General features: G+C 72.8%; 50 protein-coding genes (1 of these 50 running past the window's edge). 23 read left to right on the top strand and 27 right to left on the bottom strand.

Annotation, left to right across the window (positions count from 1 at the left end):
- The 3 genes from ABT294_RS39705 to ABT294_RS39695 form a co-directional block, all read right to left on the bottom strand.
- Positions 1-372, bottom strand: the 5' portion of a protein-coding gene (locus ABT294_RS39705) for a TetR/AcrR family transcriptional regulator (protein ID WP_350811604.1). Its footprint begins 219 nt before the window's first position; 372 of the gene's 591 nt are visible here — the first part of the coding sequence; the start codon lies at positions 370-372; the stop codon falls past the left edge of the window.
- A 133-nt stretch (positions 373-505) separates the two neighbouring features.
- Entirely contained in the window at positions 506-2,512 is a 2,007-nt protein-coding gene (locus tag ABT294_RS39700) for a GTP-binding protein (protein WP_350811603.1), read from the bottom strand.
- 154 nt (positions 2,513-2,666) lie between these two features.
- On the bottom strand, positions 2,667-3,707 hold the full coding sequence (locus ABT294_RS39695) for a helix-turn-helix domain-containing protein (RefSeq protein WP_350811602.1): 1,041 nt from the start codon (positions 3,705-3,707) through the stop codon (positions 2,667-2,669).
- A gap of 71 nt (positions 3,708-3,778) precedes the next feature.
- On the opposite strand from ABT294_RS39695, the gene ABT294_RS39690 reads away from it, so the two are divergent.
- Positions 3,779-4,105, top strand: a complete 327-nt coding sequence (locus tag ABT294_RS39690) for a cupin domain-containing protein (protein ID WP_350811601.1) — start codon at positions 3,779-3,781, stop codon at positions 4,103-4,105.
- A 5-nt stretch (positions 4,106-4,110) separates the two neighbouring features.
- Here the strand turns inward: ABT294_RS39690 and ABT294_RS39685 are convergent, their stop codons facing one another.
- A complete protein-coding gene (locus ABT294_RS39685) occupies positions 4,111-4,761 on the bottom strand; it encodes a hypothetical protein (protein WP_350811600.1) in 651 nt (216 codons plus the stop codon).
- Positions 4,762-5,046: 285 nt separating this feature from the next.
- Here ABT294_RS39685 and ABT294_RS39680 point away from each other — a divergent pair, with 285 nt between their 5' ends.
- Positions 5,047-5,469 (top strand): hypothetical protein, encoded by a 423-nt coding sequence (locus ABT294_RS39680; RefSeq protein WP_350811599.1) that lies wholly within the window; start codon positions 5,047-5,049, stop codon positions 5,467-5,469.
- Positions 5,470-5,478: 9 nt separating this feature from the next.
- Here the strand turns inward: ABT294_RS39680 and ABT294_RS39675 are convergent, their stop codons facing one another.
- Both ABT294_RS39675 and ABT294_RS39670 read right to left on the bottom strand, forming a co-directional pair.
- On the bottom strand, positions 5,479-6,906 hold the full coding sequence (locus ABT294_RS39675; protein WP_350811598.1) for a purine-cytosine permease family protein: 1,428 nt from the start codon (positions 6,904-6,906) through the stop codon (positions 5,479-5,481).
- Positions 6,907-6,908: 2 nt separating this feature from the next.
- Positions 6,909-8,096 carry a serine hydrolase domain-containing protein gene (locus tag ABT294_RS39670; RefSeq protein WP_350811597.1) on the bottom strand — a complete coding sequence of 396 codons (1,188 nt, stop codon included), beginning with the start codon at positions 8,094-8,096 and terminating at the stop codon, positions 6,909-6,911.
- 85 nt (positions 8,097-8,181) lie between these two features.
- On the opposite strand from ABT294_RS39670, the gene ABT294_RS39665 reads away from it, so the two are divergent.
- From ABT294_RS39665 to ABT294_RS39640, 6 genes are all read left to right on the top strand, one after another.
- Complete coding sequence (locus ABT294_RS39665) at positions 8,182-9,081, top strand: LysR family transcriptional regulator (protein ID WP_350811596.1); 900 nt, start codon at positions 8,182-8,184, stop codon at positions 9,079-9,081.
- A 183-nt stretch (positions 9,082-9,264) separates the two neighbouring features.
- A complete protein-coding gene (locus ABT294_RS39660) occupies positions 9,265-9,600 on the top strand; it encodes an alpha-amylase inhibitor (RefSeq protein ID WP_350811595.1) in 336 nt (111 codons plus the stop codon).
- Positions 9,601-10,024: 424 nt separating this feature from the next.
- Complete coding sequence (gene bla, locus ABT294_RS39655) at positions 10,025-11,026, top strand: class A beta-lactamase (RefSeq protein WP_350811594.1); 1,002 nt, start codon at positions 10,025-10,027, stop codon at positions 11,024-11,026.
- Positions 11,027-11,226: 200 nt separating this feature from the next.
- A complete protein-coding gene (locus tag ABT294_RS39650; protein WP_350811593.1) occupies positions 11,227-12,462 on the top strand; it encodes an MFS transporter in 1,236 nt (411 codons plus the stop codon).
- 15 nt (positions 12,463-12,477) lie between these two features.
- Positions 12,478-12,609 carry a hypothetical protein gene (locus ABT294_RS39645; protein ID WP_350811592.1) on the top strand — a complete coding sequence of 44 codons (132 nt, stop codon included), beginning with the start codon at positions 12,478-12,480 and terminating at the stop codon, positions 12,607-12,609.
- 369 nt (positions 12,610-12,978) lie between these two features.
- Positions 12,979-13,488, top strand: coding sequence for a DinB family protein (locus ABT294_RS39640; RefSeq protein WP_350811591.1), 510 nt, complete (start codon positions 12,979-12,981; stop codon positions 13,486-13,488).
- Positions 13,489-13,492: 4 nt separating this feature from the next.
- On the opposite strand, the gene ABT294_RS39635 is transcribed toward ABT294_RS39640, so the two are convergent.
- Positions 13,493-14,395, bottom strand: coding sequence for an SMP-30/gluconolactonase/LRE family protein (locus ABT294_RS39635; RefSeq protein ID WP_350811590.1), 903 nt, complete (start codon positions 14,393-14,395; stop codon positions 13,493-13,495).
- A gap of 397 nt (positions 14,396-14,792) precedes the next feature.
- Here ABT294_RS39635 and ABT294_RS39630 point away from each other — a divergent pair, with 397 nt between their 5' ends.
- A complete protein-coding gene (locus tag ABT294_RS39630; protein WP_350811589.1) occupies positions 14,793-15,164 on the top strand; it encodes a hypothetical protein in 372 nt (123 codons plus the stop codon).
- Positions 15,165-15,181: 17 nt separating this feature from the next.
- On the opposite strand, the gene ABT294_RS39625 is transcribed toward ABT294_RS39630, so the two are convergent.
- The 5 genes from ABT294_RS39625 to ABT294_RS39605 all read right to left on the bottom strand — a co-directional run bounded on the left by ABT294_RS39625 (position 15,182) and on the right by ABT294_RS39605 (position 20,462).
- The gene (locus ABT294_RS39625) at positions 15,182-18,118 is read right to left on the bottom strand and encodes a hypothetical protein (RefSeq protein WP_350811588.1); all 2,937 of its coding nucleotides are present in this window, start codon (positions 18,116-18,118) and stop codon (positions 15,182-15,184) included.
- Positions 18,115-18,645: a hypothetical protein gene (locus ABT294_RS39620; protein WP_350811587.1), complete on the bottom strand. Its 531-nt coding sequence runs from the start codon at positions 18,643-18,645 to the stop codon at positions 18,115-18,117. Before ABT294_RS39620 ends, ABT294_RS39625 begins: the two co-directional genes overlap by 4 nt.
- A 126-nt stretch (positions 18,646-18,771) precedes the next feature.
- Positions 18,772-19,275, bottom strand: a complete 504-nt coding sequence (locus ABT294_RS39615) for a hypothetical protein (RefSeq protein WP_350811586.1) — start codon at positions 19,273-19,275, stop codon at positions 18,772-18,774.
- Between the two features lie 225 nt (positions 19,276-19,500).
- A complete protein-coding gene (locus ABT294_RS39610) occupies positions 19,501-19,638 on the bottom strand; it encodes a hypothetical protein (protein WP_350811585.1) in 138 nt (45 codons plus the stop codon).
- 41 nt (positions 19,639-19,679) lie between these two features.
- Positions 19,680-20,462, bottom strand: a complete 783-nt coding sequence (locus tag ABT294_RS39605; RefSeq protein ID WP_350811584.1) for a protein phosphatase 2C domain-containing protein — start codon at positions 20,460-20,462, stop codon at positions 19,680-19,682.
- 283 nt (positions 20,463-20,745) lie between these two features.
- On the opposite strand from ABT294_RS39605, the gene ABT294_RS39600 reads away from it, so the two are divergent.
- Both ABT294_RS39600 and ABT294_RS39595 read left to right on the top strand, forming a co-directional pair.
- Positions 20,746-22,083: a serine/threonine-protein kinase gene (locus ABT294_RS39600; RefSeq protein WP_350811583.1), complete on the top strand. Its 1,338-nt coding sequence runs from the start codon at positions 20,746-20,748 to the stop codon at positions 22,081-22,083.
- 147 nt (positions 22,084-22,230) lie between these two features.
- The gene (locus ABT294_RS39595; protein ID WP_350811582.1) at positions 22,231-23,406 is read left to right on the top strand and encodes an MFS transporter; all 1,176 of its coding nucleotides are present in this window, start codon (positions 22,231-22,233) and stop codon (positions 23,404-23,406) included.
- Position 23,407: 1 nt separating this feature from the next.
- On the opposite strand, the gene ABT294_RS39590 is transcribed toward ABT294_RS39595, so the two are convergent.
- The 8 genes from ABT294_RS39590 to ABT294_RS39555 form a co-directional block, all read right to left on the bottom strand.
- Entirely contained in the window at positions 23,408-24,574 is a 1,167-nt protein-coding gene (locus ABT294_RS39590; protein WP_350811581.1) for a DUF418 domain-containing protein, read from the bottom strand.
- Between the two features lie 225 nt (positions 24,575-24,799).
- Positions 24,800-26,155: a glutamine synthetase family protein gene (locus ABT294_RS39585; RefSeq protein ID WP_350811580.1), complete on the bottom strand. Its 1,356-nt coding sequence runs from the start codon at positions 26,153-26,155 to the stop codon at positions 24,800-24,802.
- A complete protein-coding gene (locus tag ABT294_RS39580; RefSeq protein ID WP_350811579.1) occupies positions 26,152-27,945 on the bottom strand; it encodes an IucA/IucC family protein in 1,794 nt (597 codons plus the stop codon). The genes ABT294_RS39585 and ABT294_RS39580 overlap by 4 nt, the downstream gene beginning before the upstream one ends.
- Positions 27,942-29,312: a lysine N(6)-hydroxylase/L-ornithine N(5)-oxygenase family protein gene (locus ABT294_RS39575; protein ID WP_350811578.1), complete on the bottom strand. Its 1,371-nt coding sequence runs from the start codon at positions 29,310-29,312 to the stop codon at positions 27,942-27,944. The genes ABT294_RS39580 and ABT294_RS39575 overlap by 4 nt, the downstream gene beginning before the upstream one ends.
- A complete protein-coding gene (locus ABT294_RS39570; RefSeq protein ID WP_350811577.1) occupies positions 29,309-31,150 on the bottom strand; it encodes an IucA/IucC family protein in 1,842 nt (613 codons plus the stop codon). The genes ABT294_RS39575 and ABT294_RS39570 overlap by 4 nt, the downstream gene beginning before the upstream one ends.
- Positions 31,151-31,187: 37 nt before the next feature.
- A complete protein-coding gene (locus tag ABT294_RS39565) occupies positions 31,188-32,690 on the bottom strand; it encodes a pyridoxal phosphate-dependent decarboxylase family protein (protein WP_350811576.1) in 1,503 nt (500 codons plus the stop codon).
- On the bottom strand, positions 32,687-34,069 hold the full coding sequence (locus ABT294_RS39560) for a diaminobutyrate--2-oxoglutarate transaminase (protein WP_350811575.1): 1,383 nt from the start codon (positions 34,067-34,069) through the stop codon (positions 32,687-32,689). The genes ABT294_RS39565 and ABT294_RS39560 overlap by 4 nt, the downstream gene beginning before the upstream one ends.
- A 37-nt stretch (positions 34,070-34,106) precedes the next feature.
- The gene (locus ABT294_RS39555; protein WP_350811574.1) at positions 34,107-35,336 is read right to left on the bottom strand and encodes an alanine racemase; all 1,230 of its coding nucleotides are present in this window, start codon (positions 35,334-35,336) and stop codon (positions 34,107-34,109) included.
- 186 nt (positions 35,337-35,522) lie between these two features.
- Here ABT294_RS39555 and ABT294_RS39550 point away from each other — a divergent pair, with 186 nt between their 5' ends.
- On the top strand, positions 35,523-36,761 hold the full coding sequence (locus ABT294_RS39550; protein WP_350811573.1) for an MFS transporter: 1,239 nt from the start codon (positions 35,523-35,525) through the stop codon (positions 36,759-36,761).
- Between the two features lie 64 nt (positions 36,762-36,825).
- On the opposite strand, the gene ABT294_RS39545 is transcribed toward ABT294_RS39550, so the two are convergent.
- Positions 36,826-38,484, bottom strand: coding sequence for an FAD-dependent monooxygenase (locus tag ABT294_RS39545; RefSeq protein ID WP_350811572.1), 1,659 nt, complete (start codon positions 38,482-38,484; stop codon positions 36,826-36,828).
- Positions 38,485-38,580: 96 nt separating this feature from the next.
- Between ABT294_RS39545 and ABT294_RS39540 the strand changes: the two genes are divergently transcribed.
- Complete coding sequence (locus ABT294_RS39540; protein WP_350811571.1) at positions 38,581-39,303, top strand: TetR/AcrR family transcriptional regulator; 723 nt, start codon at positions 38,581-38,583, stop codon at positions 39,301-39,303.
- A 109-nt stretch (positions 39,304-39,412) separates the two neighbouring features.
- Complete coding sequence (locus tag ABT294_RS39535; RefSeq protein WP_350811570.1) at positions 39,413-40,378, top strand: metallophosphoesterase; 966 nt, start codon at positions 39,413-39,415, stop codon at positions 40,376-40,378.
- A gap of 48 nt (positions 40,379-40,426) precedes the next feature.
- On the opposite strand, the gene ABT294_RS39530 is transcribed toward ABT294_RS39535, so the two are convergent.
- The gene (locus ABT294_RS39530) at positions 40,427-40,894 is read right to left on the bottom strand and encodes a DUF2867 domain-containing protein (RefSeq protein ID WP_350811569.1); all 468 of its coding nucleotides are present in this window, start codon (positions 40,892-40,894) and stop codon (positions 40,427-40,429) included.
- Between the two features lie 77 nt (positions 40,895-40,971).
- On the opposite strand from ABT294_RS39530, the gene ABT294_RS39525 reads away from it, so the two are divergent.
- A complete protein-coding gene (locus tag ABT294_RS39525; protein WP_350811568.1) occupies positions 40,972-41,616 on the top strand; it encodes a TetR/AcrR family transcriptional regulator in 645 nt (214 codons plus the stop codon).
- Positions 41,617-41,635: 19 nt separating this feature from the next.
- On the opposite strand, the gene ABT294_RS39520 is transcribed toward ABT294_RS39525, so the two are convergent.
- From ABT294_RS39520 to ABT294_RS39510, 3 genes are read right to left on the bottom strand one after another with little or no spacing between them, the layout of a single operon-like run.
- A complete protein-coding gene (locus tag ABT294_RS39520) occupies positions 41,636-42,412 on the bottom strand; it encodes an ABC transporter permease (protein WP_350811567.1) in 777 nt (258 codons plus the stop codon).
- Positions 42,409-43,986 carry an ABC transporter permease subunit gene (locus ABT294_RS39515; protein WP_350811566.1) on the bottom strand — a complete coding sequence of 526 codons (1,578 nt, stop codon included), beginning with the start codon at positions 43,984-43,986 and terminating at the stop codon, positions 42,409-42,411. Before ABT294_RS39515 ends, ABT294_RS39520 begins: the two co-directional genes overlap by 4 nt.
- Positions 43,983-44,921 (bottom strand): ATP-binding cassette domain-containing protein, encoded by a 939-nt coding sequence (locus ABT294_RS39510; protein ID WP_350811565.1) that lies wholly within the window; start codon positions 44,919-44,921, stop codon positions 43,983-43,985. The genes ABT294_RS39515 and ABT294_RS39510 overlap by 4 nt, the downstream gene beginning before the upstream one ends.
- A gap of 135 nt (positions 44,922-45,056) precedes the next feature.
- Between ABT294_RS39510 and ABT294_RS39505 the strand changes: the two genes are divergently transcribed.
- Together ABT294_RS39505 and ABT294_RS39500 are read left to right on the top strand one after the other, a co-directional pair.
- A complete protein-coding gene (locus tag ABT294_RS39505) occupies positions 45,057-46,370 on the top strand; it encodes a sensor histidine kinase (RefSeq protein WP_350811564.1) in 1,314 nt (437 codons plus the stop codon).
- Positions 46,367-47,056 (top strand): response regulator, encoded by a 690-nt coding sequence (locus ABT294_RS39500; RefSeq protein WP_350811563.1) that lies wholly within the window; start codon positions 46,367-46,369, stop codon positions 47,054-47,056. Before ABT294_RS39505 ends, ABT294_RS39500 begins: the two co-directional genes overlap by 4 nt.
- A 127-nt stretch (positions 47,057-47,183) precedes the next feature.
- Here ABT294_RS39500 and ABT294_RS39495 read toward each other — a convergent pair whose 3' ends face one another.
- Complete coding sequence (locus ABT294_RS39495) at positions 47,184-47,546, bottom strand: arsenate reductase family protein (RefSeq protein WP_350811562.1); 363 nt, start codon at positions 47,544-47,546, stop codon at positions 47,184-47,186.
- A 157-nt stretch (positions 47,547-47,703) separates the two neighbouring features.
- Here ABT294_RS39495 and ABT294_RS39490 point away from each other — a divergent pair, with 157 nt between their 5' ends.
- The 3 genes from ABT294_RS39490 (at position 47,704) to ABT294_RS39480 (ending at position 52,521) form a co-directional block, all read left to right on the top strand.
- On the top strand, positions 47,704-48,921 hold the full coding sequence (locus tag ABT294_RS39490; protein ID WP_350811561.1) for a serine hydrolase domain-containing protein: 1,218 nt from the start codon (positions 47,704-47,706) through the stop codon (positions 48,919-48,921).
- A 151-nt stretch (positions 48,922-49,072) separates the two neighbouring features.
- Positions 49,073-50,791 carry an ABC transporter ATP-binding protein gene (locus ABT294_RS39485; RefSeq protein WP_350811560.1) on the top strand — a complete coding sequence of 573 codons (1,719 nt, stop codon included), beginning with the start codon at positions 49,073-49,075 and terminating at the stop codon, positions 50,789-50,791.
- Positions 50,788-52,521 (top strand): ATP-binding cassette domain-containing protein, encoded by a 1,734-nt coding sequence (locus ABT294_RS39480; RefSeq protein ID WP_350811559.1) that lies wholly within the window; start codon positions 50,788-50,790, stop codon positions 52,519-52,521. Before ABT294_RS39485 ends, ABT294_RS39480 begins: the two co-directional genes overlap by 4 nt.
- Here the strand turns inward: ABT294_RS39480 and ABT294_RS39475 are convergent.
- The gene (locus ABT294_RS39475; protein WP_350811558.1) at positions 52,508-52,942 is read right to left on the bottom strand and encodes a MarR family winged helix-turn-helix transcriptional regulator; all 435 of its coding nucleotides are present in this window, start codon (positions 52,940-52,942) and stop codon (positions 52,508-52,510) included. The two genes, ABT294_RS39480 and ABT294_RS39475, sit on opposite strands and share 14 nt — an antisense overlap.
- A 106-nt stretch (positions 52,943-53,048) precedes the next feature.
- Here ABT294_RS39475 and ABT294_RS39470 point away from each other — a divergent pair, with 106 nt between their 5' ends.
- The 3 genes from ABT294_RS39470 to ABT294_RS39460 all read left to right on the top strand — a co-directional run bounded on the left by ABT294_RS39470 (position 53,049) and on the right by ABT294_RS39460 (position 56,376).
- Positions 53,049-54,182 carry an MFS transporter gene (locus tag ABT294_RS39470; protein ID WP_350811557.1) on the top strand — a complete coding sequence of 378 codons (1,134 nt, stop codon included), beginning with the start codon at positions 53,049-53,051 and terminating at the stop codon, positions 54,180-54,182.
- 93 nt (positions 54,183-54,275) lie between these two features.
- Positions 54,276-55,037: an SDR family NAD(P)-dependent oxidoreductase gene (locus ABT294_RS39465; protein ID WP_350811556.1), complete on the top strand. Its 762-nt coding sequence runs from the start codon at positions 54,276-54,278 to the stop codon at positions 55,035-55,037.
- 127 nt (positions 55,038-55,164) lie between these two features.
- Positions 55,165-56,376, top strand: a complete 1,212-nt coding sequence (locus ABT294_RS39460) for a hypothetical protein (RefSeq protein ID WP_350811555.1) — start codon at positions 55,165-55,167, stop codon at positions 56,374-56,376.
- The last annotated feature ends 233 nt before the right edge of the window (positions 56,377-56,609 follow it).

Below are 56,609 nucleotides of genomic sequence, written 5' to 3'. Positions count from 1 at the left end.
GGCTCGTGGCCGCTTCAGGCACTCCGCCGCGTTCGCGGCGGTGAACAGGGCCGTGAAGATCTCCATCTCGGTGCGACGGTCGGCGTCGAGCGGCAGCATCTCGCGGGCCACGGCCTCGACGGTGGCCCGGATGGCCGGCCGCGGTGGGAGCGCCGCGACCCGGGCGCGCACCCGGTCGAGCACCAGCTCCAGGGCGAAGACCAGCAGCTCGGACTGGGTCTTGAACACGTGACGCAGCGAGCCGGTGGACAGGCCCGCCTCGGCCGCGACGGCGCGCACCGACACGTGGCCGACGCCGTCGCGCAGGATGACGCGCCAGGCCGCCTCCGCGAGTTCTGCACGACGCCGGCCGTGGTCGATGAGCTTGGGCATGGTTCATGTTAACGCAAGCGTGCTAGCATGGAGCTCCTTGGCAACACAGTCGTACTATCAAAAGGGCGCTCTCGCGCCCCCGGGCACCCCTTCGCGGGGCCACTCAGTGAACGTGATCGCGTACCCGTGACGGTCACGCGTCCTCGGTGCGCCGGGTGACGCGGCGCATCACCCGCAGCAGGTACGCGTCGCGGTCGAGCGGGTCGGGGCCCGACCGGGGCCGGGCCGGGATCGAGCCGCGTACCGGCTGGTAGTGGTCGAAGACGCAGTCCAGCACACCCTCTCCCCGCGTCAACCCCGGCAGCCGGATCTCCAGCTCGTGCACCGAGGCGGCGGGAATGTCCCCCTCCAGCAGGCACGACGTCCCCCGCGGAACCGGCGCCCGGGGAACGGCGCGCAGCCTCGTCAGCAGGGGCAGCACCGCCCCGAACGTGTCGGCGGGGATGTCGAGATGGAAGCGGTGCATGGGCTCGCACACCGTGGTGCCCGCCCGCCGCAGCGCGCTCATCACCACCAGCGGCGTGAGGTTGCGGAAGTCCGCGCCGGTGCTCGACATGCTCTTGTCGAAGGTGGCGTGCGCGTGGCTCTGCCGGGGCGCGTAGCCGGAATGCGTCATGGTGACCGTGCAGTCGATGACCTGCCAGCCGTGGAGCCCCTGGCGCAGCGTCTCGTGCACGGTCTCTTCGACCACCTTGACGAACGAGAACGGCATCGAGCCGAGCTCCACCTCCAGCCGGAACGCGACGCCCGCGCCGATCGGAGCGGGCTCGACGCGGAGCCCGACCGTCGCGAGAAACGGGTTGGCGTCCTTGCCCATGATCTCGGCCGCCGCGCCGGTGCCTGCCGGCCGTTCGACGCAGATGGTCGTCGTCTCGCGAAAGGTCACGTCGATGCCGTACTCGTCGGCCAGCGTCGCCTGGATGACCTCCTTCTGGACCTCGCCGTAGAGCGAGACGGAGATCTCCTGCCGGACGTCGTCCTGCCGCAGGTTGATCAGCGGGTCCTGCTCGGCGAGCTGGGTGAGCGCGGCGTGCAGCGCGCCCCTGTCGGCGGGACGGCAGGGGACGACGACCGTTTCGAGCGTCGGCGGAGCGAAATGCCGCTGCGAGGCCGCCGTCCCCGGCAGGCCGATCGGGTCGCCGATCCGGACGTCGCCGAGCCCCCAGAGCTTGCCGATCCGCCCCGCGCCGACCGACGCGCTCCGGACCGCTGAGCCGCGGTCGAAGACGCTGATCGCGGTGACCTTCTCCGCGCCGTCCTGGCGGAACCGCAGCCGGTCGCGTGTCCGAACCGTCCCGGAGAACATCCGGACGTACGCCACCTTCTCCCCGGCCGGGCCGCGTTCGACCTTGAAGACGGTGCCCGAGACGGGGCCGTCGGCATCGCCCTCGTCCGCGGGCAGCAGCTCCCGGACGCCGGCGATCAGGGCGTCCACGCCCGCGCTGGTGATGGCCGATCCGAAGAACACCGGATGCACCAGCGCCCGCCTGGTCTGCGCCGCCAGCGCGGCGCGGAGCCGGTCGTACGGGAGCGCGGTCTCGTCCTCGACGTACGCGGCCAGCAGCGCGTCGTCCCGCTCGGCCAGCAGCTCGGCCAGCCTGGCCGTGAAGGCGGTGTCGTCCGCCGGGTAAGGGGTGAAAGCGGCGTCGCGCGTGCCGAGGTCGCGCGCCGACCCCATCGAGACGATCGACGGTGTCAGCTTCTCCGCGATGCCGCGCAGCGTGCGCTCGTCCTGCGCGCCACTGCGGTCGATCTTGTTCACGAAGACGAGGGTGGGGATGCGCAGCCGTTGCAGCGTCCGCATCAGCACCCGGGTCTGCGCCTGCACGCCCTCGACGGCGGAGACGACCAGCACGGCGCCGTCGAGCACGCTCAGCACCCGTTCCACCTCGGCGATGAAGTCCGGGTGGCCGGGCGTGTCGATCAGGTTGACGGTGACGTCGCCGATGACGAACGACACGACGGCGGACTTGATCGTGATGCCGCGCCGGCGTTCCAGCGCCAGGGAGTCGGTCTGGGTGCTGCCGTCATCGACGCTGCCGATCTCGTCGATGACACCGGCGGTGAAGAGCAGCCGCTCGGTCAGGCTGGTCTTACCCGCGTCTACATGGGCCAGGATCCCCAAATTCAGCGTGCGCACTGAGCGTCATGTCCTCTGGATAGGCGGAAGGTGTGTGCTGGGTGGACATGAACGCTTCGCGCATTTCCGCCTCCTTGATCGATCGGCTGTCGTCGGGTAGTGCAGCAGACGGCCACCTCGGAGGCAACCGATTTGCTGCGCGGCGATTCTTCGCCTAAGTGATGTGTGTCACATATCTGCCCGCTGGTTCGCCGACGCCTTGCACGCCGTCAATCACGCCCGCAACGCCTCCGGCCTGCGGGTCCTGATCGCGGCCGAAGACGCGCCGGTAGGCGCCCGGCGTGGTGCCGACGGCGGTACGGAAGCGCCGCCGGAGGTTGACCGCCGAGGAGAGGCCGACGCGCGCGGCGATCGCCTCCACCGGCAGGCTGGTCTGCTCCAGGAGCGAGCGCGCGGCGTTGACGCGCTGGCCGAGCAGCCACTGCCCGGGGCTGGTGCCGAGCTGCTGGGCGAACCGGCGGGCGAGGGTACGGTTCGACAGCCCGGCCCGCTCGGCCAGCCGGGCGACCGTGAGATCCGCGTCCAACCGCGACACGGCCCACTGCAGCAGCGGGGCCAGCGACTCGTCCGCGTCGGCGGGTGTGGGCGGGGCGGCGTACTGGAGCTGGCTGCCCTCCCGGTGCGGCGGCAGCACCATGCTGCGGGCGACCTGGGCGGCGTACGCGGCTCCGTGATCATGCCGGACGAGGTGCAGGCACAGGTCGATGCCGGCGCCGGTGCCCGCGCTGGTGGCCACGTCGCCGTGGTCCACGTACAGGACGTCCGCGTCGACCTGCACCTGGGGGAAGGCGGCGGCGAGCTGGGCCGTCCGGCGCCAGTGGGTGGTCGCGCGGCGCCCGTCGAGCAGTCCGGCCTGGGCCAGCACGAAGGCGCCCGTGCAGATCGCCACCACCCGCGCCCCACGCCGATGCGCGGCCCGCAGCTCCTCCAGAACCGTTCCCGGTACGGGGTCGCCGGGCGGCTGCCACCCGGGGACGACCACCGTGTCCGCCCGCCGCAGGGCGGTCAGGTCGGCCTCGACCAGCATCGCGTAGCCGGTCGTGGTCCGCAGCGGGCCGGGCTGCTCGGCGCACACCTCGAAGTCGTAGTCGACGGGCAGTTCCGGCCGGACGGTGCCGAAGACCTCGGCGGCGCAGGCGAGTTCGAAGGGGGACTGCGGCTCGTTGAGCAGTGCCACCACCCTATGGCGAGTCATGGCAGAAATGTACCTGGGGATGTCATTCGGGACTCTCGTCCAGGCGGGCGTCCACGAGCCACATTGGGTGCATGAGTGACATCGCGAACACGTTGAAGACCGTCGTCCAGGTCGAGGAGGTCGCGCCGGTCGAGGTGGTCCCGGGGATCGTCCGCCGCAGGCTTCCCGCGACCGAGCACGCCCGCGGCTGGCTGATCGACTTCGCCGCCGGAACCGAATGGCCCGAGGTGGACGTGCACGCCACCGAGGAGCGGTACTACGTGCTGAGCGGGGAGGTGATCGAAGGCGAGGAACGCCACGGGCCCGGCACGTACGTGGTCTTCGCCCCGGGAAGCCGTCACCGGCCCCGCACCGAGACGGGCGCGCGCATGCTCGGGATCACGGTGCTGGCCGGCTGAGAGGTCTACGGCCTGGGGGCGCCGTACCAGCGCCAGGCGGTGAGACGAGGACGTCCGGGCAGCTCGCCGCGTCCGGTGGCCCACAGCAGGGTGGGCCAGGGGTCGGTGTCCAGCGGGGCGTCCGGGAACAGCCGGGCGAGCACTCGCGAGCACGGCCCGGACGGCGGCGCCCAGGCGAGGCCGAGTCCTTCCGCCAGGTCGTGCGTGTGGACCAGGGTCTCCACGATCCCCATCGCGGCGAACCCCTCCGGGTCCGACGTGCCGTGGACGTGGTGGGCTCGGACGTGCGACGGCGTCGTCCGCACCATGGCGACCAGCAGCGCGCCGCTCGCCTCCAGCACCTGCAACAGCCCTGACGGCCCCGCCGCGCGGTCCGCGTGGACGGCGTTCGCGGGGCCGCCCGGCCGGCGGCTCTCCCACACGAAGGGCACGTTGCCGTCCAGAGGCGGCGTCTGGGGGCCCATCTGGACGGCGTACGCGAAGAGGTCGTCGCTGAGGTGCTCGACGGTCTCCCAGCAGTCCCACTCCAGCGAACCGGCCTTGCGGTCCCACGCCGTGGGGGGCGCCTCGCGCAGGACGGCCACGGCGAGCCGCACGGCGAGCTCGAGATCGTCGGCGGTGACGGGGGAGGGGCCGGCTCCGGCAGATCGGGACATGCCAGGACGGTACCGCGACCACGGCACCCCAGCCGACGCCGGGCCCGCGCGGCCGTCTACCGGATGGCGGCGCGTTCCGTTCGGACGGCGTGCCCAGCCATGGTCTGAGCGCGTTCCGTTCGGACGGCGTGCCCAGCCATGGTCTGAGCGCGTTCCGTTCGGACGGCGTGCCCAGCCATGGTCTGAGCGCATTCCGTTCGGACGGCGCCGCCCGCTGATCACCACTCGTATGATCGCAAAGCCCGGTACCGACCTGCGCGCCGTCGTCCCGTCCTGAGGATGCTCATGAAAGCCATAGATCACCCACTGGTCCAGGAACTGCTGTCCCTGCGCCTCCCGCCGGACCACTTCGTCATCGCCGGCAGCGGACCACTGCTCGCCCACGGCATCAAGGACGACATCGGGGATCTCGACGTGGTCGCCCGTGACGAGGCGTGGTCCACGGCCCTGTCGCTCGGCACGCCGACCTCATCGCCGTTCGGCGCGCACGTGCAGCGGGTCGTCCTGCTAGATGGGAAGATCGAGATCTTCAACGGCTGGTTTCCTGAAAGCGGGACCGTCGACGAGCTGATGGATCGCTCCGACGCGATCGACGGCCTCAGGTACGAGTCTCTCGACGACATCCGCCGGTGGAAGCGGCGGCTCGACCGCCCGAAGGATCGCGCCGACATCGCCCTGATCGAGCGGCACGTGTCCCGGCTTCGATGACGCCGCAACCTAGGCGGCTTCGTTCTCCGCGCCTGCGGGGGCTTGTTGGGTGCCGCTGGTTCGGCCCTGGACCTGCGACCGGCTGCCGACCCTCGAGTAGCCGTAGTAGAGGACTGTCGCCACGACGAGGCCGATGATCCAGGAGATGTCGGCGCCGCCGAGGCGCTCCGCCATCGGGCCGGTGTACAGCGGTGTGTCGATGAACGGGATCTGCAGGGCGATGGCGATCAGGTAGGTGACGATGGCGGGCCGATTGACCAGGCCGTAGGCGCCGCGAATCTTGAACAGTTCGCCGATGTCGTAGTTACCGCGGCGGATGAGGTAGTAGTCGGTGAGGTTGATCGCGGTCCAGGGCACCAGCAGGTACAGCAGGAACAGTGTGACGTTCTGGACGGTGGTGAGGATGTGCCCCTTGGCCAGCAGGGCCCCGGCGGTGACCAGCACCGAGGTGACGAGGATGAAGACGGTCCGGACGCGGGCGTTCGCGGAGCCGTGGCCTTTGGCGGAGATCGCGCTCATCGCGGTGAGGTACATGCCGTAGTAGCCGTACACGCCGGCGGGGATGATGCCGATGAGGATGGCGAGCAGGATGACCGAACTCAGGCCGGGGACCTGGTGGCTCAGCATGCCGATGGCGTCGTCGCCTACCTGTTGGGCGCTGATGGTGGCGGCCAGGGCGCCGAGGATCATCACCCATGACGCGCCCAGGGCGGAACCGGCGTAGGTCCACAGGAACGTGGTGCGGGACGGCGTGTTCTCGGGCATGTAGCGGGAGTAGTCCGACACGTACGGCGCCCAGGTGAGTTGCCAGGACACGAAGATCGAGATCGCGAGAAGGATGGCGCTGAATGTCGGCGCGGGGCCGCTGGGCAGGTGCGCGGGCAGATGGGATCCGAGCGCGAACGTGAGGATCACGAACACGACCGCGGACAGGACGCTGACGACCCGGGTGGACAGGTGGATGAACTTGTACCCGACGATCGCGATGACCGCGGGGATCCCGACTTGGATGATCACCGAGGCGGTCAGGGGGATGTGCGCCCAGTGGGCCAGGGCCTGGCCGGTGATCACATTGCCTTCGATGGCGAAGCCCAGGTACATGGCGAGCACCATCGCGGCGGGTAGCAGGGCGCCGAAGAACCCGAACTGGGCTCGGCTCTGGATCATCTGCGGGACGCCGAGGCGGGGGCCCTGGATGGAGTGGTAGGCCATGAACAGGCCGCCGACGAGGTTGCCGATCAGGATGGTGGCGATCGCCCAGGTCAGGTTCAGCCCGACGGTCACCGCGAGCACGCCGGTCACGAAGGCGGTGATCTGGACGTTGCTGGAGAACCAGATCGTGAACAGGTGCCATGGCTTGCCGTGGCGTTCCTCGGCAGGGATGTAGTCGATGGAGTGTTGCTCGATCGCGTCGGTCAACGTTGGTGCGCGGTCCATGGTCAGGTCTCCTGGGGGACGATGGCGGGGTGCGCGGCGGCGCGGGCGATGGCGGACAGGGCGCGGATTTCATACGAGTTGTCAGGAACCGGTGCGTCCTCGGCGGAGAACTTCGCGACCAGCACATCGGCTACCGGGTCGAGCCAAAGGTACTGGCCGAAGATGCCGACGCCGTAGAAGCTGCCGTGATCGTCAGCCGGGACCCACCACTGGTTCTTGTAGGTGCCGTGGCGGGCGGCGTCGGGTTCCTCGCTGGTGTCGAACTGGCCGCCGCGCCGGGTGTGTTCGATCCAGGAAGCTGGGATGACGGCCTGGCCGTCGCGGTATCCGCGGTCGAGCACAAGGCGCCCGAACCGGGCCAGGTCCCGAAGCCGCATCCCCATCCCCGCGCACGCATAGGGAGCGCCGAACTCGTCGACGGTGATGAAGGCGTCGGCTTCGGCGCCGATCCGCGACCAGATGTGGCGTGTCATCAACTCTCGGTAATCCAGGCCCGCGGCGCGTTCGAGGACCCAGGCGAGCACGTCGGTGGTGCCGGAGCAGTACTGGAAGCCGGCTCCGTGCACGCCGGCACCGCGCAGCCCTGCCAGGAACCGGCGGGTTCCCGCGACGTCATCCGGCCGGCGGGGCCGCCACCCTGCGGCGCGATCGCCCGCGTGAACCTCCGCGTCCGGGTTCAGGTAGGCCATGTCATAGTGCGGCGCCGCGGTCATGTCCAGCAACTGCTGCACGGTGGCGCCGCCGAACGAGCCCCCGGCCAGCTCGGGGACGTACCGGGACGTGGGCGAGGCCAGGTCGATGAGGGCCGCCTCGACGAGGCACCCAGCGAGCATCCCGCAAAAGGACTTGGAGATGGACATGACGATGTGCCGCGTCGCAGGCGTGAAGTCATCGAGGTAGCGCTCGAACACGATCTGCTCGCCGCGCATCACCAACAGCGCGTCCGTGTGGGTACGCGCCAGGAACTCGTCCCCGCTGATCTCCGCGCCTCCGACCGGCGGCAGGGCGAGGGCGCTCCAGTCCAGCGGCTCGTCGGCAAGGCCGAACTCACGTGCCGGGCCGTCACCGCGCGACAGGGGGGCGCAGCGCACGAGTTGCTCCACGCGGCGCAGGCCCTGGCGGTGGTAGGGCGGTGTCGCCCAGTTCTGCGCGTTCGCCTCTGGCGAGTGGCGGCGGTCGTCACGTTTCATGCCGACGATGGTGACTCCGGTCTATTCCTGTGTCCAAGACCTAATGTTCGGCAGTATTCATGCCTAGTCGGTATAATGCGCCGTCATGGAGCTGCGTCACCTGCGTTACTTCCTGGCCGTGTCCGAGTGCGGGACAGTGACGGCGGCGGCCGCTCGACTTCATGTGGCGCAGCCGGCGATCTCTCGGCAGCTCCACCGGCTGGAACGCGATCTCGGCGTGGCGTTGTTCACGCGAAACGGGCCGCGCCTTGCGTTGACCCATGCTGGGCGTCAGATGCGCGACGTTGCCGCCGACATCGTGACCCGGGCCGACCGGGCGACCATGGTCGCGCAACAGATGGCGTGCGGGCTGTTGACCCGTGTGGCGGTCGCCGCGGCGCCGACCACGATCGAGTACGTCCTGGCGCCGTTCGTGGCCACACTTTCCTCGAGCGACCCGTTCGTCTCCGTTGACTCGGTCGCCCCCGATGCCGTTCACGAAGCGGTGCTGGCCGGTCACGATTTCGGCGTGGCCGCGACAGCGCCCCCGACCGGTCAGCTGGTCTGGACTCGTCTGACCAGTGTGCCGCTGCGCGCCTACGTCGCACCTGATCACCCATGGGCTCAGCGGCGGACAGTGCCGCTGGAGGAACTGGTGCATGCGCCGCTTCTCATCCCGCCGGCCACTGACCCGACCCGCCTCGTGCTGGACGAAGCGGTCGCCCGGGAACAGCTGCACTACGAGAGGTACGAGCAAATCGCCTGGCCGCCGCTGAGCCAAGCCCTCGCCGCGGCCGGACGCGGCGTCTCCATCGTCACCAACCTCGAGCGGTTCGGAGCCCGTCCGATCTTCGTCACCGACCATCGTGCCCAGAAGGTTCTGCTGACCATTCATGCCTGCTGGGACCCGGACCACTACGCCGCGACCGCGCTGTCGGAACTCGCCGCGCGACTGGCCGCTTTCGCCGACACCGAGGTGCGCGAGGCGGCTCACGCGGTCGGTTAGCACACCGGCTGGACACTCCTCGGCTTCCTCCACACCGCAGATGACAGGGCCGCTTCGTGCGGCGGCCTGGAGTCGTCACCCGTGCTCAGCGCGGTGGCGGTTACACGCAACCTCAACGGATCCTCAACGCGGCCCGGCCTACCTTCCTCTCATCGGTCACACCGACAGGAGAGGAAGACGACAATGACCACCTTCATCCGCAAGTCGCTCGCCGCACTGACCGTCGCGGGCGCCGCTTCGGCGGGTCTGCTGGCCACCGCTCCCACCCAGGCGAACGCCGACACGCAGACGATCGCCCATGCCCTCGGAAACGCCCCGTCCTGCGTCCAGGTCTGGGAGACGAAGGGCAACGTGACCAAGACGGGCTGGGCTCGGAACAACTGCGGCCATGCGCTCAACCTCAAGATCGTCTGGGCGAACGGCGGCGACGGCTCCTGCAGGCGCGTGGAGAACGGCGGGAGCATCGGGCACACGGTCGCCAGGTGGCCGCGCCGGTTCGACGGCGCAGGCCTGTGCTGAAGTGGACCTAGCGCCGGTACGGACCTGAGCAACAGCAGAACGGCCAGTGGCGACAGCGGGCTGAAAGAGGAACCGCCGCGGGCACACGCGCCGCAGCCACAACGGCAGGCCGAAGTACGGGTCGTCCGGGCCGGTCATACGGGGGACGGCAAGAGCGCGTCCCCCTGGCCGGCCGCCATCCGCGGGGCGCCCCGCGGATGGCGAGGTCGGCGTCGGCGCTCGTCACAGTGCACCATGGCCTCGTGATGTTCGGATAACCGCTCGTGGTCCCGCACGCATCGCCTGCGCTGACAGATCCACGACAGCGTCCTCTCTACCACCCACCTGATAGTGATCAATATGGCTCGCAAGGCTGTCCGCTTGGTCCTCGGCGCGGGGTGCCACCGCTTGTGACGGCGATCGATATCCGTACCGATATGAAGGAGTGATTCATCTCAATATTGGACATCACCGGACAGTTGCTGATCTTCTCGTCCGCATGACACGACATCTCCGACTCCACCTTGGGGTCGCGACCTTGACCGCCTCCGCTCTGCTGGGCGGCCTCGCCTCACCGGCGGGCGCCGCCGGCGTTGCGGCCCGGACGGAAAGCAGTGCCCCTTTCGGCTCGGACTTGAACAAGACGCTGAAGGAACTCGAGAAGTCCTACAACGGGCGTATCGGCGCGGTGGGCATCGACCTGGGAACCGGCAAAACGGTCGGTTACCGGGCCGACGAGCGCTTCCCGTTCAACTCCATGTTCAAGGTGTTCGCGTGCTCGGCAGTGCTACACAAAGCGCGCACCAGCGACTCCGGGCTGATGGACAGGGTGGTGCGCTGGGAGCCTGCCGAGATGGCCGAGCTGACCGCGAACTCCCCGGAGACCACCGAATACACCGACACCGGGATGACACCCGCACAGCTGTGCCGCGCCGGGATCACCAAATCCGACGGCTTCGCGGGCAACACGCTGCTGAAGCAGATCGGCGGGCCGCGCGGGCTGACCGAGTTCTTCCGCGCCATCGGTGATCGGACGAGTCGCTTGGACCGCACGGAGCCCACGCTGACCGAGTGGAAGCCCGGTGACGAACGCGACACCACCACCCCCGCGGCGGCTGCGCAGACCTTCAGCAAGCTCACCACCGGCACGACCCTCGACGCCCGCGACCGAGCGCGGCTGGTCGGATGGCTGAAGGGCAGCCTCACCGGTGCCAACCGGATCAAGGCGGGACTCCCCAAGGACTGGACGGTCGGCGACAAGACCGGCACCGGCGGCGGGAGCAACTATGGCACCGCCAACGACGTGGCGATCGTCTGGACGCCCGGATCGAAGGCACCGATCATCCTGTCGGTGCTCACCAACCGCAACGTCAACAACACGCCGCACGATGACAAGGTGATCGCCTCCACCGCGACCGCGCTGGCCAAGGCCCTCGGCAGGTTGTGACCGGCCATCGGGTGGTGACGCGGCGGCACCACCACTGCCCGCGACAGTCCAGACGACCGCTCGGGCGTTCAGATCCTGACGTAGACCGGCGCCACGATCTGGATCAGCGTGCCACGGCCGCCGGCAGCCGTCCCTGACGGCGGCCGCGCACGCAGCGATCAGCCCGGCGAACTCCAGAATCTCCCGCAGAAAGGGTGGGCATGCTCCGAACGTTGGGCTCGCCGCGCACCGGCACCATCGACACGCGTTCACGCGCGCCCTTCGGCTGGGCGCCGCTGGTAGTCCTGTTCATCGTCGGCTTCGTCGATCGGATCGAGTACAACCTGCTCATCGGCGTGCTTCCGGCCGTTCAGCGCGAATGGGGCTTCAGCGACACCGCCGCCGGCTCGATCGCGACGGCAGCCGCCCTGGCCGCGGCAGTCGTGACCCTGCCCGCCGGCTATCTGGCGGACCGGTTCAGCCGTACCCGGATCATCGCGGTGGTCGTGCTCGTCTGGGCGGTCGCCACGCTGGGCTCCGGCCTGGCCACGGGTTGCCTGACGTTCTACCTGATGCGTGTGCTGCTGGCCGCGGCCGAGAACATCGACAACCCCGCCTCCGGCAGCCTGCTCGCCGACTACTACCCGCGGGTCAGCCGGGCCAAGGCGTACGGGCTCACGCGCCTCACCATGCATCTCGGAGGTGTCGGGACGCTGCTAGGCGGGGTGCTGGCGGAGGTGTTCTCGTGGCGTACGGCGTTCCTCCTCATGGTCGTGCCGGGCGTGCTCACGGCAGTACTCGTCTGGCTGCTGCGCGAGCCGCGCCGCGGCGAGCTCGACCACCTGGTGGCGGCCGGCGACGCGTTCCCGCTCTCCGCCGCGTTCCTGGCCAAGCCGCCGTTCTGGCGGCAGTTCCGGCAGGTCCTCGCCATCCCCACCCTGACCTTCGTCTGCGCCGGCCTGTCCCTGCTCACTTTCGGCCTGTCCGGGATCTTCTACTGGCTGCCCACGTTCATGGTGCGCGCCTTCGGCGTCGGCACGGGCACGGCAGGCTCGCTGAGCGGACTGGTCACGATCGCGGGCACGCTGACCGGCACCCTCGTCGGCTCGTGGCTCGGCAGGAAGTGGCACGACACCCGCAAGGGCGGCCGCCTGCTGGCCGGCGGCGGCATCACGGCAGGCTCATTGGTCCCGGCCGCCTCACGCGGCCTCGGCTTCGCCGTCCTGCAACTGCTGATCACGGCCGGTGGCGCCTTCGGCTCCCTGGTCGTCGGCATCGCCTCGGACCAGCTCGGGTCGCTGCTCGCCGGGATGTACATCCTGGTGCTCCCGATGGTCGCTGGCGGGCTCCTGGCGCTCAAGGCGAGGGGGTCGTTCGAACGCGACGCGCGCGAGGTCATGGAGGCGGCTGGGCGGTGCTCCGCCCGGACGGTGGCGCATCAGCTAGGTTTGTCATGATCCGAGATCTCGTTCATGGCCCAGCGGGACCAGCGGCTCAACCGCCCGCCCGGACGGGGTGTTCGCCTGGCCGAGGGACGCGAGCCGGAGCCCAGCGCTGGGATCATCGATTCGCAGTCGCTGCGGGCCGCCGAGACCTCCGGCTGACCTTGGAGATCGTCAGGCGCAGGGACGACGTCAGCGGATTCGTCGTCGTGCCTCGCAGGTGGGTGGTAGAGAGGACGCTGTCGTGGATCTGTCAGCGCAGGCGATGCGTGCGGGACTACGAGCGGTTATCCGAACATCACGAGGCCATGGTCCTGTGGGCGATGGTCATCCTCATGGGACGACTCGCGCGATCCGCACCTCCCACATCAACCTGACGATCAGTTTGTACACGGGCAATCAGCGGCATGCGTCAGCCATAGGTTGACGATAGTGGGTGGCCGGCCGACTGTGCCGGTGGTCGATCCCGCGCTCTCGCCCGGCGAAAAACCACCTGCGTGCCGGAGGGCCGCTGAGGTAGCGTCGGCGGCCATGACCCCTCCTCGCGAACGCCCCGATTTCACCGCCGACGAGCGGACCCAGCTTGTCGGCTGGCTCGACATGCAGCGCTCGATCATCCGCTGGAAGTGCGAAGGGCTGTCCGACGCCGACGCGCACCGGGCCGTCCTGCCTGCCTCGCCGCTGATGACGATGGCGGGCCTCGTCTCCCACATGCGCTGGGTCGAGCACTGCTGGTTCGAGGTGCTCTTCCTCGGCCGCCCGGCCACGGGGCCGCAGTTCGAGGGCGAGGAGGACGCCGACATGATGGTCGAGGGCGTCCCGCTCGCCCAGCTCCTGGAGGAGTACGACCGGCAGTGCGCGGTGTCGAACGAGATCGTCGCCGCCCATTCGCTGGACGACGTGGGCAAGCACCCCGACTTCCGGTCCGCGGCCGGGTCCCTGCGGTGGATGCTGATCCACATGATCGAGGAGACGGCCCGGCACGCCGGCCACGCGGACATCGTCCGGGAGCTCGTCGACGGCGAGAAGGGGTACTACTGACCGGCTAGGGCCATCCGACGCCTGGCGAGGGCGCGGGGACGATCTGCACCTGGCCGGTCCGGGGGCCGCTGAACGGGTCCGCCGGATTCCACCGCGCCGCCAGGACGAACAGCGTCCTGCCGTCCGGGCCGCCCAGCATGCACGCGAACGGCCCCCGGTCGAGCTCGATCCGCTGCGACACCTCGCCGCCCTCGCGGACCCGCACGCACTCCCGGCCTCCCGACGAGGTCCACACGGCGCCTTCGGCGTCGACGCAGATGCCGTCGGGGCCGAGGCCGTCGGCCCAGATCCGGCGGTTCGACAGTCCGCCCTCGGCGGCGATGTCGAACGCCGTGAGCCTGCCCGCGAACGACTCGGAGATGATCAGCGTCGAGTTGTCGGGCGTGACGGCCATGCCGTTGGGGAACTCGATGCCGTCGGCCACCTGGCGCACCGACCCGTCAGGGGTGATCAGCGCGATGAATCCGGGGACGAAATCCGGTCGTTCCCGCCAGGGCACCCGCTGCGCCTCCTCGCCTTCACTCTGGACGCGCTCCAGGAAGGCCAGAAAGTCGAAGTCGGCGCCGTTGACGTAGATGTTGCCGCGACCGTCGACGACGATCTCGTTGCAGCCGCTGGGCAGGCCGCTCAGGTCGGCGTGGGGGACCAGCGAGCCGTCCGGCTCCCTGCGCAGGAGCCGTCCCGCGCGCTCCGGGTGCTTCGGGACGATCAGCAGGCGCCCGTCGGGCAGCCAGTCGATGGAGTGCGGGCCGACCTCCGGGGCGTGGACGACGACCTCGCTCCGGCCGTCGAGATCGACCGCGACGATCTCGTCCGCGCCCCAGTGGCAGAACCACAGCCGGTCCTCGTGCCAACGGGGCGACTCACCGACCAGCAGGCCGGTCATCAGGGTTCGCGGTGCGGGCATGCGACGTCCCTTCCTCGGATCCACCGGCGCTGCCGTCGGTCTGTCACCCTCTACACGAACGGGCCGCGTCCGGATCGACACCTGTCAGCCGGTGAGAATCCGCAGATCGGTGACGGTGTAGGAGAGCGAGGCCCGGAAGTCGACGCCGGTGACAGCGCGGCGAGCTCCTCGCCGCGAGCCGGGAAGAACGACGGCTCGACGCCCCCTCCGCCCTCACCCGGGACGCCTCAGGCGTGAGCGGCGCCCGACGCCTGAGGAGCGGCAGTCTTACCCTCCGCCTTACTCTCAGAGGCGTCACAACGAGTAGTTGATCACGTACATTCTGCGATTGGACGGGTGCCCGCCTGTCCGGCGGGGGCTTCCACCCGCCGCCTTTCCGTACCGCAGGAGTATGCGCATGTCGCTCGTCAAAGCCACCACGATCGTTCTGACCAGCGCCGCCGTGTTCGGCGCCGCACTGACCACCGCGTCCGCGTCGTCCGCGACCGCCGCTCGGGCCGCCGAGTGCGGCGTCCGGTCGGACGCGCGGCTCTACTGCGGGAACAGGGCCGGGGCCAGGGGCTACGAGCACCGGTCCTACGGCTCCATGATCAGAGGGACGTTGAACACGACCTTCAGCTGGTTCCAGTGCTGGGGCCACGGCGACCCCCACAGCGGCGGCAACGACATCTGGTACTGGACCAAGCTCGACAACGGCCAGTGGGGCAACGTGCCCGCCGTGGACGTCAACACCACGGTGGACCCCGCGCCTGGCCTGCGGGAGTGCTGACGAGCTCGGCCCGGTACTCAGTCGGCGGAGGTGTCCCAGGCCGCCTGACGGACCTCGAGGTGCGGATGGTCGCGCAGGTCGCGAAGGAGTTCCCGCCAGGGGTCCGCCCAGTCGGTCCGCTCTCCGGCGACGCGGGCGAGCGCTAGCGCGAACAGGCCCGCGGCGAGGTCGCCTCGGTCCGTCAGGCGCCGCGCCGCGGGCAGCAAGGCCGCGGGGGCGACCTCGGATACGGCGCCGTAGCGGCCGAACCGGTCCGACATCATCCGGCCGGCCGTCTGCGCCGCGAGGATGGGCCGGTCGCGGAGCAGGTCGGCCAGGGCGCACAGGGCATCGCCGAGCCCCGTGGTCCGGCCGTCCGCAGGCGTGGGGAGCACGGCCACGGCGAGCCGGGCCGCCTGTGACAGCAGGAGCGGCTGGGCGGCCAGGACGTTCACAGCGTCGCGGGCGAGCCCGCGCTGCCAAGGCCGTGCTTCCGGCAGCTGCATGGCGGCCAGTTGGCCGGCGATCGAGGCCACGCGCGCCTGCACCGGGGGCCGCGGCGAGACGGCCTGGCCGTCGGCGGGAACGGCGGCGGCCAGCCGGGCGAGCACGTCGAGCGCCTGCGCGCGGATGGTCCCGGTCCGCAGCAGGGCGAGGAACACCGGCATGACCGTCTCGCCGTCGGCCGTCCGTGAGTCGCCCACGGCCGTGAGGATCTGGTCGAAGCCGCCCTGGTACCAGCCCGCCCACGCGGCGAACGCCTTCGACCCGCGAAACCGCACGCCCGGATCGTCGGCAGCCATGAGGAGCCGGCGGACGAGGTCCGCGTAGCCGGGCCGGGCGGCGGGCGCGTACTCCAACGGGCCGGCCTGGAAGAGCGTACGCAGCACCGGCTCGTCGGCGTACCGGTCGGCGGCGGCCCCGAGCGCGTCCAGGGTTCGTGGATCCTCAGGGATGCGGCGCAGCGCCGACGCCACGGCCACCCGCACGTCGCGGTGCAGGCCGGGGTCCGCCCACGCCCGCAGCAACAGGTCCACCGCGCCTGGTGGCCGGTTGCGTTCCAGCTGGCGCGCGGCCTGCTTACGCAAGGTCACCTTGCCACCGGGATCAGTCAGCGCCTGCTCCAGAAAGTGCCCGAGCCGGGACGGGGCGACCGCGCGGCAACAACGTGCCAGGGCCGCCACCGCGACTCGGGAGGCGCGTCCGCGGGCGTGTGCAAGGAGCAGGGGCAGCGCCCGGTCGGGCACGTCGGTGCTCGTCAGGGCCCCGACGGCCGCTTCGGCCAGCACCGTCTCCTCCCGGCTCGACCAGGTCGCGAGCCGTTCGACGCCGCCGCAGATCCGGCCTGTCGCCTGGACGGCTGCCACCCGTACGGCGACAGGCAGGTCCCCGTCGTCGACGACGGCGGCCAGCAGCAAGCGCATGCGGTCGCGCTGATCAGGAGTCCATCTGCCCGCCACGCCACCGCTGACCCGCACCACCCAAGGACTGTCGGCGAACCGGCCCTGGCGCTCGCCCTCCAGCAGCGGTAGCAGCAGGTCGGTGCGGCGCCCGGCGATCGTACGCCAGACCGGTGGCAACGCGACGGCGGAGGAGTCCACGCGCACGAGGTCGGCTACGCGGTCTTCCCGCTCGGACGTGTCCTGCAGCCACAGCTCGGCCGCCTGGCGTGCGATCGGCACCGGTGCCGATCGCACGGCGGCGCGCAGGTCCTCCTGGAGTTCGTTCATGACCCACGCCCGCTGGCCGAGCGCCCGGGCGAGGGCCACGGCCAGAGTGAAGTCGCCTCGGCCGCGCCCCGCGCGCAGATGTGGGCGAAGCACCGCGAGCAGGTCGTGTTCCTGGCCCCGGCGCAGCACCCGATCCAGGCGGTGAGACTCCGCCGGAGCTTCGAGTGTCCGACGGCGCCGGCGGGTGGCGGCGGGCTGCGGCGCGGGCAGGCCGCCGGCGCCGTGCCGCGCCACCAGCTCCCCGTACGTGCGCAAAGCCCACGCGGTCAGTGCGGGAGCTGTCACGGGGTCGTGGTGTCGCAGGACCCGTCCGGCCAGGCGCCGGAGCGCGTCCTGGGTCGCGGGGGAGGAGTCCGGCGCCTGGACCGCGTCGGCGGCGATCCGGTCCAGCGTCCGGGCGTGGGAGTCGTCCAGCATGGACGGCGCGATGCCGCACATCGCCGTCAGCAGGCCACACCGCAGCGGGTCCTGCTCGTTGGCGGTACGCCGGGCCAGCTCGGCCAGGAGCGCCCGGAGCCGCGTACGGTCTCCGGCGCGGGCCGTGCACCGCACCAGCAGAGTCCTGGCCAGACCCCGGCGCCGCGGGTCGCCACCGAAGGCCGCCTCCCGCAAGGGGCCGGCCGCCTCCTCGTAGGGCAGGTAGGAGGTCAGCTTCAGCGGGATGTCGGGATCGTCCAGGCGGGAACGGGCCGAGTGCCACACCGAGGCGTGCCATCCGAGCATGCGCCGGGCCTCGATCGCCGCGCGCTCGGCGGGAAGTGATGCGAGCAGCGGCATCGCCCACAGCCCGGTGGAACCGCCTCTCCGCTCGGCGGCCGCGTCGAAGATCGCGGCCCGGCGACCGGGCGGCAGCGACCGCAGGATCGTCCCGAGGCGATGGGCGTCGGCCGAGGCGACGGCCAGGATCTCCGCGTCGGAGGCTGACCGCAGGTGGCTGATCAGCGCTTTCGGTGGGTCGGCCCAGCTTCTGGAGAACGCGCGGGTGAGCACCGCCGTGGCGCGGGCGGCGTCCGCCTTGAACAGCGCGCCCAGCACCGCCGCCGGAAGCCGGACGATCCGGTGCCGCAGGTCGTGCCGTTCCAACAGGGTCAGCAGGCGCGACGGCTCGGCGAGCGCCGCGATCGTGACTCCCGCGCCACGGCGTCGCCACCAGCTCCACACGTCGGCTCCTGCGGACAGTTCCTGTTCCGCGGCCTCCAGGACCGCACCGGGGTGTCGTTTGCCCAGCGCGGTCCACGAGGTCACCGCGTGAGCCACTCTCGGCAGCCACTGCGAGACGGTCGAGCCCCCGCAGGCCGGGAGCAACGCGGCGGCCTCGCGATCCCCCCACCGGTCGTGGACGTCGTGCAGCAGTTGCTCCGCCAGCGCTGGCGGCGCGCGTGCACCAGCGTGCGGTACAGCGCCAGACGCAGTTCGGTGGGGGCGTCCTGAAGAGCGGCGGCCACCGCCGGGTCCGGGACGGGGAGGGTCCGTACCGCTCGTAGGGCCGCGCGGCGCAGTCCCATGTCCGGCCCGGCGAGGATCTCCTCGACGAAGCCGAGATCTCGGGCCGCCATGGCCACATGCAGCGCCGTGCGCCGTCCGTACCCGCCCCGGGAGCGCAGATCGCCGAGGAGGGCGCTCAACTGGGAGGTCCCGGCCAGCCGGCGGGCATGCAGTGCCAGTTCCCGCATGCGCTGCGGGTACGGCATCGGATCGAGACGGGCCAGCAACTCGGCGGCGGGGATGGCGATATCGTCGGCCGGCTCGCGGGCCGGCTCACTGGGCCTCAACGGCCTGGGCGGAGACCGCCCTTTCCATCAGTCATGCCGTCGATGGTGACCGATCACCCCTTCGCCCCGCAAGTCCGAGCCGAACTCCACCCGGTCAGACCATCCATCCATCCTCCTCGACGCACGTCACGGGATGACGTCCGCCACGATCTTGGTGGCGGCCTTCCGGCAGGTCGAGAGCCGGCCGCTGATGTTCGCCTGGGCGGCCGAGTTGCTGGCGCACAGCCATCCGCCGACGGTCGCGACCCCGGCGCTGCCCTGTTTGGGGGTGTCTGCCCGGTAGTAGGTGCGGAAGGTCCGCAGGGCGGTGCGGCAGTCGATGCGACCCGCGGCGACCGCCACCGCGGCCATGGGGCCGCCGCCGGGCGGCTGGATCTCGCCGCACACGGTGCCGGGTCGGGCGAGCGCGGGCCGAGGCGTCGGCGCCCTCGTTTCGGGAGCCCGAGTCTCAGGAGCCTTCGTCTCAGGTGCCTTGGTCTCGGGGGCCCGGGTCTCGGGTGTCTTGGTCTCGGGGGCCTTGGTCTCCGGCAGCGGCGTCCCGGATGCCGGCGGCGGCGATGTGGCGGGGGAGGTCGGCGCCGTCTGAGGCTCCGCCGCGCCCCCGCAGGCCGTCAGGGACAGCAGTAACACCGAAACGCAGGCAATGACAGGTGGACGCACCAGCAGGACTCCGTGGATCGACTTCGAGGTCCGCGCAGTCTCTCACGCGCCGCCGGCGCGCCGTTCAATGGCCCATCCCGTCATCGGGCCGCGCGCCGCATCGTCTCGGCCATCGGTGATGGTGAGCCAGGCCAGCTCGGCAACCTCCCCCGATGAGCGCAAGCCGCGACCACGCAGAGAGCCATCCGTGAGAGGTCAGCCGGGGATGGGCTCGTCGGCGAGGTAGGGAGGCGCGGGCTCGTACTGCATGTGGCGGCGCACGGCTCGGGCGTGGTCGCGGCCGTGGAGACGGCCGACGAGCCAGAGCGCGCTGTCGATCCCGGCGGCATGCACGTCCTGGCACGGTGCGCGGGCGCGCCGCGCGATGCCGGGCGTCAGCGGGAAGCGGGTGCCGGCTCGCCGAGGGTGACGGGCACGACCCAGGCGGCGGTCGCGTCGTCGTGCAGCTTGCCGGGCCGTGGGAGGCCGTACGCCCGCTCGGCCGCACGCACCTGGATGAGCAGGCTCGCCGGTCCGCCCTCGGACGCCGACGCCAGCAGCTCCTCCCACGACCGGCCGTACCATTCGACCAGGCGGGTGACGCCGTCGGTGAACATGCCGACGCCGCGGACGCCGGCCACGTCCACCGTCCCGGTGAGCGCCTCGGACGCCGCGGCCGGGTCGGTGGAGGCCACCCAGAATCCGCCCGGCCGGTTCCGCGACGACTCCACCACCTCCAGCGAGTACGGCCTGCCGCCGGGAAGGTGATCCGTGCGGTCGTCGTGGATCACCTCGACGGTGCCGTCCGCGTGCAGCACGCCGATCGGCGAGTCGCACAGCACCAGGTATTCGAGCTGGTCACCGCTGCGGCGCAGGATGGAGATCGTGGACGACGGTGAGTTCGGATCGGCCAGGTCGCAGCTGCCCGCGTGCGCGCCCATCGTCGCCGAGATCGCCTCGGCGAGCACCTCCGAGAGGGGCAGCGCGCTCTCGATCCGCTCCGCCACCGACCTGGCCAGCGTGCGCACCAGCCACGGCACGTCGTGAACGCAGCCCGACGCCACGCCAGGCGCGGGGGTCGCGCCGTCCAGCACCGCGACCCAGTCCGGTCCGGCGATCACGTAGTCCTGGTTGACCGTGCCGGGGGCCGGGGCGGTGGCGTAGCTGACGTGCAGCATCGATCCTCCAAGTCGGTGAAGCGCGGCCAGGGACAGTCTGCCCGGCCCGTCGCCTCACCCGAGCGGCTGCCCCTCATCGTCGGCCGGCCGGCGGACGAGGCCGGGCACGGTTCAGTGGGGAACGGGCGATCACCGGCATCCTCGGCTGAGCCGGGAGCCCACCGTGCTCCGCGAGCGCGTACGACATCGGGACGGCGGCGGGGATGCTCATCTGAGCGAGGCTCTATCCGCTCGGTGCCCAACGCGTTGCATGGAGAGACGATGATCGGGTACGCCTGGTGCCATGTCCGTTGCGCGGTGTGCGGGATGGCTGCTGGCCGGGCGGTACCGGTTGCGGTCCGAACTGGGCCGGGGCGGTATGGGAGCGGTGTGGCGCGCCCATGACGAGCTGCTCGATCGCGACGTCGCGGTCAAGGAGGTCATCATCTCCAGTCGGTCCGAGGCCGATCGCGAGACGCTCCTCTGCCGGACGATGCGGGAGGCGCGCATCGCCGCCCGGTTGAGCCATCCGCGCATCGCGGCCGTCTACGACGTGGTGCTGGCCGATGAGCGGCCGTGGATCGTGATGCAGCTCGTCCCGGCGCGCAGCCTCGCCGAGGTGATCGGCGAGCGGGGCCCGCTGCCCGTGCTGGCCACCGCCCGCGTCGGGCTGGACGTGCTGTCCGCCCTGCGTGCCGCGCACGCCGCCGGTGTCGTGCATCGGGACGTGAAACCCGCCAACATCCTGCTCACCGGCGACGGTCACGCGATCTTGACGGACTTCGGGCTGGCCACCACGCTCGGCGACGAGGCCGATCTCACCCAGGCGGGCATGGTCGTCGGCACACCCGCCTACATCGCGCCGGAGCGCGCCCGCGGCGGCCCGGCCACCCCACAGGCAGACCTGTGGTCGCTCGGCGCCACCCTGTACGCGGCCGTCGAAGGCCGCTCGCCCTTCGGCCACAGCAGCGAGCTGGCCACCCTGACCGCGGTGCTGACGTCCGGGCCGGCGCCGTTCGAGCGGGCCGGGCCGCTCGCCCCGGTCATCACCGGCCTGCTGTGCAAGGATCCGGCCCGGCGCACCGGCGCTGACCGCGTTCACGACCAGCTGCTGCGCCTGGCCGCCCGGTCCGACAAGGGGGCGAGGGCGGCGCCGTCAACCGTCCCCTCCGCCTCGGGCGCGACAGCCGACGCCCGCCCGCCCGAGACGACGCGCCGGCACGAGGGCCCGCCGCAGACCGCGCCCCGGCTCGTCGGGCGGCCCCGAATGACGCGGCGGAAGATCGCCGCACACTGGCGGCAGGTGGCCGCGGTGGCGGCCCTGGTCGTCAGCGTCGTGGCCACCACCCGGTGGAGCGCCGCCCCGGACGGTCCCGCCGACGTCGCCCCCACCGCCGCGCCGCACCCGGCCGGCATCCTGGACGCCCATCAGGTCTCCGACAGGCGGCATCCCATCAAGGCCCCCCGGCGCGAGTTGGCTGTCGGACGTCCGGAGGCCCGGCGCGAGCGCGTCGGCGGACGCCCGGAGCCGGCCGCCGTCACCTCCCACCGGGCCCGCGTCCCACCGGGGCAGGCCAAGAAGGCCAAGCCGAAGCGGGCCACGTACAAGGCGGTCGGGCACGGCCGGGGCGGCAAGCACTAGGTGTACTGAGCTGAGAGGCCAGGTACGCGGCCGTCGTTTCGCCAGCGCGCTGTGTCAATCCAGGCTGACAGGATATAGCCTAAGACGTCCGCCACGCCGAGGTCGCGGTGCCAGGCGGCCTGCGAGCACCCTGGCGGGGGAGGAAGTATGAGGGAGCCCGGCCGGGCCATGTGGCCGCTCTATGCGGCCGGGTTCACCACCGCGTTCGGCGCGCACGCCGTCGCCGCCAACCTGGGCGGCCTCAGCCACGACGCGGTGACCTCGCTGCTGGTGCTCGGCGGGCTGCTCGCCCTGTACGACGGGGTCGAGATCCTGCTCAAGCCCGTCTTCGGCACCCTCGCCGACCGCGTCGGCGCACGTCCCGTCCTGATCGGCGGCCTGATCGCCTTCGCCGCCGCCTCCGCGCTGTACGCGGCGGCTGACAGCCCCGGCTGGCTGTGGGCGGCCCGGCTCGGGCAGGGCGCCGCCGCCTCCGCCTTCTCCCCGTCGGCCTCCGCCCTGGTCGCCCGGCTCAACCCGGCTGCCAAGCGCGGTCGCGCCTTCGGCGGTTACGGCTTCTACAAGTCCATCGGCTACACGCTCGGCCCGTTGCTCGGCGGCGTCCTGGTGTGGGCCGGCGGGCTGCGACTGCTGTTCGCGGTGACGGCGGTGCTCGGCGCCGGCGTCGCGGCCTGGGCCGCCCTGGCCGTCCCCGCCGTGCCTCCGCTGCCGCGCGACCGTCAGACCGTGCTTGACCTGGCCAGGCGGCTGAGCGCGTCCTGGTTCCTCGTGCCGACCGCGGCCCTCGCCGGCGCGACCGCCGCCCTGTCGGTCGGAGTCGGCTTCCTGCCCGTCTCCGGCGCGGCCGCCGGGCTCGGCACCGTGGCCACCGGCGCCGCCGTCTCCGTCCTGGCCGCCTGCGCCGCGCTCGTCCAGCCGGCGGCCGGACGGGCGCTGGACACCGGGCGGCTGACCACCCGTGCCGGTCTGGTGGCCGGGCTGCTGGCCACCGCCGCCGGGCTGGCCTGCGCGACCCTGCCCGGCCTGCCCGGCATCCTGGCGGGGGCGGCCCTGATCGGCGCCGGCACCGGGCTGATCACCCCGCTCGGGTTCGCCGCCCTGGCCGCCTCGACCCCGCAGGAGCGCCTGGGCCAGACCATGGGCTCCGCCGAGCTCGGCCGCGAGCTCGGCGACGCCGGCGGTCCGCTCCTGGTCGCCACGATCGCGACGTTCTCCACCCTCGCCCTCGGCTTCGCGGCCCTCGCCGCGCTCCTGGCCGCCGGGCCGGTCGTCGCCCTCGTGATCCTCATGGCACACCGCCGCACCACGTCCTCGCCCTCCTAGGTCACCCACGGACGGACGGCACCTTCTCCTTCGCCGGCCGGCCGGCTGCTTCCGCGCGCTTCGCCCAGGGCGCCTGGTAGGCCCACTGCCAGGCCAGCTCCAGCGGCCCGCGCTCGAACCGGCGCAGCCACAGCGAGCTCAGCACGACGAACAGCAGGCAGATCCCGGCCCACGCCCCGGGCACCCACCACGGGCGCAGCCAGTCGAGCTGGGCGGCCAGGCCCAGGCCCCAGCCGTAGCAGAGCGCGCTGGCGGCCAGGTTCTGGAAGACGTAGCAGGACAGCGCCGTGCGTCCGACGTTCGAGATGGCCCTGCGGACCACCCCCGGCGAGCCGCTCATGCGGAGGACGATCGAGGTGATGGCCCCCAGCAGGCCCAGGGCGACCAGCGGCGCCAGGATGTAGCGGTCGACGGCGAACCAGGCGGGGCCCGCGTAGGAGGTGAGCAGGTTCAGCGGCGCGGCGATCCCGAGCCCGATGATGGTCAGCTTCCTGCGCAGGCCCGCGCCGCGCTCGTCGAAGACGCCGGCGCGCAGCAGCCGGCCGCCGAGCAGGAACAGCACGATGCCCATCGGAATGATGAAGATCAGTTCCGAACGGTAGAGGGGGAGCTGCTGGAAGCGGGAGGCGACCTGGTCGGTCCAGCTGCCCTGGCTGTAGAGGGTGGTGGGGACGGCGCGGAAGGCGCTGTCGCCCGCGGCCAGCAGGCCCAGCGTCATGAGGCTGACCAGGGCGACGAGCGTCGTGCCCGCCGTGATCATCCAGATCCGTACCGTGCGTTCGCTCCTGCCGATCAGGTACGCGACGATCATGGAGGTGATCGCGTACCCCATCAGCACGTCGAACTCGAAGATCAGGACGTAGTGCAGCGCCCCTTCGAGGAGCAGCAGGGTCGCGCGCCAGAGATACCTGCCGGGCCAGGTCACCCCCTTGCGCACCGCGCTGCGGTACTGCAGCTCGAGGCCGATGCCGAACAGCAGGGTCAGCAGGCCGAGGAACTTCCCGTTGGACAGGAACCGCAGGAACGACTCCACCACGCCGATGTGGCCGCCGAGCCCCATCAGCTCCGCCGGGCCGCCGGGATTGGTGAAGATCCAGATGTTCGTTCCGAGCGTGCCCATGATCGCCACGCCTCGTAACACGTCCAGTGCGTCTATGCGTCTCGTCATGCTTCCAGCGTCGCCGCTCGGAAGCCCGCCGACCTCGTACCACCAGGCGAAAACGGCCGTACATCCATCGATGTACGACCTGCGTCTTTGGACGGCGACGGCCGGGCGACGACTACAACGATCGGTGGTGGTTCACGTGATCTCGCGGTCACGCGGTGCCGAAGGTCGGGGGTGAGCGACGCAGTGCACCTCCGGCACGTCGTGGAGCGTCCACGGGAGCGCACGCTACAGGCGCTCGAACCCGCGGACCCGCTCCCAGTCGGTGACCGCCGACTCGAAGGCCGCCAGCTCCGCGCGGGCGGCCTGCGCGTAGTGCCCGACGACCTCGTCACCGAAGACCTTGACGGCGAGCTCGCTGGACTCCCACCGGTGCAGCGCCTCGGCGAGGGTACCCGGCAGGCGCGGCACCGAGGGGTCGGCCAGCGCGTTGGCGGCGTGCGGAGCCGGCAGGGGCAGCCGGTCGTCGATCCCGTGCAGCCCCGCGGCCACGACGGCGGCCACGGCCAGGTACGGATTGGCGTCCCCGCCGGGCACCCGGTGCTCGATCCGCAGTGACGCGCCCGAGCCCAACACGCGGATCGGGCAGGTGCGGTTGTCGCGCCCCCAGCTGACGCCGGTGGGGGCGAACGCGCCCGGCCGCAGCCGCTTGTAGGAGTTGACGTTCGGCGCCATCAGCAGCGCGAAGTCGGGAAGGCAGGCGAGCTGCCCGGCCACGAAGTGCCGCATCAGCTGCGACATGCCGCCGTCCACCGTGTCGTCCGCGAACACGGGCGTGCCGTCCTTGCCGCGCAGCGACAGGTGGACGTGGCACGAGTTACCCTCGCCCTCGTCGAACTTGGGCATGAAGGACAGCGCGCGGCCTTCCTGCGCGGCGATCTGCTTGGCGCCGTCCTTGAAGAAGACGTGGTTGTCGCAGGTGGCCATCGCCTCGTCGTAGCGGAAGACGATCTCGTACTGGCCGGTGTGGCACTCCGCCCGGGCGGTCTCCATCCGCAGGCCGGCGCGCACCATCTCGCGGCGGATGCGGCGCACCACCGGCTCGATCCCCGACAGCCCCTGCAACGCGTAGTCGACGTTGTGGCGGGTCGCCGGGGCCAGCCCGTGGTAGCGGCGCTCCCAGGCGTCCTGGTAGGAGTCGCGGAAGACCAGGAACTCCAGCTCGGTGCCGGCGAACGCGGTCAGGCCCCGTCCGGCGAGCCGGGCGAGCTGGGCGGCCAGCACCCGGCGCGGCGCCACCTCGACGGGCGCGCCGCCCGGCCAGGCGGCGTCGGCGAGGACGAGCGCGGTGCCCGGGTCCCACGGCAGGGCGCGCAGCGTGGCGGGGTCGGGGTGCAGCAGGAAGTCGCCGAAGCCGGTGTTCCACGCGTCGATGGCGTAACCGGGACCGGTGCCCATGTCGACGTCGCAGGCGAGCAGGTAGACACAGGCGCCGAAGCCGTGCCTAGCCGCCTCCTCCAGGAAGTACGGCACCGCGAGCCTGCTGCCCTGCAGGCGTCCCTGGAGGTCGGGAACGGCGACGATCACCTCCTCGACGCGGCCGGCCCCGGCCTCGGCGCGCAGCCACGCGTACGTGTCGGTCACATCAGCTCCTCGAAGACGGCCAGCGGGTTGGGGACGGAGCCGTGGACGACGTCGAAGCCCTCGTCACGCTCGGCACGGTCGTGGAAGGCCCCGCCGAGCAGCTGCTCGCGGTTCAGCGCCACCCGGTCGAACTCCGGCGCGAGCAGGCCGAACTCCTCGTAGTGGTCGGCGAGCTCGGGGAAGCGCGCGTGGTAGCGCTCGACCTCGGCGCGGACCATGCCCCAGAAGTCCCGCTCGGGCACGCCGAGATGCTCCTCGGCCAGCGGGGCGAAGAACCGGAAGTGCCCCGCGAAGACGGCGCTGAGCAGCGAGTGCGCCAGGTCGCGGGCGGGCCAGCGCAGCAGCACCGCTCTGCCGCGCGCCGACAGGGCGGCGTACTCCGGACGGTCGTCCGGCAGCAGGTTGACGTCCTCGGCGAAGTCCTTCAGCGCGATGCCGATGGGGACGTCGGCGGCGTCGTACAGGACGACGGTGTTCTCGCCGTGCGGGCAGAAGGCCACGCCGTAGTGGTAGAGGTAGTGCAGCAGGCCGGGCAGCAGGCCCGCGAACAGACGCGCCAGCCACGCCGACGGCGCGAGCCCCGACCGTTCGACGAGCTCGGCCACCAGCGCGCGGCCGTCCGAACCGACCGTGAGCAGCGACGCCATGGTGCGGGCCCGCTCGCCGTCGCGGAGCAGCGCCGCCACCGGCTCGCGCCACACCGCGCCGAACAGCTCGTGATAGCGGTACGGCGCGTCGCCCACGGCCTCGTACAGCGGGTGGCGCACGGCGACGGCGGCGACCTCGCCGAGCGGATGGAAGCGCAGCTCGTCGCGCAGGTACGGGTCCGCGTCGCGGATCCCGTGCAGCCAGGCGCTCACGTCGGGCGCGGCCCCGGTCGGCTCGGCGGACAGGCCGCGCCACACCAGCGTGTTGCGGATGAGGAGCGGCACCTTCACGTTGCGGCGCCGCGGATGGTCGAGGTTGGCGAGCGTGCGGACGGACTGGAGGGGACGGTAACGGTCCGGGCCCTGCCCGAGCAGGACGATCCGGCCGTCGGCGCGGTAGGGCGCGAACAGGGGCTCGACCGCTTCGTCCCAATGGAAGGGGTGGACGGGCAGCCAGGTGAAGTCGGCCGGGTCCAGGCCGCTGCCCGCGCAACCGCCCTCCAGGACGGCCGCGAACCGCTCGCGGGTCCGCCCGTCGAGCTCGTCGGCCAGCAGCGTGCCGGCGTCCAGCCCGGGGACGCCGGAGTATCCGGAAAGGGTGGTGTGCACCGCCGCCCACAGCAGGCGCACGACGCCCGCCGCCTCGGGGGCGTAGGCGGCGGCGTCGGAGGCGGAGAAGCCCAACCGGCCCTTGTTCAGCAGCATGCAGGGGTGGCCGTCCTGGTGCGCCTCCAGGTCCAGGTGGTCGAGGTCGGCGAGCCGGGCGGCGGGCAGTGCGCGGGAGAGGAGCTCGGCGTCGGCTCGGCGGGTGGCGGTGAGCTCGCGCAGCACCTCGGCCGTGGTGGGGCCGTCCCAGCCCAGCGTCGCGCGGGCGTCGAGCAGGAGCCGCTCGGGCCCGGCCTCGCCGTCGGCGGGGTGCCTCCGCAGGGTGCCGTCCACGAGACGCCACGTCCCGAAGGTGCCGCGTCCGGCGCGGAACGTCCAGCGCACTCCGTCGCCCAGGTCCAGCCGGTAGGCGTCGGGGCGGCCGCCGTCGGGGTCAGGCCGCGGGACGAGCAGCTCCTCGTAGGCGAACTCCTCGACCGCCTTGGCGAGCAGCCGCCGGCCCGCGCGTGCCCAGGCGTCGCGGATCGGGGGGTTCATCGGTGGATCTCCTCTGCGTGCGCGAAGGCGGGAATGGGGTCGGCAAGCGCTGTCTGTGGCGCGCCGAAGGTCGTCCAGGCGGCCCGGGACGGGACGGGAAGCACGGTGCGCCCGGCGGCCGCGTTGAGGATCGTCGCCGCGCGCCACGCGCCGAGGGTCAGGTCGGGCGCGCCCACGCCGTGCGTGTGCGTCTCGGCGTTCTGGACGTAGAGCGAGCCGGAGACCCGCGGGTCGAGCGTCACCCGGTACTCGCCGTCGACCTGGTAGCGGCCCTTGGCGTCCCAGTCGATCAGGTCGGCGAGCGGGTCGAGCAGGGCGGGCCGGGCCGCCGCGTACCCGGTGGCCAGCACCACGGCCGAGGTGCGCAGCGCGAAGCCCGTTCCCTGCTGGCGGTGGCGGCAGGTCAGCAGGTAGCCGGCTCCGTCCGCGGACGCCTCGGTGATTTCCACGCCTGGGTGCAGCGCCGCGCGGGGCTCGGCGCCGCCGATGGTCCGCTCGTACAGCTCGTCGTGGATGTCGGCCAGGGTCTCCCCGCTGACGCCCTTGTACAGCTGCCACTGCTCACGCACGAGCCGCTCGCGGGTGGCCTCGGGCAGGCCGCGGAAGTAGCGGACGTAGTCCGGGGTGAAGTGCTCCAGGCCGATCTTCGAGTACTCCATGGGGGCGAACGCGGGGGTGCGGGCCAGCCAGCGGACGAACGGCCCGCCGCCGCCCTGGCCGTCCTGGCGCCGCAGCAGGTCGAGGACGACCTCCGCGCCCGACTGCCCCGCGCCGATCACCGTCACGTCGTCCGCGGCGGCCAGCCCGGCCCGGTGCGTCCGGTAGTCGGCGCTGTGCAGCACGCGCCCCACGTGCGCCCCGGTCAGCAGGGGACGCAGCGGCTCCGGGACGTCCGGCGTCGTGCCGACACCCAGCACCACCTGCCGGGCCAGCACCCGGGTCCGCGCCCCGTCGGCCGAGCGGTACACGACCGCGAACGCCGCTGCCCCGTCGTCCCACTCCACCGCGACGACCTCGGCGCCGAACCGGCACGAGGGCAGCCGGTCGGCGACCCAACGGCAGTAGTGGTCGTACTCGCGCCGCGGGATGTGGAAGCGCTCGGAGAAGAAGAACGGGAACATCCGGTCGTGGCACCGCAGATAGTTCAGGTACGACCAGCGGCTCGTCGGGTCGGCCATGGTGACCAGGTCGGCGAGGAACGGCACCTGCAGGACCGTTCCCTCCAGCAGCAGGCCGGGATGCCACGAGAAGGCCGGTTTGGCGTCCAGGAAGAGCGAACGCAGCCCCGGCGCGCCGTCGCAGAGCGCCGCCAGCGAGAGGTTGAACGGGCCGATGCCGACTCCGACCAGGTCGTAGGGGGCGGTCAACGTCGCACCTCCGTGAGGGGGTTGGGCAGGTCGATGTAGACGGACTGGGCGCGGACGTCCCCGACGAGCTCGTCGAGCCCTTCCACGCAGGTCAGGAAGTTGCCCTTGCAGCGCAGCACGGGCGCGTCCAGGAGCAGGTCGAGCAGCCCCTTCGCGCCCAGCTCCGCCTCCCGCAGCCGCTCCAGCGCGCGGCGCAGCACCCGCAGCAGGTCGGCCTCGTCGGCGAGGCCGAGCGCGCCGAACGCGCCCACCAGGCCGAGAAGGTTGTTGACCCCGAGGTAGTAGGCGACCCGCTCGTCGACGAAGGCGTCGTCGAAGACCAGCTCCACGCCGCCGGCCAGGCCGGGCAGCAGCCGGTCGAGCTCGCCGGCGCGGGAGGCGGCCACGTAGTAGCCCTGGCTGTCGCGGTACCAGCCCGCGCTGGGGAGGCCGTCGCCGTCCAGCGTCACCAGGGTGTTCTGGTGGTGCGGTTCGAGGGCGATGCCGTACCGCGCCTGGAGCCGGATCAGCGGGACGGCGAGCACGTCGAGGTAGCGGGCCAGCCAGCGCGCCGACGCCTCGGCGGTGGACGTGCCCAGCGCCCGGGCGGCGCGCTCCACCGCGGCCGACAGCAGGGCGCGGTGCCGGGGCGCGCTCCCGTCGCCGGGGCCCGTGCGCTCCGCCAGCAGACCGGCGACGCACAGGCCCTCGCCTGCGCCGCCGCGGAAGGGGTTGTCGCGGATCGCGGTCTCCAGACCGGTTTCCGGGCCGTCCGTGCCCACCGAGATCCAGGCGAAGTCCCGCAGGACGCGGAACTCCGGGTGCTCGGCGCGCAGCCACCTGGCCGGCCCGCGGGCCAGCAGGCGGGCGGCCCGGACGCCGAGCCGCATCTCGCCGCGCAGGTTGTTGCGCCGCGAGTTGGTGATCCGCATGCCGAGGGAGAGCTTGAGCATCGTCTCCGCGTCCGGCCGGTGGACGGTCCGCACGGAGGACGTCGGATACCACGCGGGACCGCCGGGCCCGAGCGGGCGCAGCAGCCCCGCGTCGACCAGCGCCGCGATCTCGGGACGGCGCAGCACGTCGCGCGCCTGCCACGGGTGGGCGGGCACCGGGACCGTCCCGGAAGGCAGGTCGAGCCCCGCGGCGAGCGGACGCACCAGGTCGGCCGGGGGACGGCCGTCCGCGCTCTCGCCCGTGACGACGTCCGGGTGCGCGGCGAACCAGTGCAGCGGGAACGAGCCGCGCAACTCGGGGGAGTAGGCGTCCAGCTCCCCGTCGGACGCCTCCTCGCGGCTCTTGGGCGCGGGGTGGAACGGGTGCCCCAGCAGGAGGGCCTGTTCGGCGTCGAGGAACGGGGTCGGCCCCCGCCCGTCGGGGCCTTCCTCGCGGCGGCGGGCCAGATGGACCGCGGTCCGGCGGGCCGAGTCGAGGACCCGGCTGACGGCGTCCCCTCCGAGGTGGGACGGCATGCTCCGGTTCACGGTCGTCTCGCGGATCGCCGCCCAGGCCACCAGCGCCACGGCGTCGGTCGGGCGGGCCGGGGTGACGAGCGGCTCGCCGAAGCGGTGCCAGCCGGTCAGGGACCGGTGCCGCACCGGGACGCTCAGCCTCACCCCGGCGGCCGGGAAGTCGAGCAGCAGCCGCTGCCCGGTGGCGGGGACCTCCGTCAGGGTCTCGCGCACGTAGGCGCGTAACAGCGTCTCCACCGCCGCCGCCCCTGCCGCGCGCAGCGGATCGGGGTGGTCGAGCGGATCGGCGGCCTCCGCGGCCTGCTCGCTCACCGGGCGGCTCTCGGTCACGGACAAGCGGTGCTCGCTCACTGGGCGGCTCTCGGCCACGGACACGCGGTGCTCGCTCACAGGTCGCCCCCCTCACTGTCGCTCGGCCTGCGTGGGCTCACAGTTGGTCCTCCTCGGCCTTGCCCGCCGCGACGACCCCCTGGAGCAGCCGCTCGACCTCGGCGGGCGTGGTGTGCGGGTTGAGCAGGGTGAGTTTGAGCCGGACCCGGCCCGGGCCCTCGCCCGGGAGCTCCGTGCGGCCGACCACCGCCGTCCCCTCGCGCAGCAGCCTGCGCCGCAGCCCGGCGTTCACGCGGTCCGCCCGCGCGGGGTCCGACGGCAGGTAACGGAACAGGAACGTGGTCAGGACGGGGTCGGCGTGCAGGTCCAGCCGCGGGTGGGCGCGCACCGCCGCCGCACCGGCGTGGGCGAGGTCGTGGCAGGCGTCGACGAGCCGGCCCAGCCCGTCGCGGCCCAGCGTCCGCAGCGTCACGGCGATGGTGAACGCGTCGGCGCGCCGGGACGTGCGCAGCGACAACCCCAGCAGGCTGGGATAGCCGGCCTCCTCGTCGTCGGCCGGGTTGAGGTAGGCCGCCCGGCGGGCCAGCGAGGCGTACGTCTCCGCTCGCCGTACCAGGAAGACGCCGGCCGGGATGGGCTGCCAGCCCAGCTTGTGCCAGTCCAGGGAGACCGAGTCGGCCAGCTCGACACCGTCCAGCAGCGGCGCGAGCCGGTCCGACAGCAGCGCGCCGCCTCCGTACGCGGCGTCGACGTGCAGCCAGGCGCCGTGCTCGGCGGCCTGCGCCGCACACTCGCGCAGCGGGTCGATCGCCCCGGTGTCGGTGGTGCCCGCCGTGGCCACCACCGCCACGGGCCGCTCGCCGCGCGAGACGCTGTCCCGCAGCGCCTCGGACAGCGCCCGCGGGTCCATCCGCAGCTCCCGGTCGACGGGGACGGGGACGACCGCGTCCTCGCCGAGTCCGAGCAGGGCCGCCGCCCGGCGCGTCGAGAAGTGCGCGGCCTCGGAGGCGAAGATCCTCGCGCGTGGCGCGGTTCCCGGCACTCCGGCCAGCTCGATCCGGCGCCCGCTCGCCCGGCCGAGCACCAGATCCCGCGCCAGCATCAGGCCCATCAGGTTGGACTCGGTGCCGCCGGAGGTGAGCACGCCGGCGGCCCCGGACCCGAACCCCACCAGCCGTGCCAGCTCCTCCAGCAGCAGCGTCTCCAGCGTCGTCGCGGCGGGCGCCTGGTCCCAGGAGTCCAGCGACGGGTTGAGCGCGGACACCGCCAGGTCGGCGGCCACGGCCACGGCCAGCGGCGGGCAGTGCAGGTGCGCCGCGCAGGACGGCTCCGCCGGATCGGCGCTGCCGTACGCCAGCAGGGCGGTCAGCCTGCCGAGCGCGCCGCCCCGATCCGGGTGGGCGAGGGCCCGCGCGACCTCCGCGCCGAGACCCTCGGGGCTTCCGGCGGGAACCGGCCCGCCGCGCCGCGCCGCGCCCGCGGCGAGGGCGTCCAGCACGGTACGCACCAGCGGCTCCAGGACGGCGGCCCCGCCCCCACCGCCGGCCAGGGTGGCCGCTGCCTCTGGACCACCGTCGGGCAGTTCGGGTTCCCGGCTCATGCGGAGCGCTCCGCGAGCCGGGGGCCGGTCACCGCGGCGATGGCGTCGGTGAGCCGGTCCAGGACCGCTTCGACCTGGTCGTCGGTGATGGTCAGCGGTGGCAGCAGCCGGACCGTGGAGTCGTACCGGCCGCCGAGCTCCACGATGAGGCCCCGGTCCAGGCACGCGGCGCGGACGTCCGCCGCCACCTGCGGAACCGCCGGGCGCGCCCCGCACGCATCGGGCGCGGCCGCAGCGTCGACCAGCTCGACGCCGAGCATGAGGCCGCGGCCGCGCACGTCGCCGATCGCGGGCAGGTCCGCGCGCAACCCGTCGAGCCGCGCCGCCATCCGGGCGCCCACCACCGCCGCCCGTTCCGCCAGGCCCTCGCTGGAGACGTACCGCAGCGTCGCGGCCCCGGCGGCCATGGCCAGGGTGTTCCCGCGGAACGTGCCGGTGTGCGCGCCGGGCAGCCAGCCGTCGTAGTCCTCGTGGTAGACGAGCACCGCCAGCGGCAGGCTTCCGCCGATGGCCTTCGACATCACGATGGCGTCCGGCACGATCCCGCTGTGCTCGACCGCCCAGAAGGCGCCGGTGCGTCCGACGCCGGTCTGCACCTCGTCGACGATCAGCGGGATCTCCCGCTCGGCGGTGATGCGGCGCATCTCGCGCAGCCACGCGTCCGGGGCGGGCACCGCGCCGCCCTCGCCCTGCACCGCTTCCAGGATCATCGCGGCGGGCGCGACCACGCCGCCCGCCGGGTCGTCGAGCAGCCGCTCGATGTACGTGGCCGACAGCCGCGCACCCCGCTCGCCGCCGACACCGAACGGGCAGCGATACGCGTACGGGTACGGCAACCGGGTCACGTCGGCCGCGATCCCGGGCACCGGCGTCTTGACCGCCACGTTGGCCGTGGCCGCCAGCGCGCCCGCGGTCATGCCGTGGTAGGCGCCGGTGAAGGCCAGCACGCCGCGCTGCCCGGTGGCGGTCTGCATCAGCTTCAGCGCCGCCTCCACCGCGTCGGTCCCGGCGGGTCCGCAGAAGTGCACGCGCGCCCGCTCGGCGAAGGCGCGGGGCAGCGTGGCGAACAGCGCCTCGGTGAACGCGTCCTTCTCCGGCGTCGCCAGGTCCAGCACGTGCAGGGGCGCCCCGCTGTCCACGGTTCGGCGGACGGCCTCCAGCACGACGGGATGGTTGTGCCCAAGGGCCAGCGTCCCGGCGCCGGACAGGCAGTCGAGGTAGCGGCGGCCGTCGGCGCCCTCGATCGTCATGCCCTCCGCACGGACCGGGACGATCGGGAACGAACGGGCATAGGTGCGAGCCGAGGACTCCCGGGCGCGCTGGCGCCGCAGGACGGCGTCCGCGCGGTCATCGGTCACTGCGGTGATGTGCGTGCTCATCGATCAGGCTCCTGAAGCAGGTCGGGTACGGGTGAGCTCACAACGAGTGGCGTTCGGCGACGGGGTGTCCCAGGAAGCGATGCATGGCGAACTCCCAGCCGTAGGACCCCGCGTACGGGAAGACGACCAGGTCACCGGCGCGCACCCGGTCCACCCGGACGTCGCGCAGCAGGGTGTCCTCCGGTGTGCACAGCTCGCCGACCACCGTCACGGTGGCGTCGCGGGCGGCGGGGCGCGGGCAGCTCTCCCGCCACCGCTCGACCGGCAGCACGGCGATGTTGTGCACGATCTCCCACGAGGTGGGCAGCTGGAAATGGTTGATCCCGCCGCGAACCATGACGAACCACTCGCCGTACGAGCGCTTCACGTCGATCACTTCGGCGGCGTACCAGCCGCAGTCGGCGACCAGGAAGCGTCCGGGCTCCAGCACGACCCGCACCCCTGCGGGCGGCTCGACCCGCCCGGCCAGCTCGCCGAAGCGGGCCACGTCGAACGGCTTCCCACCCTCGAACGCGACGCCGATGCCGCCGCCGACGTCGACGAGGCGCAGGTCCACGCCGTTCGCGCGGGCGGTCCGTGCGCTCCACTCCACGCACCAGCGCAGGTAGGCGGCGTGCGCGTCGGCGTCGAGGTTGCCCGAGGCCGCATGGACGTGGAAGCCGACCACGTCGAGGCCGGGCAGCCGCAGGGCCTCGCGCAGCACGCCGGGCACGTCCGGCTCGGCGACGCCGAACTGGGACGGGGTGCCGCCCATCCGTAACGATCCGCTGACGGGGCTGCGCGCGGGGTTCACCCGCAGCGCGACCCGCGCCCGCACGCCTTCGGCGACCGCGATCCGGCTGATCCGATGCAGTTCGAGCAGGCTCTCGGCGTTGATCGCCTCGGCCTCCGCCCGGACGAGCGCGGTCAGCACCGGCACGGACTTCGCCGGGCCCGCCGCCACGACCCGGGCCGGCCGGCGGGCGCCCAGGGCCAGCTCCAGCTCCGAGAGCGACGCGACCTCGAACCCGTCCACGTGCGGGGCGAGAGCCTCGACGACGCCGGGAAAGGAGTTCGCCTTGACGGCGTAGTAGACGGCCGCCCAGCTCGGCAGGGCCGCGCGCAGCTCGCGGGCGCGCTCGGCCGCGATCGACCCGTCGTACACGTAGGCCGACACCGGCTGCTCGCGCCGGGCGAGGTCGAGCAGGCGGAGGCGGAGCGGCGTGGGAAGCGCGTCCACCGGGTAGGCGGAACGCGGGGCGGCAGAGGGCGGGAGCTGGATGGACAAGGACGCACCCCAGAGGTAGGCATGGCGCCGGGCGACAACTTAGGGAAGCCTAACCTAATAATTCGCCATCCTGAAGGGCCAACCGGATCTTTCGCTGATCGTCTGCCGGCTTGGTGATCAAGGCGCACGGGGAGATCTTTCGGCGTTTCGCCGTGCGTCCAGAAGGCCGCCGCGTCACCATGCTCCATGGCGAACCTGCAGATCAGCGCCCTATTTCTGCGTGAAGTGGGGCACAGCGGGCGGCTCGTGGTGGCGGCGCGGGCGCTACGGACGTTCGGGTACGGCTGCACCAGCGTGCTGCTGGCCGAGTTGCTCAGCCAGGACGGCGACGCACCGTGGCAGACCGGGCTGCTGCTGGCGGTGGCGTCCGCGGGCTCGGTGGCGTTCAGCCTGGTGCTGGGGCTGTTCGCCGACACCTGGGGACGCCGCCGGGTGCTGATCGCGTGCGGCTGCCTGATGGCGCTGGCCGGCACGGTGTTCGCGGTCAGCGAGTCCTACCCCGTCCTGATCGCCGCCGCCTTCATCGGGACGATCTCGCCGTCCACCAACGACAACACCCCGTTCTCCGGCGTCGAGCAGGCCATTCTCGCCCAGACCTGCCATCCGTCCCGGCACACCCGCGTCTTCACCTGGTACAACGTCATCGCCCTCGGCGCCGGAGCGGCGGGCGGGCTGGCCGCCGCCGGCCTGGGCCTGCAACGGTGGGTGTCGGCCGCCGACGCGGCCTTCGCACTGTACGCGCTGCTGGCCGCCGGCACCGTGCTGCTGTTCTGGCGGCTTTCCCCCGACGCCGAGGCGCCGGCGCGGCAGGACGCGTCCGGCGAGCGGGCCCAAGCCAGGGACGGCGAGCGGGTGCCGTGGCCGGTCCGCCGGTTGGCCGGACTGTTCGCCCTCGACGCCTTCTCCGGCGGCCTGGCCGTGCAAGCCGTCCTGGCCTGGTGGTTCGCCCACCAGTATGGAGCCACCACCGCCCAGCTCGGCCTGGTCTTCTTCGCCGCGAACCTGCTGCCCGCCCTCGCCCAGCTGGGCGCGCCCCTGCTCGCCTCCCGCCGCGGCCTGCTGGCGGCCATGCTGCTTCCGCACGCCGCCGCCAACGTGCTGCTGGCCTGTATCCCGCTCGCGCCCACCTTCGGCGGCGCGGTCACGCTGCTGCTGCTCCGCCAGGCCTTCTCCAAGATCGACGTGCCGGCGCGGCAGGCCTTCACCGCCGCCGTCGTCGCGCCCGCGTACCGGACGACCGCGGCCAGCATGACCAGCCTGGCCCGCAGTGTCGCGGTCTGCGTCAGCCCCATCGCCGCCACCCTGCTGCTCGACGGCCCGCTGGCCGTCTTCGGCGCGCCGCTGCTGCTCGGCGCCGCCCTGGGCATCGGCTACGACATCACCGTCTGGCGCACGTACCGCACCACCCCGCTCAGCGTCGGCTGACCCCATGCCCGCCCGCGAACCGGTGGCGGCGCACGACCACGCCGAGCACCCGTCCTAGAGGATCTCACCCCTGCTTGGGGCGTAGAACCGGGACGCGGCCGTCGCGGGCGAGCAGCCGGGTGAGGGCCTGTGCGAGGGCGTCGGCCGGGTGGTCGGGCAGGGCGGGCTCCCGCCAGGCGACGAACTGGTCGGGACGCACCAGCAGCGCGCCGTCCGCACCCAGGCCGGCGATGCCCGGCCAGCGTCCTTCCGGGTCGGTCAGGCCGGCCCCCGGGGCGATCTTGTGCGCTGCGAGTTCCACCCCGAGGCGGACGGCCACGTCCCGGGCTGCCTGCACCCACCTGTCGCCGCCGGCGCCGGTCAGCAGGGTGAACCCGGACCGCACCAGGTCGAGGGTCGACAGCCGCCGGCCGTCCTGTTCGATCCAGAGGTGTGGGAGGCGGGAGCCGGGGGTTCCGTCCAGGTCGAGCTCGACGTCCTCGCGGGAGGGCAGTTCCGGTCGCGGGTCGATCACCGCGCCGGAGTCGTAGCGGTAGCCCAGGTGCACGACCGGCGCGTTGACGACGCCGGCCGCGGCGCGCGCGGCGGCCGTCTGCGGGTCGTGGTCCCAGTGCAGCCGCGGATCGGCCAGCCGCAGCAGCGACTGCTCCAGCGCGAGCGCCCCCACGGGACGCCGTTCGGCCTCGTAGCTGTCGAGCAGGCCGGGACCGGCCTGGCCGGCGAGCACGGCGGCCAGCTTCCAGGCAAGATTGTGCGCGTCGGCCATCCCGGTGTTCAGGCCGAACGCGCCCAGCGGCGGCACCACGTGCGCCGCGTCACCGGCCAGGAACACCCGCCCGGCGCGGAAGCGGTCGGCGAGCAGGCCCCGCATGCGCCACGGCAGCGTGCTGAGCACCTCCACGTCCAGGTCGGGGACGCCGATCGCCGCGCGGATCAGCTCGCGGCAGCGTTCGGGGGTGAAGTCCTCGGCCGTCTGGCCCGCGTCCGGGTCGTAGCTGAGGTGGAAGGTCCATTCCTTCTCGCCGTCCACCGTCATCAGCATGCCGGGCGAGTCCGGGGTGGTGATGTCGCAGGCGACGAAGGACTGCCCTTGCGTGTAAGGGCTGAGGTCGGCGCCGAACAGGATGTTCATGTTCGGGGTGCCGAGCCCGCCCGGCCCCGACGTGCCGATGCCGAGCGCGGTCCGCACGTTGCTGCGCACGCCGTCGGCGGCCACGAGGTAGTCCGCCCGCACCACCTCGTGGTCGTCGAGGACCGCCGTGACACCGTCGGCGTCCTGTTCGAAGGAGAGCAGCCGGGTCGCGTAGCGGACGGTCGCGCCGCGCGCGCGTGCCGCCGGCAGCAGCACCGAGTCCAGCCGGTGCTGCGGGCAGGTGCCGCGGATCGCGCCGGGGCTGACCCGGTCGGCTCGCCATCCCGGACGAGCCATGGCGGCCCTCGGCAGGCTGGACAGGTCGGCGGAGGCCAGCGTCGTGGCGGAGATCTTGCCGAGGTTGCCTGCCGACATGTCGATGGCCACCGCGTTGACCTCCTCCTGGAGCCCCGCCTGTCGCAGGAACTCCACGGTCCGCGGGCCGAGCCCGGTGGCGCGGGGGTGGCGGGACGGCCCCGCCTGGCCCTCCACGACCAGGGACGCGACGCCGTGGTGGGCCAGGAACAGCGCGGCGGCCAGGCCGACCGTGCCGCCGCCGGCGATCAGGACGGGAACTCGGGTCTCGGGCATGTGACGCCTCCTCGTTATGGCTACGGTGTTCTCATTCGGAAACACCGTAGCCATTACGGTACGCTGTTCGCAACAGCCCAGATGAGGAGGACCGTGATGGCCGATCAGGGGAAGGAGCCGGCCTCCGTCCTGGTGTGGAGCAGGGACCAGCGCACGCCGCGCCGCCAGGCGCCGAGCGTGGAGCAGATCGTCCGGACGGCCGTCGTGATCGCCGACGCCGAGGGGCTGGCCGCGCTGTCGATGCGCCGGGTCGCCGCCGAGCTCGGCTCCGGGACGGCCTCGCTCTACCGGTACGTCGCCAGCCGCGACGACCTGCTGGATCTCATGATCGACAAGGTGCACGGCGAAGACGGGCCGCCCACGCTGTCCGGCGACTGGCGGGCCGACCTCACGAGCGTCGCCCAGCACACGCGTGCCACGCTGCTTCGCCATCCGTGGCTCGGCTCCGAGCTCACCGGCCGGCCGGCGCTCGGCGCGAACTCGCTGCGCCAGCAGGATGTCGCGCTCACCGCCGCCGCCGCGCTCACCCCTGACATCACCCTCGCCGCCAACGTCGTCGACGCGGTCCTGGCGTACGTGTTCGGCACGGTCGCGCAGGAACTGGCCGAACTCCAGGCGCAACGGCGCTCCGGCCTGACCGAGGAGCAGTGGCGGGCCGGCGTCGGCCCCTACATCCGCGAGGTCATCGACAGCGGCGCCTACCCGCAGTTCGCCCGCCGGGTGATCGAAGCCGAGGACTCCACCCCGGACGAGCGCTTCGCCTTCGGCCTCGCGTGCGTGCTCGACGGGGCCGAGGCCAGGGTGCGCGGCACGCGCTGAGCTTTCACCGGGGTGGCCGCGGTGGGGCGGGTGAATGTCAGCGAGCCGTTCGGTGCGCCGTCGACTCTGCGAAATGTCCGTGTTGTTGGGCTATGCGGAGAATCGGGCCATGCGTAAATCTTCCGCCGCTGTCGCCGCGCTGATGGCGGCCCTGGTCGCCGGCGCCGTCACTCCCGCGTCGGCCGACGCCCAGGGGGCCCGCGGCCCCTCCCTCAGCTTCGCCCTCCTTGGCGACACCCCGTACGGCGCCGACCAGCGCGCCGCGTTCCCTGCGCTGGTCGACGCGGTGAACGCCGACCCGGACGTCCGCTTCGTCCTGCACGCCGGTGACGTCAAGGACGGCGGGTCCACCTGCGACGACGCGCGCTTCGCCGACCTGGCCAAGCTGTTCGGCACCTTCGACGACCCGTTCGTGCTGACCCCCGGCGACAACGAGTGGACCGACTGCCACCGCACCGCGGCGGGCGGCTACGTGCCGACCGAGCGGCTGGACGCGGTCCGCACGTTCTTCTACCCGAAGGCCGGCCACACGCTCGGCCGCCACCCGATGGGCGTGCGGACCCAGGCGTCCGACACCCGGCACAGCGCCTACAAGGAGAACGTGCTGTTCCGCCGGCAGGGCGTCGTGTTCGCGACCGTGCACGTGGTCGGCAGCGAGAACGACCTGGCGCCGTGGGCACAGCTGCCGGGCGGCGACCGTCCGGACCTGCGACTGGCCGAGTTCACCGCGCGCAAGGCGGCGGCCCTCGACTGGATCGACACCGCCTTCGACACCGCGGGCCGGACGAACGCCCCCGGCGTGCTGCTCATGATGCAGGCCGAGCCGACCGACACCCAGGGATTCGCCGAGATCCGCGCCCGGATCACCGACCGTGCCAAGGCGTACGGCAAGCCGGTCCTGCTCGTGCACGGTGACGAGCACGTGTACGAGGTGGAGACCGGCTACGCGGGCGTCCCCAACCTGACGAGGCTGGAGACGTACGGCGTCACGGCGACCCAGTGGCTGCGCGTCACGGTCGAGCCCCGCTCGCGCGCGGTGTTCTCCTGGCAGCCTCAGACCGTGCCCGCCTCCTGAAAGCCCCGTCGCCCGGTGGCGCGCCAGCGTGCTGCCGGGCGAGGCCGGTCATCGGCGTGACGCGGCACGGGCGAGCAAATACGGGACCATCCGCCGATGCACCGGGCCGACGAGCGCCCAGAGCGGGCGCGCACCCCGTCGCGTGTAGGTGACGGTGCTGGTCAGGACGACGGTCGAGCCCGCCTCGCGGAGCCGCAGCTGAGCGGTCATCAGCGCTGACCGCACGGTGAGAAGGACCGAGCCGGGCTCTGACGCGGCGATCCGCCAGCCGAGAACGTGGTCGGCGGACGGCCGGGGCCCCAGCCGCAGCCCCAGGACGCCGCGCCACCCCACGAGCAGGAACCAGCGCACCGGCGGCGGCGCGTCCTCGAAGACCGCGCGTGCCCATTGCTCGGGCGAGCGCGCAGCGCCGACGCCGGTCGTGACCTCGAAGGCGTCCGTGTAGTCGGGCGCGGCGGTGCCGGGCAGGGACGCGGCGACTCGACGTGCCCGAACCGGGCCAGGCCGGACGCCCATGCTCTCCTCCATCCACGAGTTATTTAACACGTGTACAGTAAGAGCGTCATTTCACACGTGTCAAGTAAGCTGCGTCCATGGTGGAAAGGAGACGGCGGCTGGCCCCGGAACAGCGGCGCGGCCAGCTACTCGACGTCGGCGCCGCGATGTTCGCCGAGCACCCTTATGAGGACGTGCTCATGGAGGACATCGCCGCGCGCGCCGGCGTCTCCCGCGGGCTCCTGTACCGGTACTTCCCGGGCAAGCGCGAGCTGTTCGCGGCGATCTTCAAGCGCGACAGCGACCGGCTCCTGGCCGCCAGCCGGATCGACCCCGGGCTTCCGATGGCCGAGCAGGTGAAGGCCGGGCTCGACGCGCACCTCGACTACTTCGCCGCGCACAAGCACAACATCCTCACCGCCAACCGGGGCGCGCTCGCCGGCGACCCGGCCATCCAGGCGATCATCTCCGACGAGCTCGCCACGCTCCGCAACCGCCTGCTCGACGCCCTGGGCGAGGAGAAACGCGCCCGCGAGGTCGCGTCCGCGGCGCTGCACGGGTGGCTGGCCTTCGTGCGCGCCGTGTGCGTCGAATGGCTGCAACACTCGCGACCGTCGCGGGACGAGGTGCGCGACCTGTGCCTCCGCGCCCTGGGCGGCCTCTTCCCCGCGCAGACGGGCCTCGACCGGCTCACCGGCCCGCACCCGACCGCCCCCGAGCCGTCCGAGCCCGCCGACCCCTGACCGTTCGACCCGGCCCCGGTCACGCGTCGCGCAGCCGGAGCAGCAGCCCGCCGCCCAGAAGCGCCGCCGCGGCCCAGGCGGCGAGCACGCCCAGGCCCGCCCACGGGCTGAGGGGCAAGGTGGACAGGTGAGTGGTGGCCTGGACGGCGAGCCCGGCGTTCATCGGCGAGATCCGCCAGAGCAGCACCTGCCAGCCCGGGTCGGAGACCATGAAGGGCAGCACCGACAGGACGTAGAGCAGGCCGAACACGACCCCGACGGAGGCGGCGGAGTCCCGCACGGCGATGGCGACGCCGAGGCTGAGCAGGGCGACGAGCGCGAGGTAGAGCACCGAGCCTGCCGCGGCCCGGAGCGTCGGCCCGTCGGCCAGTGACAGGGGCGGGAAGCCGTTCTCGGGAGTGAAGCCGTTGCCGGGCAGGATGAGCCGCCCGGCCAGCACGGACCCGAGCACGGCGAGGGTCCCCGCGGCCAGCGTGACGCCGGTGAGGACGACGGCCTTGGCCGCCAGGACGGAGTCCCGGCGCGGCATCGCCGCCAGGGTGGTGCGGATCATGCCGGTGCCGTACTCGCCGCTGATCGCCAGCACAGCCAGGATGACGACGACCGCCTGCCCCGCCTGCACCCCCATGAGGCTGAGCTTCGGGGCGTCGTAGGTGCACCCCGCCGCCCGGCAGGACACCGTCGCGGCGGCCGCGGCGCCCAACGCCGCGGTCAGCGCGACGACGGCGAGCAACAGCCAGCCGGTGCCCGGTGCGGTGCGCAACTTGGTCCATTCAGCGTGCAGTTCTCGTCTCACGCGTCCCTCCGGCGCAGTCGGACGACGGCCAGGCCGAGGGCGAGCGCGGCGTAGCCGCAGAGCACGGCGAGCCCGGCCGATGGCGCGAGCGGGTAGTAGCCGCCCTGCGGGCTGTAGTAGCCGAGCACGTGCGCGTACTCCGGGATGCTCTGCTGGATCGCGAACCCGGCCGCCGGGGTGAGCCGCAGGAGCCACTGCGACACGCCCACGGGCAGGACGGAGGCGGTCGCGAGGACGTGGGGCACGACGACGACCGCGATGGCGGCGGTGACCGCCGCGGCGCTGTTCCGGAACAGGGCGCCGAGAGCCAGGGCGAAGACGGCGACGACGGCGAGCAGCGCCGCTGTGCCGGCCACGACCCGCAGCTCGGTGAGCGTGCTCACCGGGAGGACCTGGTTGCCGTTGGAGCGCAGGATCCGCGTGCCGATCGGGACGACCGCGCCGGTGGCGGCCAGCCCGGCGACGAAGGTCACCGCGCCGACGACCAACGCCTTGGCGGCCAGCATCCGGCCGCGCCGCGGGCTGGCGAGCAGGCTGGTGCGGATCAGGCCCCGCCGGTACTCGGCGGTGATGAACAGCACCGCCACCACGATCACCACGATCAGCCCGGCCAGCATCCCGGACAGGGGGCTCTCGACGGTCATGCCTTCGGTGCTCGGCCCGATGTCGCCGACCCCGGTGACGGTGAACGTGTCGCCGGACTGGGTGAACCGCCCCGGATGGTGGGGCTGCCCGTCAGCCTCGTAGACGACCCCCACGTCGTCGTGGGCCCACGTGCCGCCGGTCGCCTTGCCCTGCAGGCCGACCTGGTCGAAGGCGGCGGTGGTCTCGGAGAAGCGCACCGCCACGACGGCCCCGCCGAGATCGCCCTGGGTCACCGTCATATCACCCGGGGAGGCGGCGAACAGCCCGATCCGCACCGTGGCCGGCAGCCCGGCCAGGACGGCGGTGCCGACCCTGGTCCACTGCCGGCCGTCGCCGGACTCGTAGCCGGTGAGGGTGTCGCCAGAGCGGGTCAGCCGCAGCCAGCGCGGCGCCTCCTTCGAGACGCCGCCCGGCCGTCCGGCGACGTCGTGGGTGAAGTTGTCCTGCATCCGCACGCCGTGCTCGCCGGTGATCATGACCGCCGCGTAGGCGGAGCCCTGCCGGACGCCGTCCTTGACCATGATCCCGGCCTTCCCCCACGGCACGACTCCGGGCGCGACCCGCCGGACCCCCGGTTGCGCGTCCGGCAGGCGCTTCTCGCCGGTCATGGAGGTCACGCGGACGGTGATGCTGCCGTCCCCGTCCAGCGGCTGGTGGACGAAGAAGAAGTGGTCCGTCACCGCTTCACCGCCCGGCCCCACGACCAGGGCGGGGCAGGCTTCGTCCGGATCGCCGCACGAGGTGGTGGTGCCCGACGCGGACAGCAGCCCGAGCAGCACGATGACCAGCGTCGCGACCGCCAGGCCGAGCACCCAGCCACGGACGGTCCTGAACTTGGTCCACTCCGCGCGCAGCAACTGGGCGAAGCCGTCGCGCCCGGCCCGCAGGCCCGAGCGGCACGGGGCAGTGGTGGTCGCGGGGGTGGTCATCGTGCCGCCTCCTGCCCGGCTCCCGCGGCGGCGCGGAACTCGACCGCGTCCCGGGTGAGGTCCATGTACGCCTCCTCCAGCGTCGCGCGATGGGCCGCCACCTCGGAGAACGGCACCGCGCTCCGGTTGAGGAGCGCCACGACGTGCTCGGCGGCCAGCCCGGAGACGGTGAGCGTGTCGCGGTCGGTCGCGGCCACGGTGGCGCCGGCCTGCGCGAGCACGCTCATCGCCGCCGGCCGCGCCGTGGTGCGCAACGTGACGCGGCCCCGGGACGCGGCCGCGATCAGCTCGGCCACACCGGTGTCGGCGACGACCCGGCCGCGGCCCACCACCACGAGATGGCCCGCGGTGTCCTGGAGCTCGCTCATCAGGTGGCTGGACACCAGCACGGCGCGGCCCTCGGCGGCCAGCGACCGCAGGAAGCCGCGGATCCACACGATGCCCTCCGGATCCAGGCCGTTGACCGGCTCGTCCAGCATCAGCATCGGCGGGTCGCCGAGCAGCGCGGCGGCGATCCCGAGCCGCTGCCGCATGCCCAGCGAGTAGCCGCCCGCCCTCCGCCGGGCCGCCGACTCCAGCCCCACCAGCCCGATCACCTCGTCGACCCGCCTGGACGGCAGACCCTGGGAGTGGGCCAGCCACAGCAGATGGTTGCGGGCGGTGCGGCTCGGCTGGAGCGCGGCGGCGTCCAGCAGCGCCCCGATGTGCCGCAGCGGGTGGCGCAGGCTCCGGTACGGCCGCCCGCCGATCAACGCCCGGCCCTCGTCGGCCGCGTCCAGGCCGAGGATCACCCGCATCGTGGTGGACTTCCCCGCGCCGTTGGGGCCGACGAAGCCGGTGACCTGCCCCGGCCGCACGGTGAAGGACATCCCGTCCAGCGCCGTGGTCTGCCCGAACCGTTTGCGCAGCCCGGACACTTCGATGGTCGCTTCCATGCCAGGCAGAGTAGGCAACGGCGAAAGCGCAGGTCGTCACGCGGCGGAGCGATCTTGGCGGTCCCTGGTGCGAGGGACGTCCCCTCGCTCACGCGAGGGATGCCAGGATTCCGGACAACCGCGACAATGGCCTGCGTGGATCGAGCGTATGACCGGTCAGGGGGATGGGCCTCCGGGTGGCGGAGGGTCGCCGCGGTTCCCCACGCGCCCGTCGTGGCCGGCGTGCTGCTGGCGCTGCTCGCGCTGGCCGAGTCAGTCGCGCACGCCCGCACCACCCCGCTGGCGTACGAGTTCGGCCACACCGTGAGCCGGCCGGTGGGCGAGGCAGTGGGCATGACGGTGGGCGAGACGGTGGGGGCGACGGTCGCGCACCTCGGCGGCCCGCCTCCGGCCGCGGGTCCGGGCGCCGCGCTGTACTACGTGGTGTTCGGCCTGCTCGGCCTGGCCGCCACACTGCCGATCGCGCTGCTGTGGGCGCAACCTGCCGCAGCGGCGGCGGTCGTCTCCGCGACGAGCCTGCTGTCGGCCGCCGCCTTCCAGACGCTGACCGTGGCGGGCGTCGCCGCGCAGCTGCTCGCCGCGTACCGGCTCGGCCGCTGCGGCTCGCAGCGGCCGGCCCTGCTGCTCGCCGCGCCGTTCCCGGTGCTGGCCCTCGCCTACCCGGCCGACGGCGAGCTGCGGGTTCTCGTCCTGCTGCTGGGGTGTCTGGCCCCGGCGGCGGCGCTGGCCGGGATCGCCCGGCGGGCGCGCGGCGAGGCGCTGGCCGACACGGCCGCCCGCCAGGTCATCGCCGACAGCCTGCTGGAGCACACGGCACGCGGCGAACGCGCCCGCATCGCCCGCGAACTGCACGATGTCGTCGCCCACCACATCTCCATGGTCGCCGTGCAGGCCGAGACGGCCCGGCTGGCCATCCCGGGAATGCCGGACGCCGGCGCGCAGCGGCTGTCCGCCATCGGCGACACCGCCAGGGCGGCGCTGACCGAGATGCGGCGGCTGCTCGGCGTGCTGCGCGAGGACGCCGAGACCGACGCGGCCGACCGGCAGCCCCAGCCCGGCCTGCGCCTGCGGGAGCTCAACGAGCTGCTCGACGAGTCACGCGCGGCCTCCGGGACGGGCACCCGCCTCATCCTGCGCGGCTCGCCGGTCACCCTCGACCCCGGCGTCGAGCTCGCGGCCTACCGCATCGTCCAGGAGGCCCTCACCAACGCCCGTCGGCACGCGCCGGGCGCCGCCGTCGACGTGGAACTGCACTACACCGGCGACGCGCTGCGGCTGCTCGTCCGCGACAACGGGCCGGGCCAGTCCACGGCGGGGGAGGGGCACGGGCTGTCCGGCATGCGGGAACGCGCCGCGGCCGTCGGCGGCGAGCTGCGCGCCGGCCCCGCCACCGGCGGCGGCTTCCTCGTCGAGGCCCGCCTGCCAGGAAAGGACGAGACGGCCGCATGAGCGCTCAGCCCCCGCCGATCCGGATCGTCGTCGCCGACGACCACCTGGTGGTGCGCACCGGATTCGCCGAACTGCTCGGCACCCAGCCGGACTTCGACGTCGTCGCGACCGCGTCCGACGGGGTGGAGGCGGTGCGGGTCTGCCGCGAGCTCTCCCCTGACGTCGTCCTCATGGACGTCCGCATGCCGGCCATGGACGGCATCGAGGCCACCAGGCGGCTCGCCGGCTCCGCGGCCGACGGGCCGCGCGTCCTCATCCTGACGACCTTCGACCTGGACGAGTACGTCTACGACGCGCTCCGGGCCGGAGCCAGCGGCTTCCTGCTCAAGGACGTCACCGCCGAACGGCTCTTCGACGCCGTGCGCGTCATCGCCGCCGGCGAGGCGCTCCTGGCCCCGGCGGTCACCCGCCGCCTCATCAGCGAGTTCGCCCAGCTGCAGCCCAAGCCCGACGCCTCCGCGTCGGCCGCGCTCGGCGCGCTCACCCCACGCGAGACGCAGGTCCTGCGACTGGTCGCCGAGGGCCTGTCCAATCCGGAGATAGCGGCCCGGCTGACGGTCACGGAGGAGACCGTGAAGACGCACGTCAGCCGCGTGCTGAGCAAGCTCGGGCTGCGCGACAGGACGCAGGCGGTCGTCACCGCGTACGAGACGGGCCTGGTCGTGCCCGGCACGCGCGGGCTGTGACGCGTCCCGACCCGCCGCGGGCCGGTGTGCCTGGCCGCCGGCGACCCTGCCTGCGACGGGCTCGAGGTGGCGCTGAAAGGCGGGCAGGTGGGAGGCGACGACTACGTCCTGCGCGCGGCGGCGGGCGTCACCGATCCGGCAGCGCCGAGCGGACGGCCTCCTCGGTCCGTCCGACGACCGCCGAGCCGTCATCGGCGGTGATGATGGGACGCTGGATCAGAGCCGGATGGGTCGCCAGCGCCGTGATCCAGCGCTCGCGGTTCGCCGCGTCGCGGGGCCACCCGTCCAGGCCGAGGCCGGTGGCCGCGCTCTCGCCGGTGCGGGTGATGTCCCAGGGCTCGAGGCCGAGCCTGCCCAGCACGTCGCGCAGCTCCTGCTCGCTCGGCGGGTCGTCCAGGTAGCGCCGGACGGTGTAGTCGGCCTTCTCGGCGTCGAGGACCGACAGCGCCGAGCGGCACTTGGAACAGTCGGGGTTGATCCAGATCTCCATGCCGTCTCCTGCCACGACCTCTTCGAACCTGTCGCGACCAACCCTAGAGCCGGGCGTCACACGGTTTAGACGCGCTCCGATGAGTTCCGCGCCGTCGTACGGTCTTATGGGTCACGTGGGAGGCGTGAGGCACGCCCATGACGTGAAGGAGCAGGCGATGAGCGCTTCAGGACTGTCGACGGCACGGCTCGGGCGGATGCGCGAGGTGCTGACCGGCCACGTCACCCGCGGCGACGTGCCGGGCCTGGTCGCCATGGTGGCGCGGCGCGGCGAGGTGCACGTGGAGGCGGTCGGCACGAGGGAGGCCGGTGGGGAGGGCGGGCCGATGCGCCGCGACGCGATCTTCCGGATCGCCTCGGTCACCAAGCAGATCACCGCCGTGGCGGCCATGATCCTGGTGGAGGAGTGCCGGCTGCGGCTCGACGACCCGGTCGACGACCTGCTGCCCGAACTGGCCGGCCGCAGGGTCCTGCGGCGGCCCGACGGGCCGCTCGACGACACGGTTCCCGCGCTCCGGCCGATCACGCTGCGCGACCTGCTGGCGTACCGGCTGGGCATCGGCGCCGTGCTGGCGGCGCCCGGGGAGTACCCGATCCAGCGGGCGATGGACGAGGCCGGGCTGTCCCCTGGCCCGCGGGCCGCGGAGATCGGGCCCGACGAGTGGCTGAAGCGGCTCGGCGCCCTGCCGCTGATCCACCAGCCGGGGGAGAAGTGGATGTACCACACCGGCTCCGACGTCCTGGGGGTGCTCATGGCCAGGGCCACCGGGCGGCCGTTGGAGGAGTTCCTGAGGGAGCGCCTCTTCGAGCCGCTCGGCATGAAGGACACCGGGTTCCACGTCCCCGCCGGCAAGCTGGACCGGCTGCCCGCCGGCTACAGCCCGGATCCCGCGACCGGCGCGCTCGTGCTCGCCGACGACCCCCGCGACTCCCGGTGGGCGCGGCCGCCCGCCTTTCCGTCCGCGGGCGGGGGACTGGTCTCGACCGCCGACGACCTGCTGGCCTTCTGCACGATGATGCTGAACAAGGGGATGCTGAACAAGGGCCGGCACGGAGGAGAACGCATCCTGTCTAGGCCGTCGGTCGAGCTGATGACCACCGACCAGCTCACCGAGCAGCAGAAGGCCGAGAACACCGTGTTCTTCGGCGGCGCGAGCGGCTGGGGGCTCGGGATCAACGTCGTCACCCGGCGCGACGACCTGGCCAACGTCCCCGGACGGTTCGGCTGGACCGGCGGCACGGGCACCTGCGTCTACACCGATCCGGCCGAGGAGCTGATCGGCATCCTGCTGACCCAGCGGTACATGACCTCCCCGACGCCGCCCGCCGTCTTCCGTGACTTCTGGACCTGCGCCTACCAGGTCATCGACGACTGAGCGGACCACCACCGCCGAAATAGCCGGTTGCCCGCCGGTCGGGCCGCCTGCTCTACTCCCATCGACACACCCGCCGGCCGAGGAGGCGAAATGAGGCACGCGTTCATGTCCGTCCAGCACGCCCCAGTCATCCACGCAAAGGACATGACGCTTGTCGACCTCGTTGACCTCGGGGAGGGCAGCCTCCGGTAGGCGCGTTCTCCGCTCTCTCCTGCCAGGGCCAGGCCCGGCCGGGCTCCTGGCTCTCGCCGTCGCGGCCGCGACGGCGCTGCCGCTCGCGGCGCCGCAGTTCACCCGCCGGTTCGTCGACGACGCCGCCGGCGGCGCGGGCCTCCACCAGCTCACGCTCATCGCGCTGGGCTACCTCGCCGTGGCCGTCGCCGGGCAGGCCGCCCGGATGGTCACCGCCTGGCTGGCCAGCAGGGTGGCCTGGGACGGGACCAACCGGCTGCGCGAACGGCTCGCCGAGCACACGCTCGGCCTGGACATGGACTTCCACGGCAGGCACACGCCCGGCGAGCTGATCGAGCGGGTGGACGGCGACGTGGTCGCGGTCGCCGACTTCGTCGTGGCGTTCCTGCTGGACGTGGTGGCCAGCGCGCTGCTGCTGTGCGGGGTCGTCGTCGTGGTGTTCGCCGTCGACCCGCGCATCGGCGCGGTGCTGCTGGCGTACTGCGTGCTGGTCGCCCTCGGCATGATCCGCGCGCAGCGCCTCGCCGTGCCCTCCGCCATGCGCGCGCGGGCGGCCGACGCCGCCCTGTTCGGCTACCTGGAGGAGCGGCTGGCCGGGGCGGACGACCTGCGTGCCAACGGCGCGGGCGAGCACGCCGTCCGGCGGTTCTACCAGGTCAGCGCCGCGCTGTGGCGGACCGGGCTGCGCGCGAGCGCGGTGGGCAGCGCCATCCTGGCCGCGACGAGCGTGGCCTTCGCGGCGGGCACGGCCCTCATGCTGGCGTTGTCGGGCACGCTCAGCGTCGGCACCGCGGTGCTGCTGTTCCAGTACACGCTCATGGTCCGCACGCCGTTCGAGCGGCTGATCGACCAGCTGCGCCACTACCAGACCGCCCTCGCCGGGCTGGGGCGCATCGGCGACCTGCTGGCCGAACGGCGCACGCCGGCCGTGTCCGCCACGGTCGGGGAGCTGCCCGCGACCGGGGCGCTGCGCCTGGAGCTGGACGCCGTCGACTTCGCCTACGACCTCGCTCACGATCACGGTGCCGAGCCGGTGCTCAAGGGCGTCACGCTCAGCCTGGCGCCGGGCGAGACGCTCGGCCTGGTGGGCCGCACCGGCAGCGGCAAGACCACCATCGCCCGTCTGGTGGCGCGCCTGTACGACCCGACGGCGGGCGTCGTCCGGGTCGGGGGAGTGGACCTGCGCGACGTCGACGCCGCGTCGGTCCGCAGGAGGATCGGCGTGGTCACCCAGGACGTGCAGCTGTTCGACGCCACCGTCCGCGACAACCTCACCCTGTTCCGGCCCTTCGCCGACGACGACCGGCTGCGGGAGATCCTCGCCGACGTCGGCCTCGCGGGCTGGGACCTCGACGCCCGGCTCGGCACCGTCTCGGCGGGGGAGGCGCAGCTGCTCGCCTTCGCGCGGGCCTTCCTCGCCGACCCCGGTCTCGTGCTGCTCGACGAGGCGTCCAGCCGGCTCGATCCGGCCACCGAACGCCGCATCGAGCGCAGCGTCACCCGGCTGCTCACCGGCAGGACCGGCGTGCTCATCGCGCACCGGCTCGCGTCGCTGTCGCGCGTGGACCAGATCGCCGTCGTGTCCGACGGCCGGATCGTCGAGTACGGCCGCCGGGAGGACCTCCTCGCGGACCCGGCCAGCCGGTTCGCGCGGATGCTCGCGGAGGTGGGCCGGTGAAGCCCGTCATGACGGTGGCCGGCGCGCTGGCCCGCTTCGACCTGCGCCGCTACCTCGTCGGCGGCCTGCTGTGGCTGCCGGCCAGCGTCCTGCCGCTTGTCAGCGGGCTGATCCTGCAGCGGCTGTTCGACGATCTCACCGCCCGCCGGGTGCCGTTGCTGCTGTGCGCGGCGTTCGTGGCAGTGGAAGTGGTCCGCGGCCTGACGATCGTCATCGCCTGGACGTACGGAGACTACTGGTGGAGCGCGGCGGCGACGCTGCTGCGGGCGAACGTGCTGCGCTCGGTCCTGACCGGCAGGGGACGGGTGCCGCACTCCTCCGGCGAGGCGGTCGCCCGGCTGCGCGACGACGTGAGCGACGTGGTGGAGTTCGTCGACGAGTCCGTGCCGCTGGCCGGAGCCACGCTCTTCAGCGCGGTCGCGCTGGCGATCATGGCGTCCATCGACCCGGTCATCACGCTGGTCCTGGTCGTGCCGACGGTCGCGATCGGGGTGCTGAGCCGTCTGATGAACCGGCTGATCAGGCGGCTGCACCGGCAGGCCCGCGGGCTCGGCGCGGCCGTCACCGGCCACCTCGGCGCGATCTTCGGCGGCGTGCTGGCCATCAAGACCGCCGGCGCCGAGGAGGCGGTGCTGGAGCGCCTGCGCCGGCACAACCGCCGGCGTCGCGAGGCGGCGGTGCAGGATCGGCTCGCGACGGACCTGCTGAGCACCGCCACCGGCGCGACCGTCGAGATCAGCATCGGGCTGGTCCTGCTGCTGGCCGCGCCGGCCATGCGCCGCGGCGACTTCACGGTGGGCGACCTGGCGCTGTTCACCACCTATGTCGGCTGGCTCACCGCGCTGCCGCGGAGCGTCGGCGTGATCCTCTCGCGGATGCCCCAGGCAGCGGTCTCCACCGAGCGGCTCACCGCCATGACGGGCCCGGGGGAGGACCTGGCCCGCGACACCGGCGTCTGGTTCCGCCGGGAGTACCCCGCCGCGGCGCGCCCGGCGCCCGGTGACCCGCTGGACGTGCTCCAGGCGCGCGGCCTCACCGCCGCGCACGGCCTGCACGGGGTGGACCTGGAGATCAAACGTGGATCGTGCACGGTGATCACCGGCGCGGTCGGCGCGGGCAAGACGACGCTGGTGCGCGCCCTGCTCGGGCTGGAACCGCTGACCGCCGGGACGATCCGCTGGAACGGCAGGCAGGTGGCCGACCCGGGCGGCTTCCTGGTGCCGGGCCGGGTCGCCTACGCCGGGCAGGTGCCGCGGCTGTTCTCCGCCTCACTGCGGGAGAACCTGCTGCTCGGCTGGCCCGCCGACCAGTTGGAGCGGGCGGTGGAGCTGGCGGCGTTCGACCGCGACCTGGCCGCCATGCCCGAGGGACTCGACACCGTCGTCGGCTCCCGGGGCATGCGCCTGTCAGGCGGCCAGGCGCAGCGGGCGACCGCCGCGCGGGCGCTGGTCCGCGCGCCGGACCTGCTCGTCGTGGACGACCTGTCCTCGGCCCTGGATGTGGAGACAGAACGGCAGCTGTGGGAGCGGATCACCGGCGTGTCGACGCTGCTGGTCGTCTCCCACCGTCCCGCCGTGCTGGCGCGCGCCGACCAGATCATCGTCCTCGACCGGGGCCGGGTGGTCGGCACGGGGACGCTGGACGAGCTGCTGGAGAGCTGCCCGGAGATGCGGCGGCTGTGGTCGCTCAGCCCGCTGGACGATCCGGGATCGGCGTTCAGCGTGGCGTGACGAGCGCCCGCAACAGCTCGCGCAGGGTGTCCTGCTGGTCGGCGGTGAGCGTGACCAGCGGGGACTGGGCGCCCAGGCGTTCGACGACGTCGGCCCGGCAACGCTCTCCGGCCGGGGTGAGGACGATCTGCTTGGCGCGCCGGTCCGTAGGGTGCGGCCGGCGTTCGAGCAGCCCCTGCTGTTCCAGCCGGTCGAGGACGAAGGTCGCGTTCGACGGCTCGCAGGACATCCGGGTGGCGAGTTCGCGCGCGGTGATCGGCTCGGACAGCTCGCGGAGCGCGACGACCTGGGTCGGGGTGAGCCCGACCTCCTCGGCGATGCGGCGCACGTGGACGTCGAGCCGCTGCGCGAACTGGTGGACCAGCTTGCACACGTCGCGATCGATCTGGCCGTCCGTCACCAGTTCCGGCTGCCTTGTCATGTCCTCAGCGTAGCGTTCCTGCTTCGAACTATGATAGTTCTAGTTCGCATTATTCGAACTAGATGTATTTGGGGCGTTCTTCGTGCCGCTTCCTGTCTTCTCTCTCATGCTGGTGGTCTTCAGCCTGACGACCGGCGAGTTCGTGATCGTCGGCATCGTGCCGGACGTGGCCGCCGACCTGTCGGTGTCGATTCCCGCGGCCGGCGCGCTGGTGACCGCCTACGCGATCGGCATGATCGTCGGAGGGCCGGTGGTCACCGTCCTGACGGCGCGGCTCGGCCGCAAACCGCTCATCGTCGGCCTCGTCGCGGTGTCCGTCCTCGCGAACCTGGGTTCGGCGGTGGCGCCGAACTACGCCGTTCTGCTGGTGGCGCGGTTCGCCGCCGGCCTGATCGTGGCCACGTTCTTCGCCGTCGCGGTCGCCACCGCCGTCTCCATGGCCCCCGCGGGCAAGCAGGCGTCCACCGTGGCGAAGGTCGCCCTGGGAATGAACCTGGGCATCATCCTTGGGACGCCGATCGGCACCCTCATCGGGCAGAACCTCGGCTGGCGGGCGACGTTCACGACGGTGGCCGCGTTCAGCGTCGCGGCCCTGCTGCTGGTGCTGCGGTTCGTCCCCGCCCAGCCCGCCGTCGCGACGGGGTCGGTGCTCGGCGAACTGCGCGTGTTCGCCAATCGGGACGTCCAGCTCGCGATCGTCCTCACCGCGGTCGGCAACGTGGGCATCATGACCGTCTTCACGTACATCACGCCCCTGCTCACCGACGTCAGCGGGTTCGCCGCCGGTTCGGTGCCCGCCCTGCTGCTGGTCTACGGCGCCGGCGCGGTGGCCGGGAACTTCCTCGGCGGCTGGCTGTCGGACAAGGCCCTGATGCCGTCGCTGACCGGCCTGCTCGCCGTGCTGACAGCCGTTCTGGCGCTGTTCTGGCTCGTCAGCGGGGTCCAGGTGGCCGCGGTGGTCATGACCTTCGTCATCGGGGTGCTGGCGTTCGCCATCATCCCGGGCATGCAGACGCGGGTGCTGTCCACGGCCGGCGCGGCCCCGACGCTGGCCGTGGCGGTCAACGCCTCCGGCTTCCAGGTCGCCGCCGCGTTCGCCGGCTGGCTGGGCGGTGAGGTCATCAGCGGCGGGCCGGGCCTGCGGTCGATCTACCTCGTCGGCGCGCTCCTCACCGCGGCCGGCCTGGCCGTCGCGCTCTACAGCCTGCGACGCGACCGCGTGCCGGCCGCCCGCGCCTGAGGCTGTCGCCTCCTGTGGGCCCGGTGTCCAGCCGGATGGTGGCGGAAGCCGGCGCCCCCTTTCTTTCAGCAGCGATCGACATGAGGAGTGTGCATGAGTAGCGCAGCAGGCAGGGCGCTGGAGGGCAAGGTCGCCCTCGTGACCGGCGGGTCGCGCGGCATCGGAGCCGCGACCGCCCGCGCCCTGGCAGCCGACGGAGCCGCGGTGGCGATCAGCTACTCCGTCTCCGCCGACGAGGCCGAGGCCCTCGTGTCCGACCTCGGACGCGCCGGGGCCCGGGCCGCCGCCTACCGGGCCGATCAGGGCGACCCCCGGCAGGTCGGCGACCTCGTGGCCGCCGTCACGGCCGACTTCGGACGGCTCGACGTGCTGGTCAACAACGCCGCGACGTACGTCGCCGGCAGAGTCGACGACGCCGACGGCGACCTGGCGGCCTTCGACCGGCAACTTGCCGTCAACGTCGGCGGCGTCACCGCGGGCATCCGGGCCGCCGCCCGGCTCCTCGGCGACGGCGGACGGATCATCACCGTCGGCTCCATGCAGGCCGTCCGCCCCGGATTCGCGGGCGTCGCCGACTACGCGTCGACCAAGGCCGCGATCATCGGCTACACCAAGGGTGCGGCCCGGGACCTCGCGCCCCGGGGCATCACCGTCAACGTCGTCCAGCCCGGGTCGGTGGCCACCGACATGAACCCCGCGGACGGACCCTTCGCCGACGTCCAGCGCGCGGCCAACGCGATGGGCCGCTTCGGGAGGCCGGAGGAGATCGCGGCGGGAATCGCGTTCCTGGCAGGCCCGGGCGCGTCCTTCATCACCGGCACCGTCCTCACCATCGACGGCGGCTACCTCGCCTGATGCGACGCCGGTCGACGAGCCGGACCGCCGCGGTCGAGGCACGTCGCGGGCAGGTAAGGCCCTCCCTACCACGAAGCGGGGGATGTCCTGCTTGGGGCGGCCACGCGTGGGGGCATAGCGTCCTGTCGTGATCAAGAACCTTCCGCGCATCGCCGCTCTCACCTGCGCCGCCCTGGTGGCCACTGCGCCTCTGACGACGACCGCCGCCGCGGCGGCTCCCGCCAGAGGCGCCCTGGTGAAGGCCGAGCAGTCGGCCCGCATGACGAGCGCCGAGGTCAACGCCTTCCTCGGCAAGGCGGGCTTTCCCGAGATAGCGGACGCCAAGGGCGTCGACGTCTACAGCGTCAGCTACCGCACCGTCGACGTGCAGGGCAGGCCCACCACGGCCACCGGATCGCTCGTCCTGCCCCAGACCTCCGCCCACGACCTTCGCGTGGTCAGCTACAGCCACGGCACGATGGCAGACAAGCAGGAAGCGCCCTCGGTGGCGTCCAAGGGGGAGGGCCGCTACCTGCCGGTCTACTTCGCCGCGCACGGCTTCGCCGCGGCCGCCGCCGACTATCTCGGCCTGGGCGAAGGGCCGGGCGCGCACCCGTACATGCACACCGCCACCGAGGCCGGGGCCTCCGTCGACTTCCTCAAGGCCGCCCGGACGCTCGCCGGGCAGCACCAGGTCACACTCGACAAGCGGATCATGGTGACCGGCTTCTCCCAGGGAGGCCACGCCGCCATGGCCCTTGGCGCGGCCCTGCAGAAGGACCGCGACCTGGACGTGTCCGCGATCGCGCCCATCAGCGGCCCGTTCGACATCGAGCACGCCGAGTTCCCGGCCGCGGTGGACGGCACGCTCGACGGGCGGTCGGCGGCCTTCTACCTCGCCTACTGGCTGACCTCGATGGACCGGGTCTACGACATCTACCAGGAACCGTCTGAAGCCTTCCGCCCGCCGTACGACGCGAAGGTGACGGACCTGCTCGACGGGAGCCACGACCGGGACACCATCGCGGCCGCCCTCCCGTCCACGCCGGACGAGCTTCTCACCCCGGCCTACCTCGGCAAGCTCGGCAAGCCCACCGGCCGGTTGCTGAAGGCGATCAGGGAGAACGACACGACGTGCCGCGACCTGCGACCCGGGGCGCAGGTGCGGCTCTTCGCCGCCACCGGCGACCGCGACGTGGTCGTCGCCAACTCCGCGAGCTGCCTGAAGGAGCTGCGGGCGCGGCATGTGGACGCGACCCTCACGGAGGTCGGCGAGGTGAACCACTTCGGCTCGCTCAGGCTGTCGCTGCCCAAGGTGCTGGCCTGGTTCCAGCAGAGGTCCGGCGCCTCTGCCGGCTGACCGGCCGCGCTTACGGGTCGCCGTCTGCGGGAAGCAACCGGGGAGCAGCCGGGAGCGACGTGGATGGGGGCCCGTTGAGACTCGCGGGCGCACGCGTGCTGATCACCGGCGCGTCGTCGGGCATCGGCGCCGCGACGGCCCGGGCGATGGCCGCGTCCGCTCCGCTACGGCGACCTGACCAGGATCATCGCCGGGGTCAGCCAGAAGATGCTCACCCAGACCGTACGCGGGCT

The organism is Nonomuraea sp. NPDC000554 (assembly GCF_040300065.1).
Taxonomy (GTDB): Bacteria; Actinomycetota; Actinomycetes; order Streptosporangiales; family Streptosporangiaceae; genus Nonomuraea.
Note: the sequence above shows the minus strand (reverse complement) of the source record. Positions and strands in the feature narration are given on the sequence as shown.

What these genes read in the sequence shown, in the direction of transcription:
- ABT294_RS39630 (WP_350811589.1), top strand. Translation starts at nt 14,793, where the DNA reads ATGTCGCTCGTCAAAGCCACCACGATCGTTCTGACCAGCGCCGCCGTG.
- ABT294_RS39660 (WP_350811595.1), top strand. Translation starts at nt 9,265, where the DNA reads ATGACCACCTTCATCCGCAAGTCGCTCGCCGCACTGACCGTCGCGGGC.
- ABT294_RS39595 (WP_350811582.1), top strand. Translation starts at nt 22,231, where the DNA reads ATGAGGGAGCCCGGCCGGGCCATGTGGCCGCTCTATGCGGCCGGGTTC.
- ABT294_RS39665 (WP_350811596.1), top strand. Translation starts at nt 8,182, where the DNA reads ATGGAGCTGCGTCACCTGCGTTACTTCCTGGCCGTGTCCGAGTGCGGG.
- ABT294_RS39685 (WP_350811600.1), bottom strand. Translation starts at nt 4,761, where the DNA reads ATGTCCCGATCTGCCGGAGCCGGCCCCTCCCCCGTCACCGCCGACGAT.
- ABT294_RS39690 (WP_350811601.1), top strand. Translation starts at nt 3,779, where the DNA reads ATGAGTGACATCGCGAACACGTTGAAGACCGTCGTCCAGGTCGAGGAG.
- ABT294_RS39515 (WP_350811566.1), bottom strand. Translation starts at nt 43,986, where the DNA reads ATGACCACCCCCGCGACCACCACTGCCCCGTGCCGCTCGGGCCTGCGG.
- ABT294_RS39530 (WP_350811569.1), bottom strand. Translation starts at nt 40,894, where the DNA reads ATGGGCGTCCGGCCTGGCCCGGTTCGGGCACGTCGAGTCGCCGCGTCC.
- ABT294_RS39680 (WP_350811599.1), top strand. Translation starts at nt 5,047, where the DNA reads ATGAAAGCCATAGATCACCCACTGGTCCAGGAACTGCTGTCCCTGCGC.
- ABT294_RS39560 (WP_350811575.1), bottom strand. Translation starts at nt 34,069, where the DNA reads ATGAGCACGCACATCACCGCAGTGACCGATGACCGCGCGGACGCCGTC.
- ABT294_RS39535 (WP_350811570.1), top strand. Translation starts at nt 39,413, where the DNA reads ATGCGTAAATCTTCCGCCGCTGTCGCCGCGCTGATGGCGGCCCTGGTC.
- ABT294_RS39550 (WP_350811573.1), top strand. Translation starts at nt 35,523, where the DNA reads ATGGCGAACCTGCAGATCAGCGCCCTATTTCTGCGTGAAGTGGGGCAC.
- ABT294_RS39605 (WP_350811584.1), bottom strand. Translation starts at nt 20,462, where the DNA reads ATGCTGCACGTCAGCTACGCCACCGCCCCGGCCCCCGGCACGGTCAAC.
- ABT294_RS39675 (WP_350811598.1), bottom strand. Translation starts at nt 6,906, where the DNA reads ATGGACCGCGCACCAACGTTGACCGACGCGATCGAGCAACACTCCATC.
- ABT294_RS39465 (WP_350811556.1), top strand. Translation starts at nt 54,276, where the DNA reads ATGAGTAGCGCAGCAGGCAGGGCGCTGGAGGGCAAGGTCGCCCTCGTG.
- ABT294_RS39645 (WP_350811592.1), top strand. Translation starts at nt 12,478, where the DNA reads ATGGCCCAGCGGGACCAGCGGCTCAACCGCCCGCCCGGACGGGGTGTT.
- ABT294_RS39490 (WP_350811561.1), top strand. Translation starts at nt 47,704, where the DNA reads ATGAGCGCTTCAGGACTGTCGACGGCACGGCTCGGGCGGATGCGCGAG.
- ABT294_RS39525 (WP_350811568.1), top strand. Translation starts at nt 40,972, where the DNA reads ATGGTGGAAAGGAGACGGCGGCTGGCCCCGGAACAGCGGCGCGGCCAG.
- ABT294_RS39540 (WP_350811571.1), top strand. Translation starts at nt 38,581, where the DNA reads ATGGCCGATCAGGGGAAGGAGCCGGCCTCCGTCCTGGTGTGGAGCAGG.
- ABT294_RS39695 (WP_350811602.1), bottom strand. Translation starts at nt 3,707, where the DNA reads ATGACTCGCCATAGGGTGGTGGCACTGCTCAACGAGCCGCAGTCCCCC.
- ABT294_RS39475 (WP_350811558.1), bottom strand. Translation starts at nt 52,942, where the DNA reads ATGACAAGGCAGCCGGAACTGGTGACGGACGGCCAGATCGATCGCGAC.
- ABT294_RS39510 (WP_350811565.1), bottom strand. Translation starts at nt 44,921, where the DNA reads ATGGAAGCGACCATCGAAGTGTCCGGGCTGCGCAAACGGTTCGGGCAG.
- ABT294_RS39495 (WP_350811562.1), bottom strand. Translation starts at nt 47,546, where the DNA reads ATGGAGATCTGGATCAACCCCGACTGTTCCAAGTGCCGCTCGGCGCTG.
- ABT294_RS39590 (WP_350811581.1), bottom strand. Translation starts at nt 24,574, where the DNA reads ATGACGAGACGCATAGACGCACTGGACGTGTTACGAGGCGTGGCGATC.
- ABT294_RS39635 (WP_350811590.1), bottom strand. Translation starts at nt 14,395, where the DNA reads ATGCCCGCACCGCGAACCCTGATGACCGGCCTGCTGGTCGGTGAGTCG.
- ABT294_RS39545 (WP_350811572.1), bottom strand. Translation starts at nt 38,484, where the DNA reads ATGCCCGAGACCCGAGTTCCCGTCCTGATCGCCGGCGGCGGCACGGTC.
- ABT294_RS39565 (WP_350811576.1), bottom strand. Translation starts at nt 32,690, where the DNA reads ATGAGCCGGGAACCCGAACTGCCCGACGGTGGTCCAGAGGCAGCGGCC.
- ABT294_RS39580 (WP_350811579.1), bottom strand. Translation starts at nt 27,945, where the DNA reads ATGAACCCCCCGATCCGCGACGCCTGGGCACGCGCGGGCCGGCGGCTG.
- ABT294_RS39500 (WP_350811563.1), top strand. Translation starts at nt 46,367, where the DNA reads ATGAGCGCTCAGCCCCCGCCGATCCGGATCGTCGTCGCCGACGACCAC.
- ABT294_RS39670 (WP_350811597.1), bottom strand. Translation starts at nt 8,096, where the DNA reads ATGAAACGTGACGACCGCCGCCACTCGCCAGAGGCGAACGCGCAGAAC.
- ABT294_RS39470 (WP_350811557.1), top strand. Translation starts at nt 53,049, where the DNA reads ATGCTGGTGGTCTTCAGCCTGACGACCGGCGAGTTCGTGATCGTCGGC.
- ABT294_RS39650 (WP_350811593.1), top strand. Translation starts at nt 11,227, where the DNA reads ATGCTCCGAACGTTGGGCTCGCCGCGCACCGGCACCATCGACACGCGT.
- ABT294_RS39600 (WP_350811583.1), top strand. Translation starts at nt 20,746, where the DNA reads ATGTCCGTTGCGCGGTGTGCGGGATGGCTGCTGGCCGGGCGGTACCGG.
- ABT294_RS39640 (WP_350811591.1), top strand. Translation starts at nt 12,979, where the DNA reads ATGACCCCTCCTCGCGAACGCCCCGATTTCACCGCCGACGAGCGGACC.